The sequence below is a fragment of the Burkholderia ubonensis genome, from assembly GCF_001718695.1.
GTDB classification, from domain to species: Bacteria; Pseudomonadota; Gammaproteobacteria; order Burkholderiales; family Burkholderiaceae; genus Burkholderia; species Burkholderia ubonensis_B.
Genome location: NZ_CP013420.1, coordinates 2,727,648 through 2,784,347, shown reverse-complemented (window position 1 = coordinate 2,784,347; position 56,700 = coordinate 2,727,648). Strand labels below are relative to the sequence as shown.

Here is a 56,700-nt window from a genome sequence, read left to right as displayed (position 1 = left end):
TCAGCCGCTCCCGCCACGCGATGAAATCGGGCGACGACTTCACCGCGCGCGCGTCGCGCGATTCGACGTAGCGGCGCGCGAACGGCAGGTCGAAGGTCTCGGCGATCCGGCCCGGGCCGGGCGTCATCACGACGAGCCGCGTCGCGAGAAACAGCGCCTCCTCGACGTCGTGCGTGATGAAGAACACGGTCTTGCCGGTGCGCGCCCACACGTCGAGCACGAGCGCCTGCATCGTGCCGCGCGTCATCGCGTCGAGCGCGCCCATCGGCTCGTCCATCAGCAGCACGCGCGGATCGCTCGCGAGCGCGCGCGCGATGCCGACGCGCTGCTGCATCCCGCCCGACAGCTCGTAGACGCGCGCATGCGCATGGCGCCCGAGCCCGACGAGCGCGAGCATCTCCCGGGCGCGCGCCGCGCGCTCGGCCTTCGGCACGCGGGCGAAGCGCAGCCCGAGCGCGACGTTGTCGAGCACGTCGAGCCACGGCAGCAGCGCGTATTTCTGGAACACCACGCCGCGGTCCGCGCCGGGGCCCGTCACGGGCACGCCGTCGACCCGCACGTCGCCGGTCGTCGGCGCGACGAAGCCGGCCATGCAGTTCAGCAACGTCGTCTTGCCGCAACCCGACGCGCCGAGCGCGACGACGAATTCGCCGGCGTCGATGCGCAGGTCGACCTGCGCGAGCGCCTGCGTCGTCGGACGTCCGCGCTCGCCCGGATAGGCGACCGATACCTGACGGACTTCGAGCGTGCTCATGTGTGGCTCCGCGATACGTCGCCGCGCTCAGCGCGCGGCCTTCTGCACGAACTGCGGATCGACGCCGACCGAGTAGTCGGCGAGCACCGTCTGGATCGTGCCCTGCGCTTTCAGGAACGCGGCCGTCGCCGCGAGCGACTTCGCGGCGCCCGACTGCGCGCCGCCGCCGAGCCACGTCGGCGACGCCTGCTCGGCCGGCGTCGGGAATGCATAGAGCGCGAGGCTCGCCGGCACATCGGCGACGTTCGCGCCCGATACATTCGCGACGGCCGCCACCTGCGGCGAGCCGACCTTCCACGCGGCAGCATGCGCGCGGTAATCGGCGTCGGCCGCCGCGAGCACCTTGACGAAGCGCGTGACGAACTCGGGGTGCTCGCGCGCGAACTTGCGGCTCACGACGAAGCCGTCGAAGGTGGCCTTGCCGCTCTGCTTCGCGACCTGGCCCGACGTCGTCAGCACCGTGCCGGACTGCTTGACCTTCGCGAGCACTGGATCCCAGATGTAGGTCGCGTCGATGTCGCCGCGCGTCCATGCGGCCGCGACTTCGGGCGGACGCAGGTTGACGATCTTCACGTCGTTCGGATTCACGCCGGCGGCCTGCAGCGCGACGAGCGTGTGGAAGTGCGACGTCGACACGAACGGCACGCCGATCTTCTTGCCCTTCAGCGCGGCGATGCTCGTCACGCCGGAGCCGTTGCGCGCGACGAGCGCCTCGGCGTCGTTGATGTTGTCGAGCACCCAGAACAGCGAGATGTCGAGCCCCTGCGACAGGCCGGCCGCGATCGGGCTCGAGCCGGCCTCGCCGAGCTGCACCGAGCCGGACGCGAGCGCGCGGATCACGTCCGCGCCGCTGTCGAGCTTGCGGAACGTGACCTTGTAGCCGGTCGCCTTTTCGACCTCGCCGCTCGCCTGCGCATAGCGCCACGGGACGACCATGTCCTGGTACGCGATCACGACCTCGCGCGATTCGGCGTGCGCCGCGCCGGGCGCGGCAAAGCCGGCGAGCGCGGTCAGCCCGGCGAGCGCGGTCAGCGCGGTCAGCGCGACGACCGCGCGGCGGATGAGGCTGAAACGGGGCATGCGGCTCTCCTTCGGCATTCTGGCGATTCAACGAGAGAGCCGACTATAGGAGGTTTGCGCGCGGCGGAAGCGAACTTATCCTGCGAAGCTATCGACGACGTTTCGGCTTTGCTTTCCACGCTGGATTGGATCGCGCGTCCGGTGGGGTGGCGATTGTCGTGCGGGGGCGTGTCTGATTGCCTCGCACGACGCAGTGACGTAACAGCTCTCGCGAGGGCCATTAACGGCCGTAGCGGCCCCGATGAGGGCCATTGGTCGAAGACGACGCGCAAACAAAAAAGCCCGCATCGCTGCGGGCTTTTCCGGACTCGTCCGACGACGAAGCAAAGACGCTCAGACCACCCCGGCCCCATGCGCCTGCAGATCGGCGTGATAGCTCGACCGCACCATCGCGCCGACGGCCGCGTGCGTGAAGCCCATTTTGTACGCCTCTTCCTCGTACATCTTGAAGACGTCCGGATGCACGTACGCACGCACCGGCAGGTGATGCTCGGAAGGCTGCAGGTACTGGCCGATCGTCAGCATGTCGACGTCGTGCGCGCGCAGGTCGCGCATCACCTGCAGGATTTCCTGTTCCGTCTCGCCGAGGCCGACCATCAGCCCCGACTTCGTCGCGACGTCCGGATGCAGCGCCTTGAAGTCCTTCAGGAGCTTCAGCGAGTGCGCGTAGTCCGAGCCGGGGCGCGCTTCCTTGTACAGGCGCGGCACCGTTTCGAGGTTGTGGTTCATCACGTCCGGCGGCGCGGCGTTCAGGATCGAGATCGCGCGGTCGAGGCGGCCGCGGAAGTCCGGCGTCAGGATCTCGATGCGCGTTTCCGGCGACTGCTCGCGCACTTCGCGGATGCACTCGACGAAGTGGGCGGCGCCGCCGTCGCGCAGGTCGTCGCGGTCGACGCTCGTGATCACCACGTACTTGAGCTTCAGCGCAGCGATCGTGCGCGCGAGGTTCTTCGGCTCGTCGGCGTCGAGCGGGTCGGGACGGCCGTGGCCGACGTCGCAGAACGGGCAGCGGCGCGTGCACTTGTCGCCCATGATCATGAACGTCGCGGTGCCCTTGCCGAAGCACTCGCCGATGTTCGGGCAGCTCGCTTCCTCGCACACCGTATGCAGGTTGTGCTCGCGCAGGATCGTCTTGATCTCGTTGAAGCGCGAGCTGCCGGTGGCCGCCTTCACGCGGATCCACTCGGGCTTCTTCAGCCGCTCGATCGGAATGACCTTGATCGGGATGCGCGCCGTCTTCGCCTGCGCCTTCTGCTTGGCGGTCGGATCGTAGGCCGGGGTCGCGGCCGAATCGGCCGGTGCGGGGGAAGCGGTAACGTCAGTCATTCGAATGTTCCAGTGCCTGCGGCTTGTCGGCGGCCGCGGATGCGCCGTCGAGGTTGGCGATCAGACGGCGCACCAGCGTTTGGGCGACGTCGTTCCAGTCGGCGGCAACCTCGAGGCTCGCCATGTCGACGGTTTCCAGTCCGGCATAGCCGCACGGATTGATCGCGAGAAACGGGCGCAGATCCATCTTCACGTTCAGGCTCAGCCCGTGATAGCTGCAGCCGTTGCGGATCTTCAGGCCGAGGGCCGCGATCTTCGCGCCCTCGTGAAGGCCCGACGCCACGTAGATGCCCGGCGCGCCCGCCTTGCGGACCGAAGCGAGATTATACGCCGCGAGGGTTTCGATCACGGCCTCCTCGATCTTCGTCACGAGCGTGCGGACCATCAGCTTGCGCCGGCGCAAGTCCAGCAGCAGGTACATGACGATCTGGCCGGGGCCGTGATAGGTGATCTGCCCGCCGCGGTCGACCCGCACGAGCGGGACGCCGCTGTCGGCGACCAGCAGGTGGGCCGGATCGCCCGCCTGCCCGAGCGTGTAGACGGGCGGATGCTCGACCACCCAGATTTCGTCGCCGGTGTCCGCGGTGCGCGCATCGGTGAACGCGCGCATCGCGTCGAAGCTCGCGTCGTACGGCTCGACGCCGCGCCAGCGTACCGTCACCGGCGGGACCGGTTGGGCTGCGGGCGAATCGGGTGCGGCGACAGGCGTGGACACAGTGGAAACCGGCGAGACGGACATGGGCGGTAGTTTACCGAAAACCCATGGGTCTCGCCGGCTATCGAAAGGGACGGATCGACGGCATCCGTCTGATCAGAGCGGCATCAGACGGTGCGCCACCCGTCCTGCAACAGCGCCGCGACGCGCTCGCGCAGCCGGGCGAACCCCGTCAGCGCGACTTCCTTCGGCGGCCGCGACACCGAGAACGCGACGCACGCGCTCTGCGCGCCCTCGGCGCTCAGCCACAGACGCTCGCCGCGGCGCAGCCGCAGCGTTTCGCCGTCCACGAGGAAGTAATCGTCGACGTCGTTGCTGCGCGTCGCCCACACCGGCCCGCACTGGACCGTCAGCCGCGTGCTGCGCCGCACCCGCATCGGAACGGTTTCGCCGGGGGGGATCTCGAACGTGATGCTTGAAGAAATTTCTTGCATGATGGGCTCCGCCAAAAAATGCTTCGATGGCTACAATCGTAGTCATCCCAAGGCGTCCGACCAAACGACCAAATTTCACGTCGATGTGAGGAAAATTAGCAAATGGACCTGCGCCATCTCCCCGCGCTGAATGCGATTCGCGCGTTCGAGGCCGCCGCCCGCCACGAAAACTTCTCGCGCGCCGCCGACGAGCTGTTCGTCACGCACGGGGCGGTCAGCCACCAGGTGCGCGCGCTCGAGGACGAGCTCGGCGTGCAGCTCTTCACGCGCAACGGCAAGCGCCTGTGCCTGACCAACGCCGGCATCCGCTACGCGCAGCAGGTCCGCACCGCGCTGATGATGCTCGTCGAGGCGACGCGCGAAGTCCGCGCGAGCGACCGTGACCGGCGGCTGGTGATCTCGATGCTGTCATCGTTCGCGGCGCGCTTCGTGACGCCGCGCATCGGCTCGTTCATCGAGCGGCATCCGGAGATCGACGTCGAGCTGCAGTCGACCAACACCCTCACCGATTTCGCGCGCGACGACGTCGACATCGCGATCCGCTTCGGATTCGGCTCCTATCCGGGGCTGTACGTGGAGCCGCTGCTCGACGAGGCGTTCTTCCCGGCCTGCGCGCCGACGCTGAACGGCGGCGTGCTGCCGAAGACGCCCGCGGATCTGGCCCGCTACAACCTGCTGCGCTCGGACGACGAGCTGTGGCGGCCGTGGTTCGACGCGGCGGGCCTCGATACGCTGACGGAGCCGAAGCGCGGAATCCTGTACCAGGATTCGTCGAACCTGCTGCAGGCGGCGATCGACGGCCAGGGCATCGCGCTCGTGCGGCGCTCGCTCGCGGTGCACGAGCTGCGGCTGGGGCGCCTCGTGCGCCTGTTCGACATCGACGGGCCGAGCCCGTGGAATTATTTCTTCGTGTGCCCGCCGCCGCTGCTGGGTACGCCGCGCGTGCAGGCGTTCAGGACGTGGATATTGCAGGAAGTCGCCGAATTCAAGCTGCTGTGCGGCGAACTGGATGCGCGCCGCGCGGCGGAGAGATCCGCCGCCGCGTGAGCGCGCAAGGAAGGAATCAGAGCACGACCTTGACCATCGGATGGCCGGTCAGCGCACGGTAGATGTTGTCGAGCTGCTCCTGGCTCGTCGCGCGCACGGTGATCGTGAGGCCCGTGTAGTTGCCGCCGCTCGACGCGCGCTCCTCGATCTTCTCGAGGTCGATTTCGTTGTCGTGGACGCTCACGACCTTGAAGATCGTGTCCTTGAATTCCGGGTGCGCCTTGCCCATGATCTTGATCGGGAAATCGCACGGGAACTCCAGCAGCGATTCCTTCCGGGTATCGATCGCGCCGGTCAGCTCGACGGTTTTGGACGGTTCGCTCATCACTTTCTCCGGGTTAGGTCAAACTGTTCAAACTCGCGCGCCTTCGCGCGCTGGTACGCGTCGTACAACGCCGCGAATACCGGGCCGGGCTTGCCGCCATTCACCGGCAAATCGTCGAGCGCCGTGACGGGCAGCACTTCCTTCGTTGCCGACGTGATCATGATCTCGTCGGCCGCGCGCAGCTCCACTTCGCTGATTTCGCGCGCGACGAACGGAATCCCGCATTCGTCGGCCAGCTCCTCGAGCAGCGCGTAGCGGATCCCCTCGAGGATCCTGTTGCTGCGCGGCGGCACAAGCAGCTCGCCGTTCTTCACGATCCACACGTTCGACGACGAGCCTTCGGTCAGGTTGCCGTCGCGCAGCTGCAGCGTCTCGAACGCGTCGTGCTCGACCGCATGCTGCGCCATCAGCACGTTGCCGAGCAGCGAGGTCGACTTGATGTCGCAATGCAGCCAGCGCCGATCCTCGGCGGTCACGCAGCGCACGCCGGCCGCGCGCTCGTCGGCGGACGGCACGCGCAGCGGGCTCGTCATCGCGAACACGGTCGGCACGGCGTTCGCCGGGAACGCGTGGCCGCGCTTCGCGACGCCGCGCGTCACCTGGATATAGACGAGCGCGTCGCCGGCGCCGAGGCCATCGGCGTTCGCCGCGACGACGCGCTCGATCAGCGCGCGCCACCCCGCGTCGTCGTGCGGGTTCGCGATGCCGATCTTCTTCAGGCTGCGCTCGAGCCGCGCGAGATGCTGCGCGATCCGGAACGGCACGTGCGCGCCGTCGTGCGCGTAGACGGGGACGACCTCATACACACCGTCGCCGAAGATGAACCCGCGGTCGAGCACCGGGATGCGGGCTTGCGACAGCGGCACCATCTCTTCCTGCGAGGAGACGCTCAGGTAGACGATCGGGTCGAATTCGGCTTGGCTCATGGCTATGTCAGATGGGGATGAAGTCGTCGAAACAAAGGCCCGGTCTGCTGGCTTGCGCTTACTTCTTCTTGCTGAACATCAGCAGGATCGAGTCCCAGATACGACCGAAGATACCCGCTTCCGGCACCGCCTGCAGCGCGACGACCGGGAACTGCGACAGCGTCTTGCCGTCGGCGACGATCTTCACCGTGCCGACCGGCTGGCCGTCCGCGAGCGGCGCGATCAGCGGCGCGTTCACCTCGACCTCGGTCTTCACCTTGTCGCCGAGGCCGCGCGGCACCGTCACCCACTGGTCGCCCTTCACGCCGACCTGCACGTTGTTGCTCTTGCCCTTGTAGAGGCGCGGCGTCGAGATCGCCTGGCCGCCCTTGAACAGGCGCACCGCATCGAACGCGCTGTAGCCGTAGTTCAGCATCTTCATGCTGTCCTGCGTGCGGTCGCTTTCCTTGGTCTCGCCCATCATCACCGACACGAGGCGGCGCGGCGCATCCGCCGTGCCCGGCATCTGCCGCTTCGCCGACGAGATCAGGCAGTAGCCCGCTGCCTGCGTGTGGCCGGTCTTCAGGCCGTCGACCGTCGGGTCGAGCCACAGCAGGCGGTTGCGGTTGCCCTGGCGGATGTTGTTGTACTTGAATTCCTTCTCCGAGAAGATGCCGTAGTACTGCGGAAAATCGCGGATCAGGTGCGCGGACAGCGTCGCGAGATCGCCGGCCGTCGTGTAGTGGTTCGGGTCGGGCATGCCGTTCACGTCGGCGAAGTGCGTGCCCTTCATGCCGAGGCGCTTGGCCTCGTCGTTCATCATGTTGACGAACTGCGCCTCGCTGCCGCCGACCAGCTCGGCGAGCGCGATCGCCGCGTCGTTGCCCGACTGGATGATCATCCCGTAGACGAGGTCGTGCACCGACACCGGCTTGTCCGCCTCGATGAACATCCGCGATTCGTCGGTGCCGACGCGGCGCACCGCTGCGCTCGGCGTGACGATCTGCTCCATCGAGATCTTCTTCTTGTCGAGCGCCTCGAACACGAGGTACGCGGTCATCAGCTTCGTCAGCGACGCCGGCTCGACGCGCTCGTCCGCGTTGCCCGACGCGAGCACGGTGTTGCTCGTCGCGTCGACGAGCACCCACGAACGCGCGTTCACGCCCGGCGGCGGCACCGCGCCCGGCATGTAGGTCGCGGGCGCGCCGGTCGCCTCGGGCGCGGCGGCCGGCGCGGCATGCGCTGCCTTGGCCTTGGCGGCGGGCTTCGCCTCGGCGGCGACGATCGTCGACGCGAGCGCGACGGGCAGCATCACGCCGAGCGCGACGTTGCGCGCGGCGGTGCCGAAGGCGATGGAAGAAGCGAGGGACTTGAGGCCTTGGGAGGACAAACGCATGATCGATTCAGGCTGATGGCAGAAAGTACGGGCGCGAAACACGCTCGGTTGAATGGCAAGGCAGCGGGCGTTTCGGCCTGCACCTGAAACGTCAGGCGATGCGAAACGCGCCGGTTGGACTCGTGCGGGCGCGTTCGGTTCGCAGCCGGCGCAGCGCGTGCGCGACGGGCAGCGAATCGAGCGCCGCATGGGCCCGGCCGGGCCGCGGGCGACGCGAAATCCGGCCATTATACGTGGCCGCGACGGGCGTTTTCGTGAATGCGGCGCCGCGCAGGCACAGATCGGCGACGCGAGGATTGCGCGACGCGAATGTGCAGGATCACTATCGAAGGAAGACGAAAGATGCGCGCAGGCGACATGCAAGCGCGCCAAAAAAAGGGGGCGAAACGCGGTGCGCCACCCGGCGGCGGAACGCGCTCTAGCGCCACGCGTCGATCACGACGCGCTTGAGCACATGCAGCTTGCGATGAAAGAAATGCTCGGCGCCGGGAATCACGACGACGGGCAACTCCTGCGGCCGCGCCCAGTCGTACACCGACGCGATCGGCACCGTGTCGTCGGTCTCGCCGTGGATCACGAGCGTGTTCTCCGGCACGTCGGCGACCTGCCAGCGGCTCGCGGCCGTGCCGACGAACACCATCCGCTCGATCGCGTCGCCCGCGTCGCGCAGCCGCTTCGCGACGTGCGACAGCACGAAGGTGCCGAACGAGAAGCCGGCCAGCACGAGCGGCAGGTCCGCATACGCGGGCTGCGCGCGCATGTGCGCGAGCACCGCGAGCAGGTCGTCGGCCTCGCCGAGGCCGTTGTCGTGCACGCCTTCGGTCGCGCCGACGCCGCGGAAGTTCGACCGGTAGACGACGTAGTTGAGCTGCACGAGCGTGCGCGCCAGGGTTTGCGCGACCTTGTTGTCCATCGTGCCGCCGAACAGCGGGTGCGGATGCGCGACGAGCGCGATGCCGCGCGGCGCGGCGCGCCCTTCGCGCACCGCGTCGGGCAGGTCGACGGCGATCTCGATCTGGCCGACGGGGCCGGCGATCAGCGACTTCTGCGTATGTGCGTTCATGCTTGCGACGACCGCCCCGCTCAGATCTTCAGGCGGTCGACGACCTTGCCGTCGCGCAGGTGCGATTCGACGATCTCGTCGATGTCGGCGCGGTCGACATACGTGTACCACGTGCCTTCCGGATAGACGACCATCACGGGCCCCTCCTCGCAGCGGTCGAGGCAGCCGGCCTTGTTGATGCGGACCTTGCCCGGCCCGGCGAGGCCGAGCTCCTTCACGCGCTTTTTCGCGTATTCCTGCATGGTCTGCGCGTCGCACTGCGCGCAGCTCGGACGTTCGGCGCCGGGCTCGCGCTGGTTCAGGCAGAAGAAGACGTGGTGCTGGTAGTAGGAATCCATGATGGTGACGGCGAGCGGCCCGGCGACGAGGCCGGGTCGGAAGTGGCGGGTGAATGGTGCGGACGATTATAGCGAGCGGCGCGCGCGGCTGCCCGCCCCGCTGCCCGTCACCGGCGCGGCCGTCCGGGCCGGACGGCCGGCAGCCACGCGCGCTCGACGCGCAGCCCGAGCCAGATCAGCGCCGCGTAGGGCCAGATCCACGCGAGCCAGCGCGCGATGCTGTTGAAGTGCACGTAGCGCCCCTGCCGCCAGCCGGACAGCGTGAAGTCGAAGAACGGGTTGACGGGCAGCAGGTTGACGAGCGCGACGCCCGCGACGAGCGCGGCGGCGGCGAGCGCCGCCCGCCATGCATCGGGCACGTACAGCGCGGCGAGCGCCGCCGCGAAGCCGAGCTCGATGCCGAGCCGCGCGCCGGGCGTCGCCCACACGACGACGAGCCCGGTGGCCGACTGCATGAACGTCGCGGCGGACTTCAGCACGAGCGCCACGGCGACGAGCACGATCAGGAACCGCACGCGCGGCGCGCGCGGCCGCATCGCGAGCGACGCGATCGCGAGCGCGGGGAACAGCATCAGTCCGCCGAGCACGGCCTCCCATCCGGAATCGGACAGCCAGCCGTCGACCCGCTCGGGCCATGCCGACACGTGCCACGCGGCCAGCAGCCACGCGAGCAGCGCGTCCTGCATCGACGCGTCGGCGCGCTCCCACAGCGCGGCCGGCCAGTCGCCGATGCCGAACAGGAACGGGGAAGGAAACAGGATCGCGAACGGCCAGAGCGCGGCCAGCAGCAGCGGCGTCGCGCCGTCCGGCTGGAACCACGCGAAGCGCAGCCGCCTGAGCGCGCCGCGATCGAGCAGCGCGCCGGTCGCGGGCGCCATGAGCGCCGCGCCCAGCAGCGCGCCGAGCGCGTTGGCGGCGAGATCGAGATTCGACGCGACGCGCGTCGGCAGGTAGGTCTGCAGCGCCTCCATCGCCCCGGACAGCAGCGCGCCGAGCACGACGCCGGCGATCAGCGTCGCGCCGACGCCGCGCCAGCGCGGATGCAGCGCGAGCACCGCGAGGGCGCCGAACGGCAGGTAGCCGAGGACGTTCGTCACCACGTCGAACGCGGTCACGTAGCGCTGCATCGGCGCGAACAGGTAGTCGAACGGGCCGATGCCGAGCGCGGTCCAGCCGTCGAACGGATACAGCGACGCGTAGACGATGAGCGCCGCGTACGCGGCGAGCGCCTGCCGCGCCAGCGCCGATGCGCGGGGCGAGCCGGGCACGCTCATCGCGGGCGCCCGCGCATTACGGCGTGCCCGCGTAGGCCTGCATGCCGACCCAGGCGGCGATCTGCGCGACGAGGTCGTCGCTCGCCATCGCGAGCGCGCGCGCGCCGCCGGCGGCGTCCGGCGTGCTCGACGGCGCGCGCGCGACGAACGTGCGCTGGCCGAGCACCTTGCCGTCCTGCGTGAGCGTCGCGCGCGCGGTGACGGCGCCGTGGCTTTGCGACTCGCCGTCGAACACCTGCTCGAACTCGCTAAGGTCGATCCGCAGCGTCGGCGCGCGCACGCCGTCGGCGCCCTCGAGCACCGCGCCGCGCGACGACAGCGCGCCGCGCAGCCGCTGCGTGAGCAGTTGCGCGGGCGGCGCGGTCCAGCGGCTGTCGCGGTAGACGGCCATGCGCTGCGCATCCGCATAGGCGAGCCGGTAGACGAACTTGTCCGAATCGAGCGCTTCGGGCGCGGCGACGTCGAGCACCTTCAGCGCGGGGCCGCGGCCGGCGGCGGTCGCGACCGGCCCGGCCGGGCCGAGGTCATAGCGGGCGTTCGACAGCGCCGCGTTTTCGCTGGCGCAGCCGGCCGCGAGCGCGAGCGTCAGCGCGGCCAGCGCGGCGGCGGCCGGGCGCAGCGCGCGGGCGAGGGTTCGGGACATGACGTGTTCCTGCATGAGATTTCCGGATTCGATGATCAGTGGGCCGTCGCGCCCGGCCAGACGAAGCCCGCCTCGCCCGGCCCGGGCGCCGCGCCCGGCGCGCCGAACAGCAGGCTGCGCGGATTGCGGCCGAGCTCGCCCGCGACGTCCTTCAGCTGGCGCGACGCGTCGCCGACGCTCGCCGCCAGCGCATTGAAGCGCGGCAGCGTGTCGTACTGCACGCGCGCGTTCAGCTCGTTGAGCGCGTCGCCGATATGCTCGGCGGCCGTGCCGGCCTTGTTCAGGTTCGCGACGAGCGGCCCGTTCGGCTGCAGCAGCGTGTTCGCCGACGCCATCGCGCGGTTCACCTCGTGCATCGTGCCGGGCAGCGCCGCGACCGCCGGGCCGAGCTGCTTCGACAGCGTCGCCGCGCCGTCCGCCGCGTGCTGCAGGCTTTCCGCCGTCGCGCGCAGCTGCTCGCGCATCTCGGGCGACATCAGCTCGTTCGCGCTCTTCGCCGCCAGTTCGAGCTGCCGCAGCAGCACGTCGCCGCGCTGCTGGATCTGGTCGAACAGGCTCGGGTGCATCGGGATCTGCGCGACCGCCTTCACCGATGACGGCAGCGGCGACAGGTCGGTGCCCGTGTCGTCGAGCTGCACGAACGCGATGCCCGTCACGCCCTGGAAGCCGAGGCTGCCGAACGTCGACTGCGTGATCGGCGCGTCCTTGTCGACCAAGATGCGGATGCGGATCTGCCCGGGGCGCGAGCGGTCGAAGCCGATCGACTGCACCTTGCCGACGTCGAGGCCGCGAAAGCGCACCGCCGCGTCCGGAAACAGCCCGGTGACGTTGGTGCGCGCGATCAGGTCGTACGGAATCCGCACGGCGCGATCGACGTTGAACCAGAACACGGCGCCCGCGATCGCGAGCGTCAGCGCGATCGTGAACAGGCCGGCCCAGAACGCATGAGATTTGTTTTCCATTCGCGGGTTCCTTGCTACAGCTCGACGCTCGCCGGCGCCGGTTCGAGGGCTGCCGGCGGCAGCTTCGCGCGCCGCTCGGGCGGCAGCGCCTGCAGCGCGCGCCGGCCGCGCAGCCCCAGAAAATATTCGTGGATGAACGGGTGGTCGACGCTCGCGGCCTCCTCGACCGGCGCGGCGACCAGCACCTTGCGGTCGGCGAGCACCGCGACGCGCGTCGACAGCGCGACCATCGTGTCGAGATCGTGCGTCACCATCACGACGGTCAGCCCGAGCGTGCGGTGCAGCGTCGCGATCAGCTCGACGAATTCTTCCGACGCCTGCGGGTCGAGCCCCGCCGTCGGCTCGTCGAGGAACAGCAGCTCCGGCTCGAGCGCGATCGCGCGCGCGATGCCGACCCGCTTCACCATCCCGCCCGACAGCGCGGCCGGCATCTTCGACGCATGCTTGCACGGCAGCCCGACCATCTCGAGCTTGAGCATCACGATGTCGTGCAGCAGGTCGGCCGGCACGCGGCCGAGCTCGCGCAGCGGCTGCGCGACGTTGTCGAACACCGTCATCGACGAGAACAGCGCGCCCTGCTGGAACAGCATCCCGGAACGGGTGCGCATCACGCGCGACGTCGCCGCGTCGATCTTCGACGTATCCTCGCCGAACACCTTGATCGTGCCCGACGTCGGCCGCTCGAGGCCGAGGATCTGCCGCACCAGCGTCGTCTTGCCCGAGCCCGAGCCGCCGACGATCGACACGATCTCGCCGCGCCGCACGTCGAAGTCGAGCTTCTGGTGGATGATGTTGCGTCCGTAGCGCTTCGTCAGGTTGCGCACCTCGATCACGAGCTCGTCGCGCTGCGCAGCGCCGGCGGGCGCCGCGTCATCGGTTGTCGGCAGGTTCAGCATGTTCATCCGAGCCCCACGTTCTGAAACAGCATCGCGAACACCGCGTCGGCGAGGATCACGACCGTGATCGACGTGACGACCGACGTCGTCGTGCCTTCGCCGAGGCTCTGCGAGTTCGCCTTGATCCGGAAGCCGAAATGGCACGCGACGAGCGCGATCAGCATGCCGAACACGACGCCCTTGCCGAGCCCGATGTACAGGTTCGCGATCGGCACGACGCCCGGCAGCGAGCGCACGAAGAAGCTGAAGTCGATGCCGAGCGCGAGCTTCGCGGCGAGCGCGCCGCCCGTGAGCGCGATGATGTTGGTCCACATCACGAGCAGCGGCATCGCGACGCCGAGCGCGAGCACCCGCGGCAGGACCAGCCGCAGCCCGTGCGGGATGCCCATCACGCGCATCGCGTCGAGCTCCTCCGTCACGCGCATCACGCCGATCCGCGCGGTGATCGCCGAGCCCGAGCGGCCGGCGACGAGGATCGCCGACAGCACCGGCCCGAGCTCGCGGATCACCGACAGCCCCAGGATGTTCACGATATACCGGTTCGCGCCGAACATCTGCAGCTGCTGCGCGGACAGGTAGCTCAGCACGATGCCGATCAGGAACGCGACGAGCGCGGTGATCGGCAGCGCCTGCGCGCCCGCGCTGTAGACGTTCGCCGACGTCTCCTTCCACGGCATCGTCTTCGGCCGGCGCAGCACCGACAGCGCGTCGAGCATCACGCGGCCGAACATCGCGATGCCGCCCTGCAGATGCTCGGCGAACGTGAAGAGCGCGCGGCCGAGGCGCGTGACGGGATCGATGCGCGCGATGCGCTCGGGCGCCTCGCGCTGGCGGTCGAGCCGTTCGATGCGCTCGAAGATCGTGCGCTGGGTCTCGGTGAGCGCGATGCCGTCCGGCAGCTTGCGGCCCCAGACCCGCCACAGCGCCTGGCCGCCGACGTGGTCGATCCGCTCGATGCCGGACAGGTCCCATTCGCGCACGCGGCCTTTCGCGAGCCCCGCGACGCGGCGCGCGACGACGCCGCGATTGCGCGCCAGCGCGAGCGCGGTCCACTGTCCGTACAGGCGCACGGTCGGGCCCGGGCCGCCGGCATCGACCGACAGGCCGGGAGGAGTGTCGAAATCCAAGGCGGCTTGTTTGCAAATGAATGACACCGGCCATTGTAACGAACCGTCCGCTCCCGCGACGCGAGGATTTCCGCCGGGGGTGGCCAGCTGCGGACGACTTGCCGGCCGAGGCGCGCCGCCGCGGCGCCGCCCTCCCCGAACGCCCGCCGCTGGCCGCCCACGGCCGCCCGCCCGGTTTCGCCAGCCGTTGCGGCCCTTTCATTCCACCGTCACGTTTCCTTTCGATACTCTCACGCGCTGCACGACCGGCCGTCGGCGCGCCACGCGCCGCCTTCCGTGCAGACCACGACAACAGAACACCAAACAGGACAACCGATGCGATTCCCCTCGCTTCTCCGCCATCGCGCGCCGGCAGCCGCCGCGCTCGCGAGCCTCGCCTTTCTCGCCGCGTGCAACGGCGACGACGTGACCGCCCCGCCGTCGTCGCAGGCGCCCGCCGGCACCAAGGCGACCCTCGCGCTGCTCGAGACGACCGACCTGCACACGAACGTGCTCTCGTATGACTATTTCAAGCTCGCGGCGGACAACTCGCTCGGCTTCGAGCGCGTGTCGACGCTGATCGCGCAGGCGCGCGCGCAGTACCCGAACACGCTCCTGCTCGACAACGGCGACACGATCCAGGGCACCGCGCTCGCCGACTACCAGGCGCTCGTGAACCCGGTCGGCTGCGACCAGATGCTCGCGATCTACAAGGTGATGAACGCGGCGAAGTTCGACGGCGGCGGGATCGGCAACCATGAATTCAACTACGGGCTGCCGTACCTGTCGCAGGTGACCGGCAACACGTTCGACGTCGACGGCATGCCCCCGCAGCAGAAGAAGTGCGCGGGCCCGGCGTTCCCGCAGGTGCTCGCGAACGTGATCAGCGCGAAGACCAACGCGCCCCTCTTCACGCCGTACACGATCCTGACCCGCACGATCACCGCGACCACGCCGGACGGCAAGACGGTCAGCGCGCCGGTGAAGGTCGGCATCATCGGCTTCACGCCGCCCGCGATCATGAACTGGGACAAGCGCTGGCTCGACGGCAAGGTCTACACGACCGGCCTGAAGGAAGCGGCCGAGAAGTACATTCCGGAGATGCGCGCGAAGGGCGCGGAGCTCGTCGTCGCGATCTCGCACGGCGGGCTCGACAACTCGGCGTACTCGCCGACGATGGAAAACGGCAGCTGGTGGCTGTCGACCGTGCCGGGCATCGACGCGATGCTGATCGGCCACTCGCACCAGGTGTTCCCGGATGCGAACAGCACGGTGCCGCAGTTCAACCTGCCGGGCGTCGACAAGGTCAAGGGCACCGTCAACGGCGTGCCGACCGTGATGGCGAACTACTGGGGCAAGCACCTCGGCGTGATCAAGCTCGGCCTCGCGTTCGACGGCAAGACCTGGAGCGTCGACAAGTCGCTCACGACCGTCGAGGCGCGCCCGATCCAGAACGCGGACAAGAGCTACGTCGCCGCCGACCCGTCGGTGGCGGCCGCGATCGCCGCCGAGCACCAGGCGACGATCAACTATGTGAAGACGCCGATCGGCTCGACCGACTACCGGATGACCTCGTATTTCGCCGACGTCGGCGATCCGGGCGCGATCCAGATCGTCAACGAGGCGCAGGCCGACTACGTCGCGCGCTACGTGCAGGCGAACCTGCCGCAGTACGCGTCGCTGCCGGTGCTGTCGGTCAGCGCGCCGTTCAAGAGCGGCTTCGGCGGCGGCAACGACTTCACCGACGTCGCGCCGGGCGCGCTCGCGATCAACAACGCGGCCGACCTGTACCTGTACCCGAACACCGTCTACGCGGTGAAGGTGAGCGGCGCGGACGTGAAGAACTGGCTCGAGACCGCCGCGAAGCGCTTCAACCGGATCGATCCGACGCAGGCGACCGTGCAGAAGCTCGTCAGCAGCTTCCCCGGCTACAACTTCGACATGTTCACGTCCGCCGATCTGTCGTACGAGATCGACGTCACGCAGCCGGTCGGCAGCCGGATCAGGAACCTGGCGTACAAGGGCGCGCCGATCGACCCGAACGGGCAGTTCATCGTCGCGACCAACAATTACCGCGCGAGCGGCGGCGGCAACTTCCCCGGCCTCGACGGCAGCAAGACGATCTTCGCGTCGCCGGACGCGAACCGCGACGTGCTGATCGCGTTCATCAAGAAGCGCGGCGCGATCACGCGCGCGGCGGACGGCGCGCAGCGCAGCTGGCGCTTCACGAAGCTCGCGAGCTCGGTCGCGCACGTGCAGTTCGCGTCCGCGCCGAACCGCCTCGCCGACGCGGCGGCGGCCGGCCTGACCGGCATCACGCAGGTCGCGGCCGACGACGGCTCGGGCAAGAACCTCGCCACCTACGAGATCGACCTGACGCAATGACGACGCGAGCCACGATGCAACCGATCCGCACCATGCGGCCCGCCGAGGCCGGTTTCCCCGCCGCCGTGCGGCGTCTCGTGCGCGTGAAGCTGCCGCCCGCCGTGCTGCTGGCGGCGGCGGCCGTGACCGTCGCGGCGGTGGTCGCGGCGAGCGGCTGGCGCGGCGCCGGCCCCGCGCCGAGCGCCGCGCAGCTCGACGAATGGCAGGCGATGGTCACGCAGGCCGGCGAGCCGCACGCGCTCGCGCAATTGCGCACGCTCGCGCGCCGCGGCTCGGCCGACGCGCAGGCTGCGCTCGGCATCGCGCTAGTCGACGCGCGCGAGGCGGGGCTGCGCGACGAGGGGCGCAACTGGCTCGAAACCGCGGCACGGGCCGACGGGCAAGCCGACGCACCGGCCGCACGACGGGCGCAGCTCGCGCTCGGCAAGGCGCTGCTGCTCGGCAGCGGCGGGCTGCCGAAGGACTATGCGCGCGCCCGGACGCTGCTGGCCGCCGCCGCCGCGCACGGCGACCCGGCCGCCGCGTACTACCTCGGGCTGATCTATCGCAGCGGCTACGGCATCGCCGCCGATCCCGCGCAGGCGGCACGCTGGTTCGACGTGGCGTCGCGCGCGGACCTCCCTGCCGCCGACTTCATGCTCGCGAACGCGTATCGTGACGGCAGCGGCGTGCCGCGCGACGACGCGCGCGCGCTCGCGCTGTACCGGCGCGCGGCCGAGCACGAACTGCCGGAAGCGGTGCAGACGCTCGCGATGGCGTATCGCAACGGCGAGCTGGGGCTGCGGCCCGACGCGACCGAGTTCCACGCGCAGTGGATCGAGACCGCGCATGCATTGAAACATCCGGTGATCGCGCCGTGATGGCGGGGCGGGTGCGTGCAACCGCCAATCGCAGGCACCCGCCCGACGCGCCGCCCGGCACGCGCGGCCGCGCCCTGTCGCTACAATAGCCACCATGAACGCCCCCACCTCCTCCGACACGCCCGACTCCGGCGACGCGCACATCGCGCGCGGCCGGCTCGACGCGCACCTGGACGCCGCGCCGCGCGCGTGGCCGCTCGACATCGTCGCCGCGACCGGCTCGACCAATGCCGACCTCGCCGCCCGCCTGAAGGCGCTGCCGCGCACCGCGAACGCGCTGCCCGCGCCGCTCGTGCGGGTCGCGTTCGAGCAGACGGCCGGCCGCGGCCGGCAAGGCCGCCCGTGGTTCGCGCAGCCGGGCAACGCGCTGCTCTGCTCGGTCGGCTGCATCGTGCCGCGCCCGGTCGACGCGCTCGGCGGGTTGAGCCTCGCGATCGGCGTCGCGCTCGCCGAAGGGCTCGCCGGGCTGCCGCTCGACGCGCGCGCCGGGATCGCGCTCAAGTGGCCGAACGACCTGCTGCTGACCCGCCGACGCCGGTTCGACGCGCATCGTCGGCAAGCTCGCCGGGATCCTGATCGAAACGGTGTGGACGACACCCGACGCAACGGCCGTCGTGATCGGCTTCGGCGTCAACGTGCGCGGCGCGGAAGCCGTCGCCGCGCAGGTCGACGCGCAGCGCGCGCGCGAAGCGTCGAGCGCGGGCGCGCTGCCGCCCGCGGCGCTGTCGTCCGCGTGGGCGGAGGCCAACCTCACCGATACGCTCGCCGCGTCGCTGAACGCGCTCACGCCCGCGCTCGCGCAGTTCGCAGCAGACGGGCTCGCGCCGTTCGTGCCGCGCTGGCACGCGCGGCACGCGTACGCGGGCCGCGAAGTGGTGCTGATCGAGCAAGGCGTGGAACGCGCGCGCGGTATCGCGACCGGCATCGACGCGGCAGGCCAGTTGCTGCTCGACACGCCCGCCGGCGTGCAGGCGATCGCGGCCGGCGACGTGTCGCTGCGCGAGGCGCAATGAGCGCGCCGCACCTGCTGATCGACGCCGGCAACAGCCGGATCAAGTGGGCGCTCGCCGACACGCGGCGCGAGCTGGTCGAGACGGGCGCGTTCGGCCACGCGCGCGACGGCGGTGCCGATCCGGACTGGTCGCACGTGCCGCGCCCGCGCGGCGCGTGGATCTCGAACGTGGCCGGCGCAGAGGTGGCGGCACGGCTCGACGCGCTGCTCGATGCGCGCTGGCCGGGCCTGCCGCGCACGACGATCCGCGCGCGTGCCGCGCAGTGCGGCGTGACGAACGGCTATGCGACGCCCGACCAGCTCGGCAGCGACCGCTGGGCCGGCCTGATCGGCGCGCATGCGGCGTTTCCTGGCGAAGCGCTGCTGATCGCGACGTTCGGCACCGCGACGACGCTCGAGGCGCTACGTGCGGACGGGCGCTTCACGGGCGGATTGATCGCGCCGGGCTGGGCGCTGATGATGCGTTCGCTCGGCACGCACACCGCGCAGTTGCCGACGCTCACCACCGACATCGCGAGCGGCCTGCTTGCGGGTGCTCAGGCGGAGCCGTTCCAGCTCGACACGCCGCGCTCGCTGTCGGCGGGCTGCCTGTATGCGCAGGCCGGGCTGATCGAGCGCGCCTGGCGCGACCTGAACGCCGCCTGGCAAGCGCCGGTGCGGCTCGTGCTGGCGGGCGGCGCGGCGGACGACGTCGCGCGCGCGCTGACGGTGCCGCATACGCGCCACGACGCGCTGATCCTGTCCGGGCTGGCGCTGATTGCGGCGGAGATGGTTGCGAATGGTTGAAACGGGACGCACGCGCCGTCTGCTGCGCCGACGGACTGCGCGAACCGAATGACCAGCCCCGCGGCTGGCCTGACTGAATGACGAAAAGGGGTGTCGACGATGCTGCGCTGGCTGATCGCTGTTCTCTTTCTCGCCAACATGCTCGCGCTCGTGGTGGCGCGCGGCGTGTTCGGGCCGCTGCCGGCGGCCGGTCCGCGCGAACCGGGGATGCTGTCGCGACAGGTGCATCCCGATGAGCTGCGCGTCACACCGCTCGCGCACGCTGCTGATCAGGCGCTCACGGGCGGCCCGATCGCGGCACCGGCGGTGCCGGCGGAGCCGCTCGCGGCATCCGCACCCTGACGCCGCGCGCGGCGGCGCGGATTCAAGGCTGCTGCGCGCGCACCTTCTTCAGCAGCGCGGTGGTCGAGCGCTCGTGCTCGAACGGAATCGCCAGCGCCCGGCCGCCCCAGCCGCGCACCAGCGCGGATTCCGGCAGCGCATCCATGTCGTAGTCGCCGCCCTTGACGAGGATGTCCGGGTGCACGGCCTCGATCAGCGACACCGGCGTCTGCTCCTCGAACTTCACGACCCAGTCGACGCTTTCGAGCGACGCGAGCAGCGCCATCCGGTCGTCCTCGTGGTTGATCGGGCGGTCGTCGCCCTTGCCGAGCATGCGCACCGACGCGTCGCTGTTGACGCCGACGATCAGGCACGTGCCGAGCGCTTTCGCGTCGGCGAGATAGGTGACGTGGCCGCGATGCAGGATGTCGAACACGCCGTTCGTGAACACGACGGGCGCGGGCAGCGACGCGCGCAGTGCGACGAGCGCGTCGCGGGTGATCAGCTTACGTTCGAAGATAGCGGGCATGATGGGTGACTGGCGGAAGCGAACGGCGTGCGCGGCGCGCATGCCCAAGAAAAAGCCCGCCGAGCCGGGCGGGCTTCATGTCGCGCGCACCCTCGCCGGGCGCGCGTCTCGTCGTCAGGCCGGCTGGGCAGCCGACTGGCCGCCTTCGGCCTGCAGGCGGCCGGTGACTTCCTTGCGATACCGGTTGAGCTCCTGCGCGGTCGCGAACGTGCGCTCGAACAGGATCGACAGGTTGTGCAGGATGCGCTCGACGACCTTCTTCTCCCACTCGCCGTCGAAGCGGATCTGCTCGTCGAGCCAGCGCTCGAGCCACTCCGGATCGGGCAGGCGCGACTGCACGGTGTCGCGCGGGAACAGCGCCTGGTTCACGTGCAGGTTGGTCGGGTGCAGCGGCTTCTCGGTGCGGCGCGCCGACGCCATCAGCACGCCGATCTTCGCGAACGCCGCGCGCGCGACGTCGCCGCAGTTCGAGAGCGCCTTCTTCATGTAGCGCAGGTACGCGCCGCCGTGGCGGGCTTCGTCACGCGAGATCGTTTCGTAGATGTGCTTGATGACCGGCTCGGTGTGCCAGTCGGCCGCGCAGCGGTACCAGTGGTTCAGGCGGATCTCGCCGCAGAAGTGCAGCATCAGCGTCTCGAGCGGCGGCGCCGGATCGAACTCGAAGCGCACCGCGTGCAGCTCCTCCTCGGTCGGCACCAGCTCCGGCTTGAAGCGGCGCAGGTACTCCATCAGCACGAGCGAGTGCTTCTGCTCCTCGAAGAACCACACGCTCATGAACGCGGAAAAGTCGCTGTCGTGCTGGTTGTCGCGCAGGAACATTTCCGTCGCGGGCAGCGCCGACCATTCGGTGATCGCGTTCATCTTGATCGTCTTCGCCTGCTCGTCGGTGAGCAGCGAAGCGTCGAACTTGTCCCACGGAATGTCCTTCTCCATGTCCCAGCGGACAGCTTCGAGCGACCTGTAAAGTTCCGGATAAAGCATGGTGTTCATGATGGTCCCACCCCTGTTCTGCGCAATGCGACTTCTCTTAAACGTGACCGTTGCAGCAATGCGCGCGCGACGCGCTTTTTGCAACCAAGACTGTAATTTTACGCGTGAAACCAGCCCCCGGACGCAGATTCCACGTCCGGCAGCCGGGCGGCCGCGCTGCCGCCCTGAAGCACGCCGCGGCCCCGCTCCGTTCGAACGGAACCGGCTGCGCGTGCCCGATGTGGTGGCCGGCGCAAGCCGGCCCGTTGGCGAACCTGCCCGGCGCGACGCGGCTCCAGGCGGAATCGCGCACAGCGGCCGGCAAGCAGACTGCTCGATTTGATGTATTCGGCGGCGGCCATGATAGCACGCACGCATGACGGTTCCGAGACGCCCGCCCGGTCGCGCGCCGCCAATGGCGGTGCGACGAACGGTCGCGGGGCGCGCGTCGCGAAACACAACCAGCGCCTGCGCCGGCGCACTGCTCGCGGTCGCCGCGCAGCTGGAAAACGGTGGGGCGACTGTGCTCGACGTCACCGGCCTCGCGCGGTCGCGCCGCGTCGAGCCGCATCGAGCCGCGCGGAATCGCATCAGACCCGCATTTCACCCGCCGGCCTACCGTCACCGGACCGGGCGCCGGGCACCGCCGCGCTGCCGCCGTCGGCGCCCGCGATCCAGCCGGCGAGCGTGTCGTGCTGCGCGCAGCCGTCACGATAGCCGAGCTCGATCAGCTCGCGCGCGAATGCCTCCTCGAACAGCAGGTAGCTCGCGAACGACGCGCCCGCCGGCTGGCTGCCGCCGACCGCGCCGAGCAGTCCGCGCACGGTGAGCGGCAGCTGCTTCAGGTGTTTCGCGGCGATCAGCTCGATGCGCTCGGACGGCGCGATCGCCAGCACGTCGACGTGGCGCCAGCCGCTGTCCACTTCGACCTGGTGCGGCAGGTGCGTGATCATCCGGTTGATGTGCTCGATCCGTTCGATGTCCGAGCCGATCGAGTCGAGAAACACGCTCGCGAGCACCTGCTGGCCGATCTGCGCGAGCGACGGATAGCCGCGCACGAAGCCGCCGCCGTTCACCGGGATCTCCGGCCGCGGGTCGGCCGCGCCGACGACCACGATCCGGTCCGCGCCGAAATGGATCGCCGGCGACAGCGGCGCGATCTGGCGGATCGAGCCGTCGCCGAAATACTCGATCTGGCCGTCGAGCACGAGCGGCACGGCCGGGAACACGAACGGAATCGCCGACGACGCGAGCAGGTGCGACGCCGACAGGTCGACGAGCCGCGCGGTGCGCTGCGCGCGCCGCCACGCCTGAATCGGTTCGGCGGCCTGGTAGAACGTCAGATGGCGGCCGCTCGAATAGCTGAGCGCGGTCACCGCGAGCGCGTGCAGCGTGCGCGCCTCGAGCATCTGCTCGATCCGCTGGAAGCTCAACTCGCGCTGCAGCAGGTGCGCGAGCGGCGCGTTGTCCAGCAGGCCACGCGGCGAGCGGCGGGCCGCCCAGCCGAAGCTCATCGCCGCGAGCCAGCGCGCGCCCGCGGCGGCGATGCCGAGCCAGTCGGTGCGGTACACGTAGTCGGCGCGCAGGTGCTCCCAGAATTCGAGCAGGCGGCGCACGCCGTGCGAGAAATCGTCGGCGTGGCTCGCGATCGACGTCGCGTTGATCGCGCCGGCCGACGACCCGCACACGACGCCGAACGGCAGCGTGCGCCGTTGCGGATCGGCCGCGAGCGCGATCTCGGCCAGCGCCTTCAGCACGCCGACCTGATACGCGGCGCGCGCGCCGCCTCCCATCAGTACGAGCGCGAGCCGCATGGTCGGCCTGCAGGCTAGGTGCGAAGCGTCACGTCGAGCGCTTCGGCGGACGCGTTTCCGGCGACGACGCCGCGGCCGCGCGCGCGGCCGCCGAGCCGGCCGGCTTCGCGCGTTTCGCGGCGGGCTTGCGCGGCGCGGCTGCGCCCGCGCCCGCCGACCCAGCCGGTGCCGCAGCCGCCGCCGGTGCCGGCGCACCCGCGGCCGGCTCGGGCGCCGCGTCGGCCGGCGCCCCGGGCTGCGCGCCCGGCTGCGTCATCGCGAGGCTCGCGAGCTGGTTGAACTGCGCCTGCAGCAGGTTCCACCAGCCGGCCGGATCGAACGGCTGCTGCGCGGCGTCGCCGGCCGCGGGCGCGTCGGCGTCCGGCGCCGGCTGGCTCGCCTCGGCGCGCGGCGCGGACGCGGCCTGCGCCGCCGCGACGGCCGCATCCTCGGCGGCCGACATCGAGGTTTGCGCGAACGCGCCGAACGCGCGCAGCGTCGCGAGCGTCGCGCGCTGCACTTCCATCGCCTGGATCGCGGACTGCAGCATCCCGAGGTTCAGCTTCAGCCATTGCTCGACCGCGCGCAGGTCGGTGATGCGCTTGTCGAGCTCCTCGACGCTGGCGAGCGGCGCCATCATGTCGGACATGCCCGACAGCGACGGCGGCAGCCCGTGCGTCGCGCCGGGGAACGCGCCCATGCCGCCGAACGGCGTCATGCGAATCATTTCCCACATGCGTTCGAGCATGTCTGCGGGCTGGAAGCCGGCGAAGCCGGAGAAAGGATTGGAGCCGGAGGTATCGATCGTCATGCGGGCATCCTGGTTGACTGGGGGAGCGGCCGGATCGCCCGGCCGCCTGAATCGATCATAGCGCGCGTCAGAACGGCGCGCCGCCGGGGAAATCAGGCGCTCGCCGTTCGCGCAGCGAGCGGATCCCCTCCTGCACGTCGGGCCCCGAAAAACCCATGAATTCGAGCGCGAGCGACGCGTCGAAGGTCGGCCCCGCCGAGCGCAGCCAGTTGTTGAGCGCGTACTTGGTCCAGCGGATCGCCGTCTGCGAGCCGTGCGCGAGCTTCTCCGCGACCTCGTACGCCTTCGGCAGCAGGTCGGGCTCGTCGTCGACCGCGAGCGACACGAGGCCGATCCGCTCGGCCTCCTCGCCGCTCACCGGCTCGCACAGCAGCAGGTAGTACTTCGCCTTCGCCATCCCGCACAGGAGCGGCCACACGATCGCCGCGTGGTCGCCCGCCGCGACGCCGAGCCGCGTATGGCCGTCGATGATGCGCGCGCTCTTCGACGCGATCGAGATGTCGGCGAGCAGCCCGGCGACGAGCCCCGCGCCGACGGCCGGGCCGTGCATCGCGGACACGATCGGCTTGCTGCAGTTGATCACGTTGTAGACGAGGTCGCGCGCTTCGCGCCAGACCCGCGCGCGCACGTCGAAATCGTTCGCCATCTGCTCGACGAGCGCGAGGTCGCCGCCCGCCGAGAAGCCCTTGCCTTCGCCGCGGATCACCGCGACGCGCGTGTCGGGATCGCGATCGACGTCGCGCCAGATGTCGGCCAGCTCGCGGTGCATGCGCTCGTCGGCGGTCGCGAGGCCGCTCCTGTTCGCGCCTTCGCCGCTCATCACGATCTCGAGGATGCCGTGCGGCTGGCGCCGCACCTTCAGTGCTTCATAACCGCTGTAGATGGCGGTATCGGACATGCGCAGCTCCTTGCGGAAAACCCATGAGTCGAGTGTAGCCAAGCCCGGGCCGCCAAACATCGGGCGAAACCCGGCGCGCGGGCCGCAACCGGGTTGCGCCCGCGCGCGTGACGTTATGTCACGCGTCGCCGTCAAGCGGCGCGACCGACTGCTCGATCGCGCCGAAGATCGACTTGCCCGCGTCGTCGAACATCTCGATCTTCACGGTGTCGCCGTAGCGCATGAACTGCGTTTGCGGCGCGCCGTGCTCGATCGTCTCGAGGCAGCGCTTCTCGGCAATGCAGCAGTAGCCGCGCTTCGAATCCTTGTTCGACACCGTGCCCGAGCCGACGATCGAGCCCGCGCGCAGGTTGCGCGTCTTCGCCGCGTGCGCGATCAGCTGGCCGAAATGGAACACCATGTCGGTGCCCGCGTCGGGCTGGCCGACCTTCCTGCCGTTCCAGTGGACGATCATCGGCCGGTGCACGCGGCCTTCGCGCCAGTGCTCGCCGAGCTCGTCCGGGGTGACCGCGACCGGCGCGAACGCGGTCGCCGGCTTGCTCTGGAAGAAGCCGAAGCCCTTCGCGAGCTCGGCCGGAATCAGGTTGCGCAGCGACACGTCGTTGACGAGCGTGACGAGCCGCACCGCCTTCAGCGCGTCGTCGGGCGATGCGCTCATCGGCACGTCGCCGGTGATCACCGCGACTTCCGCCTCGAAGTCGATGCCCCATTCCTCGGACGGGCAGACGACGTCGTCGCGCGCCCCGAGGAAATCGTCGCTGCCACCCTGGTACATCAGCGGATCGGTCCAGAATTCCGGCGGCATCTCGGCGCCGCGCGCGCGGCGCACGAGCTCGACGTGGTTCACGTACGCCGAGCCGTCGGCCCACTGGAACGCACGCGGCAGCGGCGCCATGCAGTTCGCCGGATCGAACGGGAACGCGTGCCGCGCGCGGCCGTGGTTCAGCGCGTCGTACAGGTCGCGCAGCTGCGGCGCATAGAACGCCCAGTCGTCGAGCACGCGCTGCAGCGTCGGCGCGATCGCGTCGGCGATCGCCGCGGTGTGCAGGTCGCGCGACACCACGATCAGCTGGCCGTCGCGCGTGCCGTCCTTCAGCGAAGCAAGTTTCATAAGGGGAAGAATCTGCCGTTGTAGTGACGATGGAGGGAATCTATTTTACGATGGTGAATCCGTGCGGCGCACCGCGCTTGCGAGCGCCGCGGCCGATTCGAACTTTCCGTCCAGATCGCGCGTCGCGCGCCGTTGCCCCATGCCCGCCAGCCAGCTCCCAGACGACGATCTCACCGACTCCGACACCGCCGACGAAGCCACCGGCGACGGCGGCGACAACGGCGAGAAGGTCCGCTCCGGCATCCAGTCGATCGAGGTCGGCTTCCGCCTGCTCGACGTGCTGACGAGCGAGCCGCGCGCGATGATGCTGCGCGATCTCGCGCAGCGCGCGGGCATGAGCCCGGCGAAGGCGCACCGCTACCTCGTCAGCTTCTCGCGGCTCGGCGTCGTGTCGCAGGACCCCGTCTCCGGCCGCTACGAGCTCGGCGGCTTCGCGCTGCAGATGGGCCTCGCGCGGCTCGCGCGGGTCGACGGCGTGAAGCTCGCGCGGATCGCGCTGACCGAATTGCGCGACCGGCTCGACCAGACGGTCGGCATCGCGGTGTGGGGCAACCAGGGCCCGACGATCGTGCACTGGATGGAATCGAGCCATCCGGCGAAGGCGTCGCTGAAGCTCGGCGACGTGATGCCGCTGCTCGGCTCCGCGACGGGCCTGCTGTTCGCCGCGTACCTGCCGCGCGGCAAGACCGCCGCGATGATCGAGCGCGAGCTCGCCGACACGCGCCGCTCGCCGCATCACGGCGGGCCGCGCACGCTCGCCGAGGTCGACGCGGCGCTCGCGGACGTGCGCGCCCATGCGGCCGCGCGCGTCGAAGGGATGCTGCTGCCGACGATCCATGCGTTCTGCATGCCGGTGTTCGACGCGGTCGGCGAGCTCGCGCTCGCGATCCTCGCGCTCGGCCACGAAGGCGCGTTCGACATCGCGTGGGGCGGCGAGATCGACACCGCGCTGCGCGCCTGCGCGCAGAAACTGTCGTACGAACTCGGCTATAGTCCGGACGCGCGCGACGCCTGACGGGCGGCGCGCGCCCCTGCCCGCGATGCACGCGAACGCGCGGCGCGCGCGGCGGTCCGAGCTGTGACGCGCGGCACGTCCGCTGCGCCATGGCCTTCCTTCCGCTCCATTTCGTCGATGCCGCCTGCCGCCACCCGTCCTCGTCACGTCCTGCCCCGCCGCTGGCTGCGCGCGGGCGTCGCGCTCGTCGTGGTGCTCGTGCTGCATGCGCTCGCCGCGCTGTGGTTCACGCGTCATCGCGAACCGTTCACGCCGCCGGCTCCCGCCGAGGTGCCGGTGCAGATCGAGCTGCTGAAGCCGCGGCCGATCGAGCGCCGGCCCGCGTCGAAACCGGTCGACGCGCCGGCCGCGGCCGCCGCCGCGCCCGCGAAGCCGGCCCGCGCGGCGCGCAAGCCGGCGCCGGCGCAGCCGCGCGTGCTGACGTCGACGCAGACCGCCGAGCACGGCGAGCCGTCGCCTGCTGCGGCATCGGGAGCATCGGCCGCGTCGGCAGCGAGCGGCACGGCTGGCGCGTCCGGCGCGCAAGCAGCATCGGCCGCGAGCGCCGCGACGGCCGGCCCCGCGTCGAACGGCGTGAAATTCGCCGCGCCGCCGTCCGGCGACCTGCAATACGATGCGTTCTTCAACGGCATGCAGAACTCGACGGGGACGATCCACTGGCGCACCGACGGACAAACGTACGAGCTGTCGGTGACGATGCCGGTGCCGTTCGTCGGCCCGTTCAGGTACCGGAGCCAGGGCCGCGTCGATGCATACGGGATCGCGCCCGACCGATACGTCGAGCAGCGCGGCAAGCGCCCGGAGGACATCGCGATCTTCAACCGCGAGATCCGGCAGGTCGTGTTCACGCGCACGCCGGACAACGCGCCGCTGCCCGACGGCGTGCAGGACCGCTTCAGCATGCTGATGCAGCTGTCGGGCCTCGTGCGCGGCAATCCCGACGCCTACCGGCGGGGCGTCACGCAGCAGTTCTTCGTGATCGACAACAACAGCGGCGAGACCTGGCCGATCACGGTGATCGGCGACGAGCCGGTGCAGACCGCCGCCGGCTTCATCGAGACGCGGCACTTCATGCGCCTGCCGCGCCGCGCCGGCGACACGCGGCGCATCGACATGTGGCTCGCGCCGTCGCTCGGCTGGCTGCCCGCGCGGCTCGTGCAGACGGAACCGAACGGCGCGCAGATCGAGCTGCTGTGGCACGGCCCGCTCGCGCCGCCGGCTGCACCGGCTGCATCGACCGTCCCGGCTGCACCGGCTGACCGCTCGGCGCCGGACGCAACGAACGCGCCTGCCCCGGCATCGGCATCTGCCGCGCCGGCGAGCGAGCCGGCTGGCCCTACGCAACAGCCGTCCGAGCAGCCGCCGATGCCCGCGCCGGCGGACGCGACGCCCGCCTCCGCGCCGCCTGCACAATGAAGCCGCACCGATCGGCAATTTCGACCGATTAAAGGTATTGAAAAAATGGCCGATGACACTCTTTAACAACTATTTCGGTACACCGGCCGACAATAGGAAACGTTTCTGAGATATCGGCTTCTAACCGATACACCCCATGCAGAGGGAGCGGGGTGTGCAGCGCAAGCCCCTTGAAACCGGCGAGGTCTACCCCACCTAGGGGAACAACAAGGCCAGAAGCCACTGCGAAGAGGAGTGCCGCCATGCAAATGATCTACAACAGCCCCAACTACTGCGTCGTCGAGTTCCCGCCGCAGGTCGGCCATCACGCGATGAATTCGGGTGGCTACGAAATCGTCGACAAGAACGCGCAGCGCGAGATCTTCATCGACGGCGAACTCGCCGCCCGGTTTCGCGAGCACGTGAAGCAACTGATCGAGGACGAGCCGTCGCTCGACGAAGTCGACGAATTCCTCGGACAGTTCGACAGCCTGATGATGATGCCCGTCGTCCTGCATTGACGACGCGCGGCCCGGCGCCACGCCGGGCCGTTTGCCGCGCTTGCGCGGCCCCGCGAGCACTCCGATCCAAGCCCCCGTCCGGTTCGCCGGGCGGGGGTTTTCGTTTGAGGCGGCCGCCGGCCCGCTCGGTGGCGCGCATCACGGCCGCCGCCCAGCGCGAGCGCGGGCGACGCGCCGGCGCAGCGGCTACAATGGCGCTTTTCCCGTCTTCGCCGCTCTGCCGCCATGTCTGCGTCCCCTCTCGCCGCTTCCGCCCCGCCCGCCGCGCGCTACACGCGCGGCGCCCGGCTGCCCGCGCTGCTCAAGCAGCGCATCCTGATCCTCGACGGCGCGATGGGCACGATGATCCAGCGCTACAAGCTCGACGAGGCCGCGTATCGCGGCGAGCGCTTCAAGGACTTCCCGCGCGACATCAAGGGCAACAACGAGCTGCTGTCGCTCACGCAGCCGCAGATCATCCGCGAGATCCACGACCAGTACTTCGCGGCCGGCGCGGACATCGTCGAGACCAACACGTTCGGCGCGACGACGGTCGCGCAGGCCGACTACGGGATGGAAGATCTCGTCGTCGAGATGAACGTCGAATCGGCGAAGCTCGCGCGCGAATCGGCCGCGAAATACGCGACGCCGGACAAGCCGCGCTTCGTCGCGGGCGCGATCGGGCCGACGCCGAAGACGGCGAGCATCTCGCCGGACGTCAACGATCCGGGCGCGCGCAACGTCACGTTCGACGAGCTGCACGACGCGTACTACGCGCAGGCGAAGGCGTTGCTCGACGGCGGCGTCGACCTGTTCCTCGTCGAGACGATCTTCGACACGCTGAACGCGAAGGCCGCGCTGTTCGCGCTCGACCAGCTGTTCGAGGACACCGGCGAGCGCCTGCCGGTCATGATCTCGGGCACCGTCACCGACGCGTCGGGCCGCATCCTGTCCGGCCAGACGGTCGAGGCGTTCTGGAACTCGCTGCGCCATGCGAAGCCGCTCACGTTCGGCCTGAACTGCGCACTGGGCGCGGCGCTGATGCGCCCGTACATCGCCGAGCTCGCGAAGCTGTGCGACACCTACGTGTCGTGCTACCCGAACGCGGGCCTGCCGAACCCGATGAGCGACACCGGCTTCGACGAAACGCCCGACGTCACGTCGGGCCTGCTGAAGGAATTCGCGCAGGCCGGGCTCGTGAACCTCGCGGGCGGCTGCTGCGGCACGACGCCCGAGCACATCGCCGCGATCGCGAAGGCGCTCGCCGAAGTGAAGCCGCGCCGCTGGCCGGCCCAGTACAGCGACGCCGCCTGACCCGACCGATTCCACGCCCGTCTCACACCACACGAATTCGCACCGCCATGACCGATCACACGATGCGCCTTGCCGGCCTCGAGCCGTTCAACGTCACGTCCGGGACGCTCTTCATCAACGTCGGCGAACGCACCAACGTCACCGGCTCGAAGGCGTTCGCGCGGATGATCCTCAACGGCCAGTTCGACGAGGCGCTCGCCGTCGCGCGCCAGCAGGTCGAGAACGGCGCGCAGGTGATCGACATCAACATGGACGAGGCGATGCTCGACTCGAAGGCGGCGATGGTGCGCTTCCTGAACCTGATCGCGTCGGAGCCGGACATCGCGCGCGTGCCGATCATGATCGACTCGTCGAAGTGGGACGTGATCGAGGCGGGCCTCAAGTGCGTGCAGGGCAAGGCGATCGTCAACTCGATCTCGCTGAAGGAAGGCGAAGACGCGTTCGTCCATCATGCGAGGCTGATCCGCCGCTACGGCGCCGCGGCCGTCGTGATGGCGTTCGACGAGCAGGGCCAGGCCGACACGTTCGCGCGCAAGACCGAGATCTGCAAGCGCTCGTACGACGTGCTCGTGAACCAGTGCGGCTTCCCGCCGGAAGACATCATCTTCGACCCGAACATCTTCGCGGTCGCGACCGGCATCGAGGAGCACAACAACTACGCGGTCGACTTCATCGAGGCGACCCGCTGGATCAAGCAGAACCTGCCGTACGCGAAGGTGAGCGGCGGCGTGTCGAACGTGTCGTTCTCGTTCCGCGGCAACGACCCGGTGCGCGAGGCGATCCACACGGTGTTCCTGTACCACGCGATCCAGGCGGGGATGGACATGGGCATCGTCAACGCGGGCCAGCTCGGCGTGTATGCGGAGCTCGACCCGGAGCTGCGCGAGCGCGTCGAGGACGTGATCCTGAACCGCCGCGCGGATTCCACCGACCGCCTGCTCGAGATCGCCGACAAGTTCAAGACCGGCGCCGCGAAAAAGGAAGAGAACCTCGAGTGGCGCAACCAGCCGGTCGAGAAGCGGCTCGCGCACGCGCTCGTGCACGGCCTCACGAACTTCATCGTCGAGGACACCGAAGAAGCGCGCGCGAAGATCGCCGCGGCGGGCGGCCGCCCGATCAACGTGATCGAAGGCCCGCTGATGGACGGGATGAACGTGGTCGGCGACCTGTTCGGCCAGGGCAAGATGTTCCTGCCGCAGGTCGTGAAATCGGCGCGCGTGATGAAGCAGGCGGTCGCGCACCTGATCCCGTTCATCGAGGAAGAGAAGCGCCTGCTCGCGGAAGCCGGCGGCGACGTGCGCGCGAAGGGCAAGATCGTGATCGCGACCGTGAAGGGCGACGTGCACGACATCGGCAAGAACATCGTGTCGGTCGTGCTCCAGTGCAACAACTTCGAAGTGGTCAACATGGGCGTGATGGTCCCGTGCAACGAGATTCTCGCGAAGGCGAAGGTCGAGGGCGCGGACATCATCGGGCTGTCGGGCCTCATCACGCCGAGCCTCGAGGAAATGGCGTACGTCGCGTCGGAAATGCAGCGCGACGACTACTTCCGCGTGAAGAAGATCCCGCTGCTGATCGGCGGCGCGACCACGTCGCGCGTGCACACGGCCGTGAAGATCGCGCCGAACTACGAAGGCCCCGTGGTCTACGTGCCGGACGCGTCGCGCTCGGTGTCGGTCGCGTCGAGCCTGTTGTCCGACGAAGGCGCGGCGAAGTACCTCGACGAGCTGAAGTCCGACTACGAGCGCATCCGCGACCAGCACGCGAACAAGAAGGCGCAGCCGATGGTCACGCTCGAGCAGGCGCGCGCGAACAAGACCAAGATCGACTGGGCGAACTACCAGCCGGTCAAGCCGAAGTTCATCGGCCGCCGCGTGTTCAGGAACTACGACCTGAACGAGCTCGCGAACTACATCGACTGGGGCCCGTTCTTCCAGACCTGGGATCTCGCGGGCCCGTACCCGGCGATCCTGAACGACGAGATCGTCGGCGAATCGGCGCGCCGCGTGTTCTCCGACGCGAAGTCGATGCTCGCGCGGCTGATCCAGGGCCGCTGGCTGACCGCGAACGGCGTGATCGCGCTGTTGCCGGCGAACACGGTCAATGACGACGACATCGAGATCTACACCGACGAATCGCGCTCGGAAGTCCTGCTCACGTGGCGCAACCTGCGCCAGCAGAGCGTGCGCCCGGTGGTCGACGGGGTGATGCGGCCGAACCGCTCGCTCGCCGACTTCATCGCGCCGAAGGAATCGGGCGTCGCCGACTACATCGGGATGTTCGCGGTGACGGCCGGCCTCGGCGTCGACATGAAGGAAAAGCAGTTCGAAGCCGACCACGACGACTACAGCGCGATCATGCTGAAGGCGCTCGCGGACCGCTTCGCGGAAGCGTTCGCCGAAGCGATGCACGCGCGCGTGCGCCGCGAGCTGTGGGGCTATGCGGGCGGCGAGACGCTCGACAACGATGCGCTGATCGCGGAAAAGTACGTCGGCATCCGGCCCGCGCCCGGCTATCCGGCGTGCCCGGACCACCTCGTGAAGCGCGACATGTTCGAAGCGCTTAATGCGGAAGAGATCGGCATGACGGTCACCGAGTCGCTGGCGATGCTGCCGGCGGCGAGCGTGTCGGGCTTCTACCTCGCGCACCCGGACAGCACGTATTTCTCGGTCGGGAGAATCGGACAGGACCAGCTCGAGGACTACGCGCAGCGGATGGCGCTGTCGCTCGACGACGCGCGCCGCGCGCTCGCGCCGCAGCTCTGATCCGCATCGGCGCGCGCCGCCCTTTCATCCGATGAATGCCCAGCAAAAAGCCCGCTCGAGAGCGGGCTTTTTGTCGTGCCGGCGGCCGGCGGAGCTTAGAAACCCCAGTGCACGTCGGCCTGGCCGGCCTTCGCTTCGCGCAGCATCGACAGGAACGGCGCGACGCGCTGCGCGAGGCTCGGCGGCACTTCGTGGTGCGCGTGGTCGTCGTCGTCCTCGTGGAAATGGCCCGCATGCTCGGCACGCTCCTGCTTCGCCTGCGTGACGGCGTCTTCCAGCTTCGCGATCGCGTGATCCAGCTCGTCGTGCGTAATCACGCCGCGCTCGCCGAGCTGCTTGCCGACGAGACCCAGCACATAGACGGCGAAATCCTTCAGCACGTCGAGATCCTGTGCCGCCTTGCTTTTGAACGTAATCATGACTATTCCCTTTTCATCTTGTTGTGCCCGCCGGGCCCGGCTGGGGCCGCCGGCGGGCCGGCGGCCGGCCTCGAGCACGCGTGGCGCCTGAGCGGCATATTAGCACCTGTTAAAATTCTGCGATCCCTGAAACGCGCGCTTAAAAGGAGCGCGCCGGCCCGCCGGCTTCCCGGCTGCCACCAACGAAGCCTTCTACCAGCATGCTGCCAGCCCAAAAACAGACCCTCGAAGCCCTGCTCGCGGATAGCGTCAAGCAGGTCGCACACGCCCTGAAAGGCGCCGACGCGGCAAACGCCGACGTAGCGTTCGTCACGCCCGCCATCACGCTCGAGCGCCCGAAGGTTGCCGCGCACGGCGACGTCGCGTGCAACGTCGCGATGCAGCTCGCCAAGCCGCTGGGCGCGAACCCGCGCCAGCTCGCCGAGCGGATCGTCGCGGCCCTCACCGCGCAGCCCGGCGCGCAAGGCCTCGTCGAGGCCGCCGAAATCGCCGGCCCCGGCTTCATCAACCTGCGCCTGACGGCGGCGGCCAAGCAGGCCGTGATCGCCGCGGTGCTCGCGGAAGGCCGCGGGTTCGGCCTGTCCACGCGCGAACACGGCAAGCGAGTGCTGCTGGAATTCGTGTCGGCGAACCCGACCGGCCCGCTGCACGTCGGCCACGGCCGCCAGGCGGCGCTCGGCGACGCGCTCGCGAACGTGATCGCGAGCCAGGGCTGCGCGGTGCACCGCGAGTTCTACTACAACGACGCCGGCGTGCAGATCGGCAACCTCGCGATCTCGACCCAGGCGCGCGCGCGCGGCCTGAAGCCGGGCGACGCGGGCTGGCCGGAAGCCGCGTACAACGGCGAGTACATCGCCGACATCGCGCGCGACTACCTGAACGGCGAGACGGTCGCCGCGAAGGACGGCGAGCCGGTCAAGGGCGCGGGCGACGTCGAGGATCTCGAAGCGATCCGCAAGTTCGCGGTCGCGTACCTGCGCCACGAGCAGGACATGGACCTGCAGGCGTTCGGCGTGAAGTTCGACCAGTACTACCTCGAATCGTCGCTGTACAAGGAAGGCCGCGTCGAGCAGACGGTCGACGCGCTGATCAAGGCCGGCGTGACTTACGAGCAGGACGGCGCGCTGTGGCTGCGCACGACCGACAACGGCGACGACAAGGATCGCGTGATGCGCAAGACGGACGGCACCTACACGTACTTCGTGCCGGACGTCGCGTACCACGTGACCAAGTGGGAGCGCGGCTTCACGAAGGTGATCAACATCCAGGGCTCGGACCACCACGGCACGATCGCGCGCGTGCGCGCCGGCCTGCAGGGGCTGCACATCGGCATCCCGAAGGGCTACCCCGACTACGTGCTGCACAAGATGGTCACCGTGATGCGCGACGGCCAGGAAGTGAAGATCTCGAAGCGCGCGGGCAGCTACGTGACGGTGCGCGACCTGATCGAATGGTCGGGCGGCGCGGCGCCGGGCCAGGAGGCGGCGCCGGACCTGATCGACGAGGCGACGATCACGCGCGGCCGCGACGCGGTGCGCTTCTTCCTGATCTCCCGCAAGGCCGACACCGAGTTCGTGTTCGACATCGACCTCGCGCTGAAACAGAACGACGAGAACCCGGTCTACTACGTCCAGTACGCGCACGCGCGGATCTGCTCGGTGCTCAACGAATGGAAGTCGCGCTACAACGGCGAGCTCGCGAAGCTGCCGGGCGCCGACCTGTCGCAGCTCACGAGCACGCAGGCCGCGTCGCTGATGCAGAAGCTCGCCGAGTATCCGGACATGCTCTCGCACGCCGCGAACGAGCTGGCGCCGCACGCCGTCGCGTTCTACCTGCGCGACCTCGCTGGTGAATTCCACTCGTTCTACAATGCGGAGCGCGTGCTGGTCGACGACGAAGCGCCGCGCACCGCGCGCGCCGCGCTCCTCGCCGCGACCCGGCAGGTGCTGGAGAACGGCCTGGCGATGCTCGGCGTCTCCGCGCCCGCCAAGATGTAAGTCGCCCGAGCGGGCAGACAGGCCGCGGCTGCGCCCGCCGCGGGAGCGCCCGCCGCCGGATGCCCGTCGCGACCTTTTCACGATTCTTTTTGCAGGTGACTCAAGCAATGGCACAACCACGCCGCACGTCGAAGCAATCGAAACAAGCCGGAGGAACATTTCTGGGCATCGTGCTGGGCCTGATCGTCGGCCTCGCGATCGCCGTGGTGGTGGCGCTCTACATCACGCGCTCGCCGTCGCCGTTCGTGTCGAAGGTCGCGCCGCCGCCCGCCGACACCGGCGCAAGCCAGCCGCAGCAGTTCGATCCGAACCGCGCGCTGCAGGGCAAGACGCCCGGCCAGCCGGTGCCGCAGGCCGCGCAGCCCGCGCCGCCGAACACCGCGCCCGGCCAGGCCGCGAACCAGACGCAGGGCGGCGGCCTGCTGCCCGAGCCGCAGATCGTCGAAGTGCCGCCGTCGGGCAACGCGAACGGTTCGAACGGCTCCGGCAGCGCGAACAACGGCACCGCGTCGAACAACGGATCGAACAACGCAGCGTCGGGCAACGGCGTCGCCGTCCCGCCGAAGGCGGCCGACAATACGCCGCCGAAGAAGCCGCAACAGCAGCAGCAACAGCAGGCGGGCGAAGACGACCTCGCGCGCCTCGCCGCGCAGAAGCAGGCGCAGCAGGCTGCCGCTCAAAAGCAGCAGCAACAGCAAGCCGCCGCGAACGCCGCGAAGCCGGCGCCGTCCGCGACGTCGTCCGCAGCGGCCAAAGCGCCGAGCGCGGCCGACGCGAACACCGGCTACTTCCTGCAGGTCGGCGCGTACAAGACGGAATCGGACGCCGAGCAGCAGCGCGCGCGCCTCGGCTTCCAGGGCTTCGAATCGAAGGTGTCGAAGCGCGATGTCAGCGGCGTCACGTATTTCCGCGTGCGGGTGGGCCCGTTCTCGAAATTCGAGGATATGAACTCGGCACGCCAGCGCCTGTCCGATGCAGGAGTCGACACGGCGGTGATCCGCTTCACGAAGCAGTAAGCGCCGGCCGCGCCCACGCAGATTCCGTTACGTTCCGTAACCCGAGCAACTGACGACGTTCCCAACATGAAAAAACTGCTTAGCACGCTTCTCCTCTCCGTGGGCCTGGTCGCCGGCTTCGCGCACGCAACGCCCGCCGCACCGGTGTCGGGCAAGGACTTCGAAGTGATGAAGGCGCCGCAGCCGGTGTCCGCGCCGGCCGGCAAGGTCGAGGTGATCGAATTCTTCTGGTACGGCTGCCCGCACTGCTACGAGTTCGAGCCGACGGTCGAGGCCTGGGTGAAGAAACAGGGCGACAAGGTCGACTTCAAGCGCATCCCGGTCGCGTTCCGCGACGATTTCGTCCCGCACTCGAAGCTGTTCTACGCGGTGTCCGCGCTCGGCATGTCCGAGAAGGTCACGCCGGCGATCTTCAACGCGATCCACAAGCAGAAGAACTACCTGCTGACGCCGCAGGCGCAGGCCGACTTCCTGGCGTCGCAGGGCGTCGACAAGAAGAAGTTCATGGACGCGTACAACTCGTTCAGCGTGCAGGGCCAGGTGAAGCAGTCGGCCGAGCTGCTGAAGAGCTACAACATCGACGGCGTGCCGACGATCGTCGTGCAGGGCAAGTACAAGACGGGCCCGGCCTACACGAACAGCCTCGAAGGCACCGCGCAGGTCCTCGACTACCTCGTGAAGCAGGTCCAGGACAAGAAGCTCTGATCCCCGCCCCGGCGCCGGCATGACAACTCCGCTGAAGGTCTTCATCACCGGCGCGTCGAGCGGCCTCGGCCTCGCGCTGGCCGACGAATACGCGCGCCAGGGTGCGACGCTCGCGCTGGTCGCGCGCCGCACCGACGCGCTCGAAGCGTTCGCGCGGCGCTTTCCCGCGCTGTCCATCTCCGTCTATTCCGCCGACGTGCGCGACCCCGATGCGCTCGCGGGCGCCGCGGCGGCGTTCATCGCCGCGCACGGCTGCCCGGACGTCGTGATCGCGAACGCGGGCATCAGCCAGGGCGCGGTGACGGGCCAGGGCGACCTGGCCGCGTTCCGCGACGTGATGGACATCAACTACTTCGGGATGGTCGCGACGTTCGAGCCGTTCGTCGGCCCGATGACGGCCGCGCGGCACGGCACGCTCGTCGGCGTCGCGAGCGTCGCCGGCGTGCGCGGGCTGCCGGGCTCCGGCGCGTACAGCGCGTCGAAGTCGGCCGCGATCAAGTATCTCGAGTCGCTGCGCGTCGAGTTGCGCCCCGCGGGCGTCGGCGTCGTGACGATCGCGCCCGGCTACATCCGCACGCCGATGACCGCGCACAATCCGTACCGGATGCCGTTCCTGATGGACGCCGACCGCTTCGCCGCGCGCGCGGCCGAAACGATCGCGCAGCAGCGCGCGTTCCGCGTGATTCCGTGGCAGATGGGCGTCGTCGCGAAGGTGCTGCACGTGATGCCGCGCTGGCTGTACGACCGCCTGTTCGAAAAGGCCCCGCGCAAGCCGAAGGCAAGCGCGCACTGACGCGGCGCTCGCGGGGCGGGTGCCGCGGGACGGTTCTGCGTCGGCGCGGCGAGCGTGCCGTTGGTTCGGGCCGGATACCTCCGGCGCCGCGCATCGCGCATCGCGCATCGCGCATCTCGCATCTCGCATCTCGCATCTCGCATCTCGCATCTCGCATCTCGCTCTACGCTCTACCTTCGCCCTTCGCACTGCGCACTGCGCTGCACTCCACACTCCACACTCCACGCTTCACGCTTCACGCTTCACGCTTCACGCTCCACGCTTCACGCTCCACGCTTCACGCTTCACGCTTCACACTCCACGCTTCACGCTTCACGCTCCACGCTTCACACTCCACGCTTCACGCTTCACGCTTCACGCGCCACATTCCACGCTTCACGCTTCACGCGCCACATTCCACGCTTCACGCATCGCGCACCCCGCGCCGCGCCGTGCGCCAAACACACGCACGAAGCATCGCTGCCGCCAGCCAGCCGCGCCGGGCTTCTCGTTGCTTCCGCCACTTCCCTCCCCGCGCCACCGCACACCCCACCGCGCCGCCGCCCCAGCACGCATTCCGTCGCGAACGCACCCGTTTGTCGCGCAATTCGCCGCGTTCCGTCGCCTTTTCCCACGCACGGCGCGCTTTGACGGTATGCTATCCGCCGGCCGCGCCGGCCCGGCCTCGCCGGGCCGCGCCGCATTCCGACACCGCGCAAAAATCACAAGTCACGTGGGAGAACCTATGCACGTCAAGCTGTTCGCCGCGGTCGCACTGGCCGCGGCTCCCGTCCTCGTCGCCGCCAAGCCGCTCACCGTCTGCACGGAATCGAGCCCGGACGGCTTCGACGTCGTGCAGTACAACTCGCTCGTCACGACCAACGCGTCGGCCGACGTGATCTTCAACACGCTCGTGTCCTACGACGAAGCCGCGAAGAAGGTCGCGCCCGCGCTCGCCGACAAATGGGACGCGAGCGCCGACGGCCTCACCTACACGTTCCACCTGCGTCCGAACGTCGCGTTCCAGACCACCGACTATTTCAAGCCGACCCGCCCGCTCGACGCGGACGACGTCGTCTTCACGTTCAGCCGGATGCTCGACGACGGCAATCCGTGGCACAAGGTCGCCGGCGCGAGCGGCTTCCCGCATGCGCAGTCGATGGGCCTCATCAAGCTCGTGAAATCGGTGTCGAAGGTCGACGACAGCACCGTGAAGTTCGTGCTGAACGAGCCGAACGCGACGTTCGTGCCGATCCTGACGATGGGCTTCGCGTCGATCTACTCGGCCGAATACGCGGACCAGCTGCTGAAGGCGGGCAAGCAGGCGGACCTGAACGCGAAGCCGGTCGGCACCGGCCCGTTCGTGCTGAAGAGCTACACGAAGGATGCGCTGATCCGCTACGACGTGAACCCGACCTACTGGGGCGCGAAGCCCAAGGTCGACCGGCTGATCTACGCGATCACGCCCGACGCGTCGGTGCGCGTGCAGAAGGTGAAGGCCGGCGAATGCCAGATCGCGCTGTCGCCGAAGCCGCAGGACGTGCTCGCCGCGAAGGGCGAAAGCGCGCTGAAGGTCGTGCAGACGCCCGCGTTCATGACCGCGTTCGTCGCGCTGAACACGCAGAAGAAGCCGCTCGACAACGACAAGGTGCGGCAGGCGCTGAATCTCGCGTTCGACCGCGCGAGCTACCTGAAGGTCGTGTTCGACAACACCGCGACGCCCGCGAACAACCCGTATCCACCGAACACGTGAAGCTACGCGAAGGACGTCGCGCCGTATGCGTACGATCCGGCGAAGGCGAAGCAGCTGCTCGCCGCGGCGGGCTTCCCTAACGGCTTCTCGACGACGATCTGGGTGCGCCCGACGGGCAGCGTGCTGAACCCGAACCCGAAGGCCGGCGCGGAGCTGCTGCAGGCCGACCTCGCGAAGATCGGCGTGAAGGCCGAAGTCAAGGTGATCGAATGGGGCGAGCTGATCAAGCAGGCGAAGCTCGGCCAGCATGACCTGCTGTTCATGGGCTGGGCCGGCGACAATGGCGATCCGGACAACTACCTGACGCCGCAGTTCAGCTGCAACGCGGTGAAGTCCGGCATCAACTTCGCGCGCTACTGCGATCCGCAGCTCGACAAGCTGATCGCCGACGGCAAGGAAACGGCCGACCAGGGCAAGCGCGCGAAGCTGTACGAAGCCGCGCAGAAGCTCATCCACGACCAGGCGCTGTGGATTCCGCTCGGCTATCCGACGGCGGCGGCGCTCACGCGCGCAAACGTCGGCGGCTATCGCGTGAGTCCGTTCGGACGGCAGAACTTCGCGGCGGTGTCGGTGCAGTAGGCGTGTGCGGCGCACGTGCATGCCTCGCATGCACGGCGCGTCTCATCTCACCGCCAGCGGCACCCGCCGCTGGCCGCCAAGAGTCGGATGCGCGTTGCGGCACCGCACGCACGCGCAGTTAGTTGCTGCTGCTCGACAAGCTGACCACACGCCTCGATCTCGAATCGGCGCGCGCGATCGAAGCCGCGCTGGCCGGCATTCCCGACCCAATCGAGGCCGCGACGCACGACGCGTGCGTTCGCCGTCTCGCCCGCCCCAACCACACCACGCAACGACAGCGCGCCGGCCTGCGCCGCGCCGCGCCGCCGCGTAACGACGCCACCACGCCCTCAGCGCACGCCGCGGAACCGCAGCATGCCGTCGTCGCCCTGCTCGCGCACGAGCTCGCCGGCAAGCCACAGCAGGTTCAAATGCGCGAGCGCCTCGCCGAGCGCAAACGTCATCTGGTGGATGTCGAGCTCGCGGCGGCGGAACATGATCGGCACGATGTCGGCCGCGCTCGCCGGCTTTTCCGCGCACGCCGCGCGCACTTCGTCGAGCCGCGCGTCGTGGTGCGCGCGCAGCTGCGCGATGCGGGTGCGCACGCCGCGGAACGGCTTGCCGTGCGACGGCAGCACGAGCGTGTCGGCGGCCATCGTCTCGTAGCGGCCGAGCGACTCGAGGTACAGCGCGAGCGGGTTCGCTTCCGGCTCGAGGTCGAACACCGACACGTTCGTCGAGATGCGCGGCAGCACCATGTCGCCGGAGATCAAGAGGCCGTCGGCCTCGCTGTAGAGCGCGCAATGTTCAGGCGAATGGCCGTAGCCCGTCACGACGCGCCACGTGCGGGCGCCGATCGTCACCGGATTGCCTTCGCGCAGGCGGCGATAGCGCGGCGGCACCGACGGCACGAGGTCCGAGTAGTAGCTGCGGCGGTTGCGCAGCTTGTCGAGCGCCGCCGGATCGGTCAGGCCGTGGCGCGCGAAGTGCTCGGCCGCGCCCGGGCCGCCCGCGTTCGAGCCGTTGCCCGCAGCCATCAGGCAGCCGAACAGGTACTCGCCGAGCGTCATCCACAGGCGCACCTTCCAGCGCGCCCGGTCGCCACCCTCGCAAAGCCAGTGCGCGAGCCCGAAGTGGTCCGGATGGCAGTGCGTGACGATCACGCGCAGCACCGGCAGGCCATCGAGACGGGTATCGAAGATCCGTTCCCAGTGCTCGCGAATCGCGTCCGACGCGATCCCGCAGTCGACGATCGTCCAGCCGGCCTGCCCGTCGATCTCGTCGCGCAGCAGCCAGAGATTGATGTGGTCGAGCGAGAACGGCAGCGGCATGCGCAGCCAGCGCACGCCGGGCGCGACCTCGAACGTGTCGCCCGCGGCGGGCAGCGTATCGGCGAAGGGATAGTCGAGTTGGTGTTCCAGTGCGTTCATCGGGGGAGCGTCTCGTCGTTGTGCATGCGGGGCCGCCGCGCGGCCGGGCGGCCGCGGGCGTTCCGGCGATTCTATCGCCGTCTCGCGGCGGGCGTCGTCCGGCCCCCCGCGCGTCAAAAAAAGTTCGCGTCAGATTCGGTTCCGTACCTGTATCTTTATGCGAAGAAGCCCCGAACGTCGCACAACGCCGGGCAACGCCCCCGATGACGCGCCGCCCGGCCCGCCGCCGGATGCGCTGAATCCGGCGCCCGGACGCTAAAATACCGAGTGCTTACAGCCCATGAGCCTGCACGCAAATGAATCACTTCCCCAAACTGCTGTCGTCGCAGATCGGCTTCGACGTCGCGCAGACCATGCTCGAGAACTTCGACCGCCACTACCGGATCTTCCGCGACGCGGCCGTCGACGCGAAGACCCTGTTCGAGCGCGCGGACTGGCACGGGCTGCAGCGGCTCGCGCGCGAGCGCATCACGTCGTACGACGATCGCGTGCAGGAATGCGTCGAGGTGCTGGAAGACGAATACGACGCGGAGAACATCGACGACGAGGTCTGGCAGCAGATCAAGCTGCATTACATCGGCCTCCTGACGTCCCACCGCCAGCCCGAGTGCGCGGAAACGTTCTTCAACTCGGTGTGCTGCAAGATCCTGCACCGCTCGTACTTCAACAACGATTTCATCTTCGTGCGCCCGGCGATCTCGACGGAATACCTCGAGAACGACGAGCCGGCCGCGAAGCCGACCTACCGCGCGTACTACCCTGGCACCGACGGCCTCGAGGTCACGCTCGAGCGCATCGTCACGAATTTCCAGCTGGAGCCGCCGTTCGAGGATCTCGGGCGCGACATCGCGTGCGTGATGCAGGCGATCCACGACGAGTTCGGCCGCTTCGACGAAGCGCCGAACTTCCAGATCCACGTGCTGTCGTCGCTGTTCTTCCGCAACAAGACCGCGTACGTGATCGGCCGCATCATCAACGGCGACCGCGTGCTGCCGTTCGGGGTGCCGATCCGCCACACGCGCCCGGGCCTGCTGGCGCTCGACGCGGTGCTGCTGCGCCGCGACCAGCTGCAGATCATCTTCAGCTTCTCGCACTCGTACTTCCTCGTCGACATGGTCGTGCCGTCCGCGTACGTCGACTTCCTGTGCTCGATCATGCCGGGCAAGCCGAAGGCGGAGATCTACACGTCGGTCGGCCTGCAGAAGCAGGGCAAGAACCTGTTCTACCGCGACCTGCTGCATCACCTGTCGCATTCGAGCGACCGCTTCATCGTCGCGCCCGGGATCAAGGGCCTCGTGATGCTCGTGTTCACGCTGCCGTCGTTCCCGTACGTGTTCAAGATCATCCGGGACCGCTTTCCGCCGCCGAAGGAAACGACGCGCGCGCAGATCATGGAGAAGTACCAGCTCGTCAAGCGCCACGACCGGCTCGGACGGATGGCCGACACGCTCGAGTATTCGAGCGTCGCGCTGCCGCTCGCGCGGCTCGACCACGCGCTCGTGCGCGAGCTCGAGAAGGAAGTGCCGTCGCTGCTCGAATACGAGGGCGACAACCTCGTGATCAAGCACCTGTACATCGAGCGCCGGATGGTCCCGCTCAACCTGTACCTGCAGAACGGCACCGACGCGGAAATCGAGCACGGCGTGCGGGAGTACGGCAACGCGGTGAAGGAGCTGATGAAGGCGAACATCTTCCCCGGCGACATGCTGTACAAGAACTTCGGCGTCACGCGCCACGGCCGCGTCGTGTTCTACGACTACGACGAGATCGAGTACCTGACCGACTGCAACGTGCGCCACGTGCCGCCGCCGCGCCACGAGGAGGACGAGCTGTCCGGCGAGCCGTGGTACTCGGTCGGCCCGCACGACATCTTTCCCGAAACTTACGGGCCGTTCCTGCTCGGCGATCCGCGCGTGCGCGACGTATTCTTGAAATACCACGCCGATTTCTTCGAGCCGGCGCTGTGGCAGGCGAGCAAGGACCGGCTGCTGCAGGGCGAACTGCCCGATTTCCATCCCTATGACGCGTCGCTGCGCTTTTGCGTGCGCTACCCCGATCGTTTCGACGCGGCGGGCGACGACGAGGGCGAGGGCGGCGCGCAGCGCGCCGCCTGAAACGCCGCAAAACCGCCCTGATACCGACCCGTTTTCCGCACCCGGAATCCCGAACTGATGAATACCAACGACCACCCGCTCTCACACCTGTTCGACAACAACGACGCCTGGGTCAAGCGCAAGCTCGCCGACGATCCGCAATACTTCTCGCGTCTCGCCGACCAGCAGGCGCCGGAATACCTGTGGATCGGCTGCTCGGATTCGCGCGTGCCGGCGAACCAGATCATCGGCCTGCCGCCGGGCGAAGTGTTCGTGCACCGTAATATCGCGAACGTCGTCGTGCACACCGACCTCAACTGCCTGTCGGTGATCCAGTTCGCGGTCGACCTGCTGCGCGTGAAGCACATCATGGTGGTCGGCCACTACGGCTGCTCGGGCGTGAACGCGGCGCTGCACAACCGCCGCGTCGGCCTCGCGGACAACTGGCTGCACCACGTGCAGGACGTGCGCGAGCGGCACGCGGCGCTGCTCGACGAATGGCCGGTCGGCGAGGCGCGCTACCGCCGCCTGATCGAGCTGAACGCGATCGAGCAGGTGGTCAACGTGTGCCGCACGACGATCGTCAACGACGCGTGGGCGCGCGGCCAGTCGCTCACCGTGCACGCGCTCGTGTACGGCGTGCACGACGGCCGCATGCGCAACCTCGGGATGTCCGTATCGCGGTTCGACGCGCTCGAGGCGACCTACCGGCGCTGCGTCGCGGCGCTCACCGCCCGCGGCCAGCATGCGCCGGACAACGACATGGTCGCCGCGGACGCCGCGCATCTCGAACACGTCGCGCAGGCGGTCGCCGACACGCTCAAGCCGTGCGACGACGCGCAGTAATCGTAACGGGCGCGACGCGCACCGCATCGACCCGACACACGGCGCTGCCGCGACGGCGGCGCAAACCAAAGGAGCGGCGAACATGAAAACCGCATTGATCATCGGCGCATCGCGCGGCCTCGGCCGCGAATTCGTCCGGCAATACCGGCGCGACGGCTGGAGCGTGATCGCCACCGCGCGCGACGACGCGTCGCTGGCCGCGCTGCGCGCGCTCGGCGCGCGCGCGCATCCGCTCGACGTCGCGCAACCGGAGCAGATCGCCGCGCTCGGCTGGAAGCTCGACGGCGAGCGGCTCGACGTCGCCGTCGTCGTGTCGGGCGTCTACGGGCCGCGCACCGAAGGGGTCGAGACGATCGCCGCCGAGGATTTCGACGCGGTGATGCACACCAACGTGCGCGGCCCGATGCAGCTGCTGCCGATCCTGCTGCCGCTCGTCGAGGACGCGCGCGGCGTGCTCGCGGTCGTGTCGAGCCGGATGGGCAGCATCGCCGACGCGACCGGCACGACCGGCTGGCTCTATCGCGCAAGCAAGGCCGCGCTCAACGACGTGCTGCGCATCGCGTCGCTGCAGACGCGCCACGCGGCGTGCGTGTCGCTGCATCCGGGCTGGGTGCGCACCGACATGGGCGGCGCGGAAGCGGCAATCGATCCGGAGACGAGCGTGACCGGCATGCGGCGCGTGCTCGCCGAAGCCGCCGCCGACGTCGCGCTCGCGAACGGCCGCTTCTTCCAGTACGACGGCGTCGAGCTGGCCTGGTAACCGATGACAACCTCACGTCGTTAATTCCCGTAACGCATGATTTCGTCCCGACCTGACGCGTGCCCGTGCGGCGGCGCGTCCCCGCTTCCCGCCGGCCGCGCGCCGGCGCCCCGCTACGCCGCGTGCTGCGGCCGCTTCATCGACGGCGGCGAGGCCGCGCCGACCGCGCTCGAATTGATGCGTTCGCGGTACAGCGCGTACGTGCTCGGCGCGACCGGCTACCTGCGCGCAACGTGGGCCGCCCGCACCTGCCCCGCCGATCTGGACGCCGACCCCACTGCGCCCGACGCGCCGCGCTGGCTCGGCCTCGCGGTAAAACGCCACGCGCCGCTCGACGAACGCCACGCGGAGGTCGAGTTCGTGGCCCGCTACAAGGTCGGCGGGCGCGCGTACCGGCTTCATGAGACGAGCCGTTTCGAGCGCGACGAGCGCGGTTTCTGGCGCTACGTTGACGGCGATGTAAGCGAGCGCTGATAAATAGTTGCTGTGTCAGACGCCGGGTAATTCCTGCATTGCACAACCCAAAATTGTCAGGCTACGATGAGCCTCGGTTTGGTCAAGTTGCACGGCAGGGCTTACGAATGGCGTTCAGCAAGGTACTGGTGGGATGGATGGCAGCCTGCGCGCTGTCGGCCGCGCTGGCCGACACGCTGCCGAACGCCGGCGCCCCGAGCGGGCCGCTCGCCCGCGCCGAACGCTTCGACTACGGCGATTCGGGCCTGCCCCAGGTCGCCGCCGACCTGAACGAACGGATCATCCGCATCCCGGCCGACGCGTCCGGCGCCGTCACGCTCGAAGCCACGCTGTTCAAGCCGGACGGCCCCGGCCCGTTCCCGCTCGTCGTGTTCAACCACGGCAAGAATCCAGGCGACCTCCATCAGCAGCCGCGCAGCCGCCCGCTCGCGTTCGCGCGCGAATTCGTGCGCCGCGGCTACGCGGTGATCGCGCCGAACCGCCAGGGCTTCGCCGGCTCCGGCGGCACCTATCGGCAGGAAGGCTGCAACGTCGCGAAGAACGGGCTCGCGCAGGCGGCCGACATCGGCGCGACGATCCGCTACATGTCGCGGGAGCCGTACGTCGATGCGTCGCACATCGTCGTCGCCGGCACGTCGCACGGCGGCCTCGCATCGATCGCCTACGGCACCGAAGCGGCGGCCGGCGTGCGCGGCATCATCAATTTCTCCGGCGGGCTGCGCCAGGACCTGTGCGACGGCTGGCAGCGCAACCTCGTCGACGCGTTCGACCAGTACGGCGCGCGCACCGCGGTTCAGTCGCTGTGGCTCTACGGCGACAACGACTCGGTGTGGACGCCCGCGCTCGTCGCGCAGATGCACGACGCGTACGCGTCGCACGGCACCCGCGCGCAGTTCGTCGATTTCGGCCGCTACAAGGACGACGCGCACCGGCTGATCGTCGACCGCGACGGCGTGCCGGTCTGGTGGCCCGCCGTCAACGCGTTCCTGGCCAAGCTGAACCTGCCGACCGCGGTGCGCTACGCGGTGGCGAACCCGCACGAGCCGAAGGCGTCGGGCTATGCGTCGATCGACGCGGTCGATGCGGTGCCGTTCATCGACGCAGCCGGCCGCGACGGCTATCGCCGCTTCCTGAACCAGCATCCGAGCCGCGCGTTCGCGGTGTCGGCCGAAGGCGCGTGGTCGTGGGCCGAGGGCGGCGACGATCCGATGGCGCTCGCGCTCGACAACTGCGCGAAGCAAGGCGCGGGCGCATGCCGGCTGTATGCGGTCAACGACCGCGTCGTGTGGAGCGCGAATGCGTCGCAGACCGCGGACAACGGCGAGCGCGACGACGGCGCGCAAGCCGCGCGCTCGCTCGCGGCGCGCTGATCGCGCGTTCGCCCGACCCACCCGATCCCCTGTTTCGTTTCCCGTTCGCTTGCGCGTCGACGCCGCCGCGCGTCGGCCTGCGCGCCTTCGCACCCCGTTTCCTGCGCATTCCGGACCGATGGATCATTGATTTTTTTCTACTGGGGCGCGTCACTCGGACGTCGTCATCTGCACGCATTTCTGGGCTTCTGGGCCGTACCGTCCCGAGCCGCCCGGATCTGCGCCGAACTCCCGCCAGCCAAGGCTTCGCGGCGTTTGTAACCGGTAGTGCAACGCGCGGCGGAACACGCTAATCTCAGCGCGTTTCGTGTTTTGCATGCCGTGTTTTGCATGCCGCCCTGACGGCCTGCATGGCCGTCATCCGATACCGGCCGCAACGCGTCCCGCACGACGCCGCGCGCCGCCTGTTTTTCACCGGAGCCGTTTTGAGTACGCAAGCGACCGACGACTGGGTCGCGCGCAGCCTGCGCGCGGTCTGGCACCCCTGCACCCAGATGAAGCACCACGAGCGGCTGCCGCTCATTCCCGTCGCGCGCGGCGCGGGCCTGTGGCTGTACGACCGCGACGGCCGCCGCTACTTCGACGCGATCAGCTCGTGGTGGGTCAACCTGTTCGGCCATGCGAACCCGGACATCAACGCCGCGCTGAAGGACCAGCTCGACACGCTCGAGCACGCGATGCTCGCGGGCTGCACGCACGAACCCGCGATCGAGCTCGCCGAACGGCTCGCCGCGCTCACGCAGCACACGCTCGGCCATGCGTTCTTCGCGTCGGACGGCGCGTCCGCCGTCGAGATCGCGCTGAAGATGAGCTTCCACGCATGGCGCAATCGCGGCCACGCGGGCAAGCAGGAATTCGTCTGCGTCGCGAACAGCTATCACGGCGAGACGATCGGCGCGCTCGCCGTCACCGACGTCGCGCTGTTCAAGGATGCATACGAACCGCTGATCCGCCACGCGCACGTCGTCGCGTCGCCCGACGCGCGGCTCGCGCAGCCGGGCGAGACGGCCGCCGACGTCGCGGGCCGCGCGCTCGCCGACGTGCGGCGCCTGTTCGTCGAGCGCGACGGCAGGATCGCCGCGCTGATCGTCGAGCCGCTCGTGCAGTGCGCGGCGGGCATGGCGATGCACGATCCGTCGTACGTGCGCGGGCTGCGCGCGCTGTGCGACGAATTCGGCGTGCACCTGATCGCCGACGAGATCGCGGTCGGCTGCGGGCGCACCGGCACCTTCTTCGCGTGCGAGCAGGCCGGCGTGTGGCCCGATTTCCTGTGCCTGTCGAAAGGCATCAGCGGCGGCTACCTGCCGCTGTCGCTGGTGCTGTCGCGCGACGAGATCTTCGCGGCGTTCTACCACGACGACACGACGCGCGGCTTCCTGCATTCGCATTCGTACACCGGCAACCCGCTCGCGTGCCGCGCGGCGCTCGCGACGCTCGACCTGTTCGCGCGCGACGACGTGCTCGCGCGCAACGCGCGCCACTCCGCCGCGCTGCGCGACGCGCTCGCGCCGCTCGCCGCGCATCCGCAGGTGCGCCACCTGCGCGAGCGCGGCACGCTGTTCGCGTTCGACGTCGCGCTCGACGGCGACGCGGCGCGCGGCTTCTCGCGGCGCTTCTTCGAACGCGCGCTCGAACGCGAGCTGCTGCTGCGCCCGATCGGCACGACCGTCTACCTGATGCCGCCGTACGTGATGAGCGACGACGACATCGCGTGGCTCGCGCAGCGCACGCGCGACACGCTCGACGCCACCCTCGAGGAGATCGCCCGATGACCCTGCTCGACACCCTGCAGCGCGGCCTCGCCGAGCTCGACGCGCAAGGCCTGCGCCGCACGCGCCGCACAGCGGACACCGCGTGCGACGCGCACATGAGCGTCGACGGCCGCACGATCGTCGGCTTCGCGAGCAACGACTACCTCGGCCTCGCCGCGCATCCGGCGCTCGTCGCCGCGTTCGGCGAAGGCGCGCAGCGCTACGGCTCCGGCAGCGGCGGCTCGCACCTGCTCGGCGGCCACTCTCGCGCGCACGCGCGGCTCGAGGACGAGCTCGCCGGCTTTTCCGGCGGGTTCTCCGATGCGCCGCGCGCGCTGTACTTCAGCACCGGCTACATGGCGAACCTCGCCGCGATGACCGCGCTGTCGGGCAAGGGCGCGACGATCTTCTCCGACGCGCTGAACCATGCGTCGCTGATCGACGGGATGCGCCTGTCGCGCGCGCACGTGCAGGTCTACCCGCATGCGGACACGGCCGCGCTCGCCGCGCTGCTCGAAGCATCCGATGCGAAGACGAAGCTGATCGTCAGCGACACCGTGTTCAGCATGGACGGCGACCTCGCGCCGCTGCCCGAGCTCGTCGCTTTGGCCGAGCGGCACGGCGCGTGGCTCGTCGTCGACGACGCGCACGGCTTCGGCGTGCTCGGCCCGCAAGGGCGCGGCGCGCTCGCGGCCGCGGCGCTGCGCTCGCCGAACCTCGTGTACGTCGGCACGCTCGGCAAGGCGGCCGGCGTCGCGGGCGCGTTCGTCGTCGCGCACGAGACGGTGATCGAATGGATGATCCAGCGCGCGCGCAGCTACATCTTCACGACGGCCGCGCCGCCCGCGGTCGCGCATGCGGTGTCGACGAGCCTGAAGGTGATCGCCGGCGACGAAGGCGACGCGCGGCGCGCGCATCTCGCCGCGCTGATCGAGCGCACCCGCGTGCTGTTGCGCAGCACGCGCTGGCAGCCGGTCGATTCGCACACGGCCGTGCAGCCGCTCGTGATCGGCAGCAACGATGCGACCCTCGCCGCGATGCGCGCGCTCGACGCGCACGGCCTGTGGGTGCCCGCGATCCGGCCGCCGACCGTGCCGGCCGGCACGTCGCGGCTGCGCATCTCGCTGTCGGCCGCGCATTCGTTCGACGATCTCGCGCGGCTCGAAGCGGCGCTGATCGCCGCCAGCGACGAGGCGGCGGCCTCCGTCGAAGCGAACCGGCGGGAAGCCGCATGAGCCCGCCGCTGTCGCTGTTCGTCACCGGCACCGATACCGAGATCGGCAAGACCTTCGTGTCCGCCGCGCTGCTGCACGGCTTCGCGCGGCTGGGCCTGCGCGCGGCCGCGCTGAAACCGGTCGCGGCCGGCGCGTACGAGCAGGACGGCGTGTGGCGCAACGAGGACGCCGACCAGCTCGACGCGGCCGCGAACGTCGTGCTGCCGCCCGAATTGCGCACGCCGTTCCTGCTGAAGGCGCCGGCGGCCCCCCACCTCGCCGCCGCGCAGGAAGGCGTGACGCTCGACCTCGACACGATCGTCGCGTGCCATCGCGAAGCGCTGACGCGCGCGGACGTCGTCGTCGTCGAGGGCGCCGGCGGCTTCCGCGTGCCGCTCACCGGCACGCGCGACATGGCCGACCTCGCGGTCGCGCTCGGCGTGCCGGTCGTGCTCGTCGTCGGCGTGCGGCTCGGCTGCATCAGCCACGCGCTCTTGACCGCCGACGCGATTCGCCAACGCGGGCTCACGCTCGCCGGCTGGGTCGCGAACCACGTCGATCCGGCGATGTCGTTCCAGGACGAGAACGTCGCGACGCTGCGCGACTGGCTCGCCCGCGAGCACGGCGCGCCGCTGATCGGCCGCATTCCGCACCTGGCGCCGGCCGCCCCCGAATCCGCCGCGGCGACGCTCGACGTCGCCGCGCTCATCGACACGCTGCGCGCCGCGCAGCATTGACATTGAAGCACCCCATTTCCCCGCACCCAGGAACAACGATATGACCCAAGCCCAGACTGCCGCAGTGCAACCCGACGCAATCCCCGTGGCCGCTCCGGCCGCGCAGCGCTGGCGCGTCGCCGACGTCGTCGCGCTGTTCGAGCTGCCGTTCAACGACCTGATGTTCCGCGCGCAGCAGGTGCACCGCGAGCACTTCGACGCGAACGCGGTGCAGCTGTCGACGCTGCTGTCGATCAAGACGGGCGGCTGCGAGGAGGATTGCGGCTACTGCTCGCAGTCGTCGCATCACGACACGGGGCTGAAGGCCGAGAAGCTGATGGATGTCGACGCGGTGCTCGACGCCGCGCGCGCCGCGAAGGCGAACGGCGCGAGCCGCTTCTGCATGGGCGCCGCGTGGCGCAACCCGAAGGAGCGCCACATGCCGGCGCTGACCGAGATGGTGCGCGGCGTGAAGGAGATGGGGCTCGAGACCTGCATGACGCTCGGCATGCTGGAAGACGAGCAGGCGAAGGCGCTCGCCGACGCGGGCCTCGACTACTACAACCACAACCTCGACACGTCGCCGGAGTTCTACGGCCAGATCATCTCGACGCGCACCTACCAGGATCGCCTCGACACGCTCGACCGCGTGCGCGACGCGGGCATCAACGTGTGCTGCGGCGGGATCATCGGGATGGGCGAGTCGCGCCGCGAGCGCGCGGGCCTGATCACGCAGCTCGCGAACCTGAACCCGTATCCGGATTCGGTGCCGATCAACAACCTGGTCGCGATCGAGGGCACGCCGCTCGAAGGCACCGCGGCGCTCGACCCGTTCGAGTTCGTCCGCACGATCGCGGTCGCGCGGATCACGATGCCGAAGGCCGTGGTGCGGCTGTCGGCCGGCCGCGAGCAGCTCGACGACGGGCTGCAGGCGATGTGCTTCCTCGCGGGCGCGAACTCGATGTTCTACGGCGACCAGCTGCTGACCACCAGCAACCCGCAGACCCAGCGCGATCGCGCGCTGTTCGAGCGCCTCGGGATTCGCGCGAGCCAGGCGGACGCGCTCGGCTCGGACGCTTAATGGGCGCGTAAGCGGCGAGCGCCGCGCAATGCAGAAGCCGGGGCATGCCCCGGCTTTTTTCGTTCAGCGCCTATCGCACGCTGACCGTCCACACCCTCAGCGCGCGGATGGCTCGCTCCCGTCCAGCACCGCGCGCACCTTCGCGACGAGCCGCTCGTCGACGGGCGCGAGCACCTCGCCGCGCGGGCGCACGCCCGAGCCGAAATGCACCGCGCGCACGCCGGTCGTCCTGACGAAGTCGCCGACCGCGTCGGCGGTCAGCCCCGAGCCGGCCAGCACCGTGCACGACGAGCCCTCCGCGCGCCGCACCATCCGCGCGATCGTCGCGGCCGCGTCGAGCACCGACGGATGGCCGCCCGAGGTCAGCACCGACGTGACGGCCGGCACGCGCAGCAGCGCGTCGAATGCGGCGTTGAGGTCGCGCGCGACGTCGAACGCGCGATGGAACGTGAGCGCGCGGCCGTCGGCGGCGCCGGCGATGCGCGCGAGCGCACCGAGATCGATGTCGCCGCGCGCATCGAGCGCGCCGAACACGACGCCGTTCGCGCCGGCCGCGACCGCCGCGCGCACGTCGCGCTCGATCACCCGGAGATCGTCGGCGTCGTAGACGAACGACCGGCTGTGCGGCCGCACGATCACGTTGACGGGAATCGGCACCGCGGCGACGACGGCCTCGATCAGGCCGACGCTCGGCGTCAGCCCGCCCTCGCCGATCGCGGTGACGAGTTCGAGACGGTCGGCGCCCGCGCGGGCGGCGACCTTCGCATCGCCGACGGTCGCGGCGATCACTTCGAGCAGGACGGAAGAGGCAGCGGTTCGGATCATCGGCGGCTCGCGAATCGGTATGACGATTCGTGCATCCTAGCCGAGCGGCGCGACCGCCGCCAGTTCACCGGGCATGCCGCTCGGCAACGCGTGCGCCGGCGGCCGCTGCGCAAACGGCCATCCGAACGGGACGAGCGACGCACCGGAATGACGCGCGTCACGAAACTGCCCGCGCGGAGCGCAACGCCCTACCCCGCGGCGGCGTCGTCATCCCCCCAGTCGATATCCCCGCACAGCACGCGCAGCGCATCGCCCACGCGGATCGCGACCGACAGCGTCACGCACGGCTGCGCCTCGTTGATCGACAGGTACGGCCGCGTCACCTGCACGCGGCCCGGCTCGGCGATCGCCGTGCGGAAGTACGGCCGCCGCAGCCAGTTCGCGCCCTGCGCGTCCGCGAGCGGCAGAAAGCGCGTCTCGCGGGTTGCGCGATCGGCGCGCAGCACGACGTTGCGGCCCGCCTGCCGGCCCTGCGCGTCGAGCAGGAAGCAGCGCGCCGCACCGTCGAGCGCGAGGAAATTCCAGCACACCTCGTCGAGCGGCTCGCCGGCCGCGAGGCGCTCGGCCGCGCGCTCGAACGCGCGCAGGTACGGCGCGAGCCGCTGCGCCTCGCGCCGCTCGCGCGCGTCGGTCTGCAGGCGAAAACGCTCGGTCAGCTCGCCGATGCACGCGGTCGCGGCCGCGCTGTCGGGCAGCCCCGGCGCCGGCCGGCCGAAGAAGTAGCCCTGCACGAAATCGGCCTCGCACGACAGCGCGATCTGCGCTTCGTGCTCGGTCTCGATCCCTTCGACCAGCACCAGCTTGCCGGCCTCGTGCAGCAGCGTGACCAGACCGTGCAGGATCGCGGTGAGCCCGGTGCGGTGCGCCGCGTGCGACAGCATGATGCGATCGAGCTTCACGATGTCCGGATTCAGCTGCCAGATCCGCTCGAGGTTCGAATGGCCCGCGCCGAAATCGTCGAGCGCGAGCAGGAAGCCCTGCGCGCGGAATTCCCGCATCGCGTCGGCAAGCCGCTCGAGGTCGTCCGCGCGCTGCTCGAGCACTTCGAGCACGATGCGGCGCGGCGGCATCCCGAGGCGCTTCAGGTTCGCGAGCAGCGCCGCGGCCTGGAACGGATCGGTCAGCACGCCCGGGTGCACGTTCAGGAACAGCCATTCGCGCTCCGCGCCGAGCAGCGCGAAGTTCTCGAGATGCAGCGCCTGCGCGAGCCGGTCGAGCTGCAGCAGCTCGCCGTGACGCGCCGCGTCGCCGAACACGTCGAGCGGCGACACCGGCCGGTCGAGCGTGTCGTGTGCGCGCAGCAGCGCTTCGTAGCCCACCGCACGCTGGTGCGACAGGCTGAAAATCGGCTGGAACACGCTCGTGAGCGTCAGGTCGTGATGCTGCGTCGCCAGACGCTCGAAGCCGGACGTCACCTCCCGCTCGAAGCGGTACGGCGACGCGGCCGGACGCTCCTGTTGCACGATCGTCATACCCCCTTCCTCCTGATGCTGGCGAACACGGCGGCGGACGAACCGGACGGCGCGTGGGATGTCCTGCGAGTTGTCATGAATAGGCCCTCGGATTGCCTGTTGTTGTCGCTTGCCGGCAAGCATCAAGCAAGCTTCGTGCGCACACCGCGCCGGCCCGCCGCGCACGCCTGCGCGAGCAGCGCACCGCCGTGGCGCATGCGTGCCGCACCATTTCGGTGCGCGCGCACCGGCGCACTCGAACGCAGCCGTCCGGACGGCACGCTACACTCCGTACGACCGTTTCATACCCCGCTTTCGACGCATCGATGGAAATCGTCTTCACCGTCCTGGTCCTGCTGCTCACCGTCGCGCTGTCCGGCGCGCTCACGCGCGTGCTGCCGTTGCGGCTGCCGCTCCCGCTGATGCAGATCGCGTTCGGCGCGATCCTCGCGTGGCCGAAATTCAACCTGCACGTCACGTTCGACCCCGAAATCTTCATGCTGCTGTTCATTCCGCCGCTGCTGTTCGCGGACGGCTGGCGGATTCCGAAACGCGAGCTGTACCTGCAGCGCCGCGCGATCCTGATGCTCGCGTTCGGGCTCGTGTTCATGACGGTACTCGCTGTGGGCTACTTCGCGCATTGGCTGATTCCCGAGTTGCCGCTGCCGATCGCGTTCGCGCTCGCCGCGGTGCTGTCGCCGACCGACGCGGTCGCGCTGTCGGGCATCGCGGGCAAGGGCCGGATCCCGCCGCAACTGATGCACATCCTCGAGGGCGAGGCGCTGATGAACGACGCGTCCGGCCTCGTCGCGCTGAAGTTCGCGGTCGCCGCCGCGCTGACCGGCATGTTCTCGCTGCGCGACGCGTCGGTCACGTTCGTGATCGTCGCGGCCGGCGGGCTCGCGACGGGCGCGGCCGTGTCGTGGATCTTCAGCGCGCTGTCGACGCGCTTCCTGAACGCCGAGCAGGAAGGCGACCCGGCGCCCGGGATCGTGATGACGCTGCTCGTGCCGTTCGCCGCGTACCTGATCGCCGAGCATCTCGACCTGTCGGGCGTGCTGGCGGCCGTCGCGGCCGGGATGACGATGAACTACACGAGCTTCTCCCGCAAAAGCACCGTCGCGTCGCGCGTGCGCGCGGAAAGCACGTGGGCGATGATCGAGTTCGTGTTCAACGGCATGGTGTTCATCATGCTCGGCCTGCAGCTGCCGCACATCATCGGCCGCGCGCTCGTCGACGCGCATCACACGAGCGACGCGCTCGTCGGCCGGATGATCCTCAACGTGCTCGCGATGATGCTCGCGCTCTACGCGATCCGCTTCATGTGGGTCTGGCTGCTGCGCTGGATCGCGAGCCGCCGCGCGGCGCGCCAGGGCCTCGCCGGCACGATGGCCGGGCTGCGCACGATCGCGGTGATGACGGTCGGCGGCGTGCGCGGCGCGGTGACGCTCGCCGGCGTGCTGTCGATTCCGGTCGCGCTCGCCGACGGCACGCCGCTGCCCGGCCGCGACACCGCGATCTTCGTCGCGTCGGCGGTGATCCTCGGTTCGCTGGTCTTTGCCGTGATCGGGCTGCCGCTGCTGCTGCGCGGCGTGCGCTCGACCCGCAATCCGCTCGCCGAGGAAGAGCGCGCCGCGCGCTCGGCCGCCGCGCAGGCGGCGATCCGCGCGATCGATTCCGCGCACGGCGCGATCGCGGTCGATCTCGACGAATCGGGCTCCGCGCGCTGCGCGGACGTCGCCGCGCGCGTGATGGACCTGTACCGCCGCCGCCTGGCCGCGCTGTCGGACGGCGGCCCCGCGCCGCGCGCCGAAGCGAAGCAAGCCGAGACGATGGAGCTGCAGATGAAGATCGCGGCCGTGCGCGCGGAGCGCTCGATGCTGTACCGGATGCGCGGCGAGCGCAGGATTTCGGACGAAACGCTCGCGAAACTGCTCCGCGAGATCGACCTGTCGGAGACGGCGCTGTCGACGCGGAAGAAAGGACTGGTCTGATCGAATCGCGGGGCCGCCCCAAGCAAAACGGCGACGCCGCAGCGTCGCCGTCTTGCCGTCTACCGTCCCGCACGCCGCGTTACTTCGCGACGACGACCGGAATCCCCTTCAGCATCCCCGCGCCCTTCGCTTCGTCGAGCGCATGCCGCACGTGCGCGCTCGTCGCCGCGTCGATGCCGAGCTGCAGCGCAAGCTCGCGCTCCGCACGCTTCACGCCGGCGAGGTTGCGCAGCTTCACGTGGCCGAAGCCGCGCACGCGGGCGTGCAGGTCGGCCAGCTGCGCGACCTGCGCCGCGTTGTCCGCGGTCATCGCCGCGAGCGCGCGGGTCAGCGTCGTCTCGTAGTCGTCGGCGAGCGCGCGCTCCATCTTCCGCTCGACGGTGCGGCCGAACGGATCGAGCCACGTGCCGCGCAGGCTGCGCACGCGCGCGAGCACGCCGAGCACCGGCCACATCCACTGGCCGAACACGCGCTTCTTCGGCACGCTGCCGTCGCTGCCCGCCTTCGCGACCGTCGGCGGCGCGAGGTTGAACTTCACGCGATAGTCCTGCCCCGGCACGCCTTCGAACTGCGCTTCGAGCGCCGTGCGGAACGCGCCGTCCGCGTAAAGCCGTGCGACTTCGTATTCGTCCTTCACCGCGAGCAGGCGGTAGAACGTCGTCGCGACCGCGCGCGTGAGCGCATCGTCGTCCTTGGCACGCGCGGCGTTCACGAGCGCGCGATAGCGCTCGACGTAGCGCGCGCCGC

At 69.7% G+C, this 56,700-nt stretch carries 50 protein-coding genes and 2 pseudogenes (2 of these 52 running past the window's edge); 26 read left to right on the top strand and 26 right to left on the bottom strand.

All coding sequences use genetic code 11. The annotated features are described in order from the left end of the window. The 5 genes from WJ35_RS12700 to WJ35_RS12680 all read right to left on the bottom strand — a co-directional run. On the bottom strand, positions 1-754 hold the 5' portion of the coding sequence (locus WJ35_RS12700) for a taurine ABC transporter ATP-binding protein (protein WP_060235915.1). 68 nt of this gene lie to the left of the window's left edge; the window shows 754 of its 822 coding nt (coding positions 1-754); the start codon lies at positions 752-754; its stop codon lies off the left edge, out of view. 27 nt (positions 755-781) lie between these two features. Next, positions 782-1,834, bottom strand: a complete 1,053-nt coding sequence (gene tauA, locus WJ35_RS12695; RefSeq protein WP_069239435.1) for a taurine ABC transporter substrate-binding protein — start codon at positions 1,832-1,834, stop codon at positions 782-784. A gap of 333 nt (positions 1,835-2,167) precedes the next feature. Beyond that, positions 2,168-3,160: a lipoyl synthase gene (gene lipA / locus WJ35_RS12690; protein ID WP_060235913.1), complete on the bottom strand. Its 993-nt coding sequence runs from the start codon at positions 3,158-3,160 to the stop codon at positions 2,168-2,170. Next, positions 3,153-3,899: a lipoyl(octanoyl) transferase LipB gene (gene lipB, locus WJ35_RS12685; protein ID WP_060235911.1), complete on the bottom strand. Its 747-nt coding sequence runs from the start codon at positions 3,897-3,899 to the stop codon at positions 3,153-3,155. Before lipB ends, lipA begins: the two co-directional genes overlap by 8 nt. A gap of 83 nt (positions 3,900-3,982) precedes the next feature. Next, positions 3,983-4,309 carry a DUF2917 domain-containing protein gene (locus WJ35_RS12680; RefSeq protein ID WP_060235910.1) on the bottom strand — a complete coding sequence of 109 codons (327 nt, stop codon included), beginning with the start codon at positions 4,307-4,309 and terminating at the stop codon, positions 3,983-3,985. A 102-nt stretch (positions 4,310-4,411) separates the two neighbouring features. On the opposite strand from WJ35_RS12680, the gene WJ35_RS12675 reads away from it, so the two are divergent. Then, positions 4,412-5,356, top strand: coding sequence for a transcriptional regulator GcvA (locus tag WJ35_RS12675; RefSeq protein WP_060235908.1), 945 nt, complete (start codon positions 4,412-4,414; stop codon positions 5,354-5,356). A 16-nt stretch (positions 5,357-5,372) separates the two neighbouring features. Here WJ35_RS12675 and WJ35_RS12670 read toward each other — a convergent pair whose 3' ends face one another. The 10 genes from WJ35_RS12670 to WJ35_RS12625 form a co-directional block, all read right to left on the bottom strand. Then, the gene (locus tag WJ35_RS12670; protein WP_010090550.1) at positions 5,373-5,681 is read right to left on the bottom strand and encodes a YbeD family protein; all 309 of its coding nucleotides are present in this window, start codon (positions 5,679-5,681) and stop codon (positions 5,373-5,375) included. After that, positions 5,681-6,607, bottom strand: coding sequence for a D-amino acid aminotransferase (locus tag WJ35_RS12665; RefSeq protein ID WP_060235906.1), 927 nt, complete (start codon positions 6,605-6,607; stop codon positions 5,681-5,683). The genes WJ35_RS12670 and WJ35_RS12665 overlap by 1 nt, the downstream gene beginning before the upstream one ends. A gap of 58 nt (positions 6,608-6,665) precedes the next feature. Beyond that, positions 6,666-7,982 carry a D-alanyl-D-alanine carboxypeptidase family protein gene (locus WJ35_RS12660; protein ID WP_060235904.1) on the bottom strand — a complete coding sequence of 439 codons (1,317 nt, stop codon included), beginning with the start codon at positions 7,980-7,982 and terminating at the stop codon, positions 6,666-6,668. A 418-nt stretch (positions 7,983-8,400) separates the two neighbouring features. Continuing rightward, positions 8,401-9,045 (bottom strand): alpha/beta hydrolase, encoded by a 645-nt coding sequence (locus WJ35_RS12655; RefSeq protein ID WP_010090547.1) that lies wholly within the window; start codon positions 9,043-9,045, stop codon positions 8,401-8,403. 20 nt (positions 9,046-9,065) lie between these two features. Next, positions 9,066-9,383: a (2Fe-2S) ferredoxin domain-containing protein gene (locus tag WJ35_RS12650; RefSeq protein ID WP_045567109.1), complete on the bottom strand. Its 318-nt coding sequence runs from the start codon at positions 9,381-9,383 to the stop codon at positions 9,066-9,068. A 107-nt stretch (positions 9,384-9,490) separates the two neighbouring features. Next, positions 9,491-10,657 (bottom strand): VanZ family protein, encoded by a 1,167-nt coding sequence (locus WJ35_RS12645; protein WP_069239258.1) that lies wholly within the window; start codon positions 10,655-10,657, stop codon positions 9,491-9,493. Positions 10,658-10,673: 16 nt separating this feature from the next. Next, positions 10,674-11,315: an ABC-type transport auxiliary lipoprotein family protein gene (locus tag WJ35_RS12640; protein ID WP_420480892.1), complete on the bottom strand. Its 642-nt coding sequence runs from the start codon at positions 11,313-11,315 to the stop codon at positions 10,674-10,676. A 20-nt stretch (positions 11,316-11,335) separates the two neighbouring features. Further along, the gene (locus WJ35_RS12635; protein ID WP_060235900.1) at positions 11,336-12,262 is read right to left on the bottom strand and encodes an MlaD family protein; all 927 of its coding nucleotides are present in this window, start codon (positions 12,260-12,262) and stop codon (positions 11,336-11,338) included. A 14-nt stretch (positions 12,263-12,276) separates the two neighbouring features. Further along, positions 12,277-13,164 (bottom strand): ABC transporter ATP-binding protein, encoded by an 888-nt coding sequence (locus tag WJ35_RS12630; RefSeq protein ID WP_060235899.1) that lies wholly within the window; start codon positions 13,162-13,164, stop codon positions 12,277-12,279. Beyond that, positions 13,161-14,285, bottom strand: a complete 1,125-nt coding sequence (locus tag WJ35_RS12625; RefSeq protein ID WP_060235897.1) for an MlaE family ABC transporter permease — start codon at positions 14,283-14,285, stop codon at positions 13,161-13,163. Before WJ35_RS12625 ends, WJ35_RS12630 begins: the two co-directional genes overlap by 4 nt. 315 nt (positions 14,286-14,600) lie before the next feature. Between WJ35_RS12625 and WJ35_RS12620 the strand changes: the two genes are divergently transcribed. The 5 genes and pseudogenes from WJ35_RS12620 (at position 14,601) to WJ35_RS12600 (ending at position 19,649) form a co-directional block, all read left to right on the top strand. Then, a complete protein-coding gene (locus WJ35_RS12620) occupies positions 14,601-16,649 on the top strand; it encodes a bifunctional 2',3'-cyclic-nucleotide 2'-phosphodiesterase/3'-nucleotidase (RefSeq protein ID WP_060235895.1) in 2,049 nt (682 codons plus the stop codon). A gap of 14 nt (positions 16,650-16,663) precedes the next feature. Beyond that, the gene (locus WJ35_RS12615) at positions 16,664-17,509 is read left to right on the top strand and encodes a tetratricopeptide repeat protein (RefSeq protein WP_069239433.1); all 846 of its coding nucleotides are present in this window, start codon (positions 16,664-16,666) and stop codon (positions 17,507-17,509) included. Positions 17,510-17,603: 94 nt separating this feature from the next. After that, positions 17,604-18,522 (top strand): annotated as a pseudogene (locus tag WJ35_RS12610) (biotin--[acetyl-CoA-carboxylase] ligase). Next, positions 18,519-19,307, top strand: a complete 789-nt coding sequence (locus tag WJ35_RS12605) for a type III pantothenate kinase (RefSeq protein WP_060235886.1) — start codon at positions 18,519-18,521, stop codon at positions 19,305-19,307. Before WJ35_RS12610 ends, WJ35_RS12605 begins: the two are co-directional and overlap by 4 nt. 99 nt (positions 19,308-19,406) lie before the next feature. Next, entirely contained in the window at positions 19,407-19,649 is a 243-nt protein-coding gene (locus WJ35_RS12600) for a hypothetical protein (protein WP_060235884.1), read from the top strand. Between the two features lie 22 nt (positions 19,650-19,671). On the opposite strand, the gene rfaE2 is transcribed toward WJ35_RS12600, so the two are convergent. The 6 genes from rfaE2 to WJ35_RS12570 all read right to left on the bottom strand — a co-directional run bounded on the left by rfaE2 (position 19,672) and on the right by WJ35_RS12570 (position 25,739). Next, complete coding sequence (gene rfaE2, locus WJ35_RS12595; protein ID WP_060235882.1) at positions 19,672-20,157, bottom strand: D-glycero-beta-D-manno-heptose 1-phosphate adenylyltransferase; 486 nt, start codon at positions 20,155-20,157, stop codon at positions 19,672-19,674. A 114-nt stretch (positions 20,158-20,271) separates the two neighbouring features. Continuing rightward, positions 20,272-21,147: a ferritin gene (locus tag WJ35_RS12590; protein ID WP_029226324.1), complete on the bottom strand. Its 876-nt coding sequence runs from the start codon at positions 21,145-21,147 to the stop codon at positions 20,272-20,274. Between the two features lie 569 nt (positions 21,148-21,716). Then, a complete protein-coding gene (locus tag WJ35_RS12585; RefSeq protein ID WP_069239257.1) occupies positions 21,717-22,940 on the bottom strand; it encodes a patatin-like phospholipase family protein in 1,224 nt (407 codons plus the stop codon). Positions 22,941-22,968: 28 nt separating this feature from the next. Then, the gene (locus WJ35_RS12580) at positions 22,969-23,730 is read right to left on the bottom strand and encodes a PhaM family polyhydroxyalkanoate granule multifunctional regulatory protein (protein WP_069239256.1); all 762 of its coding nucleotides are present in this window, start codon (positions 23,728-23,730) and stop codon (positions 22,969-22,971) included. A 67-nt stretch (positions 23,731-23,797) separates the two neighbouring features. After that, positions 23,798-24,628, bottom strand: coding sequence for an enoyl-CoA hydratase/isomerase family protein (locus tag WJ35_RS12575; protein ID WP_069239255.1), 831 nt, complete (start codon positions 24,626-24,628; stop codon positions 23,798-23,800). A 118-nt stretch (positions 24,629-24,746) separates the two neighbouring features. Continuing rightward, complete coding sequence (locus tag WJ35_RS12570; protein ID WP_010090529.1) at positions 24,747-25,739, bottom strand: fumarylacetoacetate hydrolase family protein; 993 nt, start codon at positions 25,737-25,739, stop codon at positions 24,747-24,749. 139 nt (positions 25,740-25,878) lie between these two features. Here WJ35_RS12570 and WJ35_RS12565 point away from each other — a divergent pair, with 139 nt between their 5' ends. The 5 genes from WJ35_RS12565 to metH all read left to right on the top strand — a co-directional run bounded on the left by WJ35_RS12565 (position 25,879) and on the right by metH (position 32,728). Next, positions 25,879-26,754: an IclR family transcriptional regulator gene (locus WJ35_RS12565; RefSeq protein WP_029226323.1), complete on the top strand. Its 876-nt coding sequence runs from the start codon at positions 25,879-25,881 to the stop codon at positions 26,752-26,754. 117 nt (positions 26,755-26,871) lie between these two features. Continuing rightward, on the top strand, positions 26,872-28,170 hold the full coding sequence (locus WJ35_RS12560; protein WP_069239254.1) for a DUF3108 domain-containing protein: 1,299 nt from the start codon (positions 26,872-26,874) through the stop codon (positions 28,168-28,170). 242 nt (positions 28,171-28,412) lie between these two features. Then, the gene (locus WJ35_RS12555; RefSeq protein WP_069239253.1) at positions 28,413-28,670 is read left to right on the top strand and encodes a DUF3567 domain-containing protein; all 258 of its coding nucleotides are present in this window, start codon (positions 28,413-28,415) and stop codon (positions 28,668-28,670) included. A gap of 225 nt (positions 28,671-28,895) precedes the next feature. Further along, a complete protein-coding gene (locus tag WJ35_RS12550; protein ID WP_069239252.1) occupies positions 28,896-29,963 on the top strand; it encodes a homocysteine S-methyltransferase family protein in 1,068 nt (355 codons plus the stop codon). 47 nt (positions 29,964-30,010) lie between these two features. Further along, positions 30,011-32,728: a methionine synthase gene (gene metH / locus WJ35_RS12545; protein WP_060235874.1), complete on the top strand. Its 2,718-nt coding sequence runs from the start codon at positions 30,011-30,013 to the stop codon at positions 32,726-32,728. Between the two features lie 95 nt (positions 32,729-32,823). Here the strand turns inward: metH and WJ35_RS12540 are convergent, their stop codons facing one another. Continuing rightward, positions 32,824-33,147: a DUF1840 domain-containing protein gene (locus WJ35_RS12540; RefSeq protein ID WP_010090522.1), complete on the bottom strand. Its 324-nt coding sequence runs from the start codon at positions 33,145-33,147 to the stop codon at positions 32,824-32,826. Between the two features lie 200 nt (positions 33,148-33,347). On the opposite strand from WJ35_RS12540, the gene argS reads away from it, so the two are divergent. The 5 genes and pseudogenes from argS (at position 33,348) to WJ35_RS12515 (ending at position 39,969) form a co-directional block, all read left to right on the top strand. After that, the gene (gene argS / locus WJ35_RS12535; RefSeq protein WP_060235872.1) at positions 33,348-35,144 is read left to right on the top strand and encodes an arginine--tRNA ligase; all 1,797 of its coding nucleotides are present in this window, start codon (positions 33,348-33,350) and stop codon (positions 35,142-35,144) included. A gap of 107 nt (positions 35,145-35,251) precedes the next feature. Continuing rightward, positions 35,252-36,160, top strand: coding sequence for an SPOR domain-containing protein (locus WJ35_RS12530; protein WP_069239251.1), 909 nt, complete (start codon positions 35,252-35,254; stop codon positions 36,158-36,160). Between the two features lie 66 nt (positions 36,161-36,226). Beyond that, entirely contained in the window at positions 36,227-36,865 is a 639-nt protein-coding gene (locus WJ35_RS12525) for a thiol:disulfide interchange protein DsbA/DsbL (RefSeq protein ID WP_069239250.1), read from the top strand. Between the two features lie 19 nt (positions 36,866-36,884). Next, positions 36,885-37,658, top strand: coding sequence for an SDR family oxidoreductase (locus WJ35_RS12520; protein WP_010090518.1), 774 nt, complete (start codon positions 36,885-36,887; stop codon positions 37,656-37,658). A 724-nt stretch (positions 37,659-38,382) separates the two neighbouring features. After that, positions 38,383-39,969: pseudogene (locus WJ35_RS12515) on the top strand (ABC transporter substrate-binding protein). Positions 39,970-40,298: 329 nt separating this feature from the next. Here the strand turns inward: WJ35_RS12515 and WJ35_RS12510 are convergent. Beyond that, positions 40,299-41,378: an MBL fold metallo-hydrolase gene (locus WJ35_RS12510; protein ID WP_069239249.1), complete on the bottom strand. Its 1,080-nt coding sequence runs from the start codon at positions 41,376-41,378 to the stop codon at positions 40,299-40,301. Positions 41,379-41,674: 296 nt separating this feature from the next. Here WJ35_RS12510 and aceK point away from each other — a divergent pair, with 296 nt between their 5' ends. From aceK to bioB, 9 genes are all read left to right on the top strand, one after another. Then, the gene (gene aceK, locus WJ35_RS12505) at positions 41,675-43,492 is read left to right on the top strand and encodes a bifunctional isocitrate dehydrogenase kinase/phosphatase (protein ID WP_060236035.1); all 1,818 of its coding nucleotides are present in this window, start codon (positions 41,675-41,677) and stop codon (positions 43,490-43,492) included. 57 nt (positions 43,493-43,549) lie between these two features. Beyond that, positions 43,550-44,317: a carbonate dehydratase gene (can, locus tag WJ35_RS12500; protein WP_069239248.1), complete on the top strand. Its 768-nt coding sequence runs from the start codon at positions 43,550-43,552 to the stop codon at positions 44,315-44,317. An 82-nt stretch (positions 44,318-44,399) separates the two neighbouring features. Beyond that, positions 44,400-45,077, top strand: coding sequence for an SDR family oxidoreductase (locus WJ35_RS12495; RefSeq protein ID WP_069239247.1), 678 nt, complete (start codon positions 44,400-44,402; stop codon positions 45,075-45,077). A gap of 36 nt (positions 45,078-45,113) precedes the next feature. Further along, the gene (locus WJ35_RS12490; protein ID WP_060235854.1) at positions 45,114-45,551 is read left to right on the top strand and encodes a YchJ family protein; all 438 of its coding nucleotides are present in this window, start codon (positions 45,114-45,116) and stop codon (positions 45,549-45,551) included. Positions 45,552-45,658: 107 nt separating this feature from the next. Continuing rightward, positions 45,659-46,921 carry a dienelactone hydrolase family protein gene (locus WJ35_RS12485; protein WP_060235852.1) on the top strand — a complete coding sequence of 421 codons (1,263 nt, stop codon included), beginning with the start codon at positions 45,659-45,661 and terminating at the stop codon, positions 46,919-46,921. A gap of 425 nt (positions 46,922-47,346) precedes the next feature. Beyond that, positions 47,347-48,693, top strand: a complete 1,347-nt coding sequence (gene bioA, locus WJ35_RS12480; protein WP_060236033.1) for an adenosylmethionine--8-amino-7-oxononanoate transaminase — start codon at positions 47,347-47,349, stop codon at positions 48,691-48,693. After that, positions 48,690-49,907, top strand: a complete 1,218-nt coding sequence (bioF, locus tag WJ35_RS12475) for an 8-amino-7-oxononanoate synthase (RefSeq protein ID WP_060235850.1) — start codon at positions 48,690-48,692, stop codon at positions 49,905-49,907. Before bioA ends, bioF begins: the two co-directional genes overlap by 4 nt. Beyond that, positions 49,904-50,623 carry a dethiobiotin synthase gene (gene bioD, locus WJ35_RS12470; protein WP_060235848.1) on the top strand — a complete coding sequence of 240 codons (720 nt, stop codon included), beginning with the start codon at positions 49,904-49,906 and terminating at the stop codon, positions 50,621-50,623. Before bioF ends, bioD begins: the two co-directional genes overlap by 4 nt. Before the next feature lie 40 nt (positions 50,624-50,663). Next, a complete protein-coding gene (bioB, locus tag WJ35_RS12465; protein ID WP_060235846.1) occupies positions 50,664-51,683 on the top strand; it encodes a biotin synthase BioB in 1,020 nt (339 codons plus the stop codon). A 96-nt stretch (positions 51,684-51,779) separates the two neighbouring features. Here the strand turns inward: bioB and WJ35_RS12460 are convergent, their stop codons facing one another. Next, positions 51,780-52,508, bottom strand: a complete 729-nt coding sequence (locus WJ35_RS12460) for a copper homeostasis protein CutC (RefSeq protein ID WP_060235844.1) — start codon at positions 52,506-52,508, stop codon at positions 51,780-51,782. Positions 52,509-52,696: 188 nt separating this feature from the next. Then, positions 52,697-53,980, bottom strand: a complete 1,284-nt coding sequence (locus tag WJ35_RS12455) for an EAL domain-containing protein (protein WP_060235842.1) — start codon at positions 53,978-53,980, stop codon at positions 52,697-52,699. Positions 53,981-54,285: 305 nt separating this feature from the next. Between WJ35_RS12455 and WJ35_RS12450 the strand changes: the two genes are divergently transcribed. After that, positions 54,286-55,953, top strand: coding sequence for a Na+/H+ antiporter (locus tag WJ35_RS12450; RefSeq protein WP_060235840.1), 1,668 nt, complete (start codon positions 54,286-54,288; stop codon positions 55,951-55,953). 79 nt (positions 55,954-56,032) lie between these two features. On the opposite strand, the gene WJ35_RS12445 is transcribed toward WJ35_RS12450, so the two are convergent. Beyond that, positions 56,033-56,700: the final stretch of an indolepyruvate ferredoxin oxidoreductase family protein gene (locus WJ35_RS12445; protein ID WP_060235838.1), read on the bottom strand. Its footprint extends 2,905 nt past the window's final position; 668 of the gene's 3,573 nt are visible here — the last part of the coding sequence; its start codon lies off the right edge, out of view; the stop codon is at positions 56,033-56,035.

What these genes read in the sequence shown, in the direction of transcription:
- tauA (WP_069239435.1), bottom strand. Translation starts at nt 1,834, where the DNA reads ATGCCCCGTTTCAGCCTCATCCGCCGCGCGGTCGTCGCGCTGACCGCG.
- lipA (WP_060235913.1), bottom strand. Translation starts at nt 3,160, where the DNA reads ATGACTGACGTTACCGCTTCCCCCGCACCGGCCGATTCGGCCGCGACC.
- lipB (WP_060235911.1), bottom strand. Translation starts at nt 3,899, where the DNA reads ATGTCCGTCTCGCCGGTTTCCACTGTGTCCACGCCTGTCGCCGCACCC.
- WJ35_RS12680 (WP_060235910.1), bottom strand. Translation starts at nt 4,309, where the DNA reads ATGCAAGAAATTTCTTCAAGCATCACGTTCGAGATCCCCCCCGGCGAA.
- WJ35_RS12675 (WP_060235908.1), top strand. Translation starts at nt 4,412, where the DNA reads ATGGACCTGCGCCATCTCCCCGCGCTGAATGCGATTCGCGCGTTCGAG.
- WJ35_RS12670 (WP_010090550.1), bottom strand. Translation starts at nt 5,681, where the DNA reads ATGAGCGAACCGTCCAAAACCGTCGAGCTGACCGGCGCGATCGATACC.
- WJ35_RS12665 (WP_060235906.1), bottom strand. Translation starts at nt 6,607, where the DNA reads ATGAGCCAAGCCGAATTCGACCCGATCGTCTACCTGAGCGTCTCCTCG.
- WJ35_RS12660 (WP_060235904.1), bottom strand. Translation starts at nt 7,982, where the DNA reads ATGCGTTTGTCCTCCCAAGGCCTCAAGTCCCTCGCTTCTTCCATCGCC.
- WJ35_RS12655 (WP_010090547.1), bottom strand. Translation starts at nt 9,045, where the DNA reads ATGAACGCACATACGCAGAAGTCGCTGATCGCCGGCCCCGTCGGCCAG.
- WJ35_RS12650 (WP_045567109.1), bottom strand. Translation starts at nt 9,383, where the DNA reads ATGGATTCCTACTACCAGCACCACGTCTTCTTCTGCCTGAACCAGCGC.
- WJ35_RS12645 (WP_069239258.1), bottom strand. Translation starts at nt 10,657, where the DNA reads ATGAGCGTGCCCGGCTCGCCCCGCGCATCGGCGCTGGCGCGGCAGGCG.
- WJ35_RS12640 (WP_420480892.1), bottom strand. Translation starts at nt 11,315, where the DNA reads ATGCAGGAACACGTCATGTCCCGAACCCTCGCCCGCGCGCTGCGCCCG.
- WJ35_RS12635 (WP_060235900.1), bottom strand. Translation starts at nt 12,262, where the DNA reads ATGGAAAACAAATCTCATGCGTTCTGGGCCGGCCTGTTCACGATCGCG.
- WJ35_RS12630 (WP_060235899.1), bottom strand. Translation starts at nt 13,164, where the DNA reads ATGAACATGCTGAACCTGCCGACAACCGATGACGCGGCGCCCGCCGGC.
- WJ35_RS12620 (WP_060235895.1), top strand. Translation starts at nt 14,601, where the DNA reads ATGCGATTCCCCTCGCTTCTCCGCCATCGCGCGCCGGCAGCCGCCGCG.
- WJ35_RS12615 (WP_069239433.1), top strand. Translation starts at nt 16,664, where the DNA reads ATGCAACCGATCCGCACCATGCGGCCCGCCGAGGCCGGTTTCCCCGCC.
- WJ35_RS12605 (WP_060235886.1), top strand. Translation starts at nt 18,519, where the DNA reads ATGAGCGCGCCGCACCTGCTGATCGACGCCGGCAACAGCCGGATCAAG.
- WJ35_RS12600 (WP_060235884.1), top strand. Translation starts at nt 19,407, where the DNA reads ATGCTGCGCTGGCTGATCGCTGTTCTCTTTCTCGCCAACATGCTCGCG.
- rfaE2 (WP_060235882.1), bottom strand. Translation starts at nt 20,157, where the DNA reads ATGCCCGCTATCTTCGAACGTAAGCTGATCACCCGCGACGCGCTCGTC.
- WJ35_RS12590 (WP_029226324.1), bottom strand. Translation starts at nt 21,147, where the DNA reads ATGAACACCATGCTTTATCCGGAACTTTACAGGTCGCTCGAAGCTGTC.
- WJ35_RS12585 (WP_069239257.1), bottom strand. Translation starts at nt 22,940, where the DNA reads ATGCGGCTCGCGCTCGTACTGATGGGAGGCGGCGCGCGCGCCGCGTAT.
- WJ35_RS12580 (WP_069239256.1), bottom strand. Translation starts at nt 23,730, where the DNA reads ATGACGATCGATACCTCCGGCTCCAATCCTTTCTCCGGCTTCGCCGGC.
- WJ35_RS12575 (WP_069239255.1), bottom strand. Translation starts at nt 24,628, where the DNA reads ATGTCCGATACCGCCATCTACAGCGGTTATGAAGCACTGAAGGTGCGG.
- WJ35_RS12570 (WP_010090529.1), bottom strand. Translation starts at nt 25,739, where the DNA reads ATGAAACTTGCTTCGCTGAAGGACGGCACGCGCGACGGCCAGCTGATC.
- WJ35_RS12565 (WP_029226323.1), top strand. Translation starts at nt 25,879, where the DNA reads ATGCCCGCCAGCCAGCTCCCAGACGACGATCTCACCGACTCCGACACC.
- WJ35_RS12560 (WP_069239254.1), top strand. Translation starts at nt 26,872, where the DNA reads ATGCCGCCTGCCGCCACCCGTCCTCGTCACGTCCTGCCCCGCCGCTGG.
- WJ35_RS12555 (WP_069239253.1), top strand. Translation starts at nt 28,413, where the DNA reads ATGCAAATGATCTACAACAGCCCCAACTACTGCGTCGTCGAGTTCCCG.
- WJ35_RS12550 (WP_069239252.1), top strand. Translation starts at nt 28,896, where the DNA reads ATGTCTGCGTCCCCTCTCGCCGCTTCCGCCCCGCCCGCCGCGCGCTAC.
- metH (WP_060235874.1), top strand. Translation starts at nt 30,011, where the DNA reads ATGACCGATCACACGATGCGCCTTGCCGGCCTCGAGCCGTTCAACGTC.
- WJ35_RS12540 (WP_010090522.1), bottom strand. Translation starts at nt 33,147, where the DNA reads ATGATTACGTTCAAAAGCAAGGCGGCACAGGATCTCGACGTGCTGAAG.
- argS (WP_060235872.1), top strand. Translation starts at nt 33,348, where the DNA reads ATGCTGCCAGCCCAAAAACAGACCCTCGAAGCCCTGCTCGCGGATAGC.
- WJ35_RS12530 (WP_069239251.1), top strand. Translation starts at nt 35,252, where the DNA reads ATGGCACAACCACGCCGCACGTCGAAGCAATCGAAACAAGCCGGAGGA.
- WJ35_RS12525 (WP_069239250.1), top strand. Translation starts at nt 36,227, where the DNA reads ATGAAAAAACTGCTTAGCACGCTTCTCCTCTCCGTGGGCCTGGTCGCC.
- WJ35_RS12520 (WP_010090518.1), top strand. Translation starts at nt 36,885, where the DNA reads ATGACAACTCCGCTGAAGGTCTTCATCACCGGCGCGTCGAGCGGCCTC.
- WJ35_RS12510 (WP_069239249.1), bottom strand. Translation starts at nt 41,378, where the DNA reads ATGAACGCACTGGAACACCAACTCGACTATCCCTTCGCCGATACGCTG.
- aceK (WP_060236035.1), top strand. Translation starts at nt 41,675, where the DNA reads ATGAATCACTTCCCCAAACTGCTGTCGTCGCAGATCGGCTTCGACGTC.
- can (WP_069239248.1), top strand. Translation starts at nt 43,550, where the DNA reads ATGAATACCAACGACCACCCGCTCTCACACCTGTTCGACAACAACGAC.
- WJ35_RS12495 (WP_069239247.1), top strand. Translation starts at nt 44,400, where the DNA reads ATGAAAACCGCATTGATCATCGGCGCATCGCGCGGCCTCGGCCGCGAA.
- WJ35_RS12490 (WP_060235854.1), top strand. Translation starts at nt 45,114, where the DNA reads ATGATTTCGTCCCGACCTGACGCGTGCCCGTGCGGCGGCGCGTCCCCG.
- WJ35_RS12485 (WP_060235852.1), top strand. Translation starts at nt 45,659, where the DNA reads ATGGCGTTCAGCAAGGTACTGGTGGGATGGATGGCAGCCTGCGCGCTG.
- bioF (WP_060235850.1), top strand. Translation starts at nt 48,690, where the DNA reads ATGACCCTGCTCGACACCCTGCAGCGCGGCCTCGCCGAGCTCGACGCG.
- bioD (WP_060235848.1), top strand. Translation starts at nt 49,904, where the DNA reads ATGAGCCCGCCGCTGTCGCTGTTCGTCACCGGCACCGATACCGAGATC.
- bioB (WP_060235846.1), top strand. Translation starts at nt 50,664, where the DNA reads ATGACCCAAGCCCAGACTGCCGCAGTGCAACCCGACGCAATCCCCGTG.
- WJ35_RS12460 (WP_060235844.1), bottom strand. Translation starts at nt 52,508, where the DNA reads ATGATCCGAACCGCTGCCTCTTCCGTCCTGCTCGAAGTGATCGCCGCG.
- WJ35_RS12455 (WP_060235842.1), bottom strand. Translation starts at nt 53,980, where the DNA reads ATGACGATCGTGCAACAGGAGCGTCCGGCCGCGTCGCCGTACCGCTTC.
- WJ35_RS12450 (WP_060235840.1), top strand. Translation starts at nt 54,286, where the DNA reads ATGGAAATCGTCTTCACCGTCCTGGTCCTGCTGCTCACCGTCGCGCTG.